Origin of the sequence: Arthrobacter sp. MSA 4-2, assembly GCF_016405885.1 — a bacterium.
In the GTDB taxonomy this organism is placed as follows: Bacteria; Actinomycetota; Actinomycetes; order Actinomycetales; family Micrococcaceae; genus Arthrobacter_D.
In genome coordinates this window covers 1-56453 of sequence record NZ_JAEKGC010000002.1, presented here as the reverse complement: position 1 = coordinate 56453, position 56453 = coordinate 1, and the positions used below count along the sequence as shown (strand labels likewise).

51 protein-coding genes and 1 tRNA gene (1 of these 52 running past the window's edge) are annotated in these 56453 nt (G+C 68.2%); 15 read left to right on the top strand and 37 right to left on the bottom strand.

Annotated features, from left to right (window positions below; all coding sequences use genetic code 11):
- Positions 1 to 477, top strand: the end of a protein-coding gene (locus I6N91_RS02015; protein WP_198810263.1) for an NAD(P)-dependent alcohol dehydrogenase. 510 nt of this gene lie to the left of the window's left edge; only the last 477 of its 987 coding nucleotides appear in the window; its start codon lies off the left edge, out of view; the stop codon is at positions 475 to 477.
- A 403-nt stretch (positions 478 to 880) separates the two neighbouring features.
- Here I6N91_RS02015 and I6N91_RS02010 read toward each other — a convergent pair whose 3' ends face one another.
- Positions 881 to 1633, bottom strand: coding sequence for a DUF4386 domain-containing protein (locus I6N91_RS02010; protein ID WP_233091363.1), 753 nt, complete (start codon positions 1631 to 1633; stop codon positions 881 to 883).
- Positions 1634 to 1769: 136 nt separating this feature from the next.
- Between I6N91_RS02010 and I6N91_RS02005 the strand changes: the two genes are divergently transcribed.
- Positions 1770 to 2480, top strand: a complete 711-nt coding sequence (locus tag I6N91_RS02005; RefSeq protein ID WP_198810261.1) for a TetR/AcrR family transcriptional regulator — start codon at positions 1770 to 1772, stop codon at positions 2478 to 2480.
- 383 nt (positions 2481 to 2863) lie between these two features.
- Here I6N91_RS02005 and I6N91_RS02000 read toward each other — a convergent pair whose 3' ends face one another.
- The 6 genes from I6N91_RS02000 to I6N91_RS01975 all read right to left on the bottom strand — a co-directional run bounded on the left by I6N91_RS02000 (position 2864) and on the right by I6N91_RS01975 (position 10076).
- Positions 2864 to 3193, bottom strand: coding sequence for a DUF4190 domain-containing protein (locus I6N91_RS02000; protein WP_198810260.1), 330 nt, complete (start codon positions 3191 to 3193; stop codon positions 2864 to 2866).
- Positions 3194 to 3743: 550 nt separating this feature from the next.
- Positions 3744 to 6617 carry an FAD-binding and (Fe-S)-binding domain-containing protein gene (locus I6N91_RS01995; RefSeq protein WP_233091362.1) on the bottom strand — a complete coding sequence of 958 codons (2874 nt, stop codon included), beginning with the start codon at positions 6615 to 6617 and terminating at the stop codon, positions 3744 to 3746.
- Between the two features lie 133 nt (positions 6618 to 6750).
- Positions 6751 to 7908 carry an acyl-CoA desaturase gene (locus I6N91_RS01990; RefSeq protein ID WP_198810258.1) on the bottom strand — a complete coding sequence of 386 codons (1158 nt, stop codon included), beginning with the start codon at positions 7906 to 7908 and terminating at the stop codon, positions 6751 to 6753.
- Between the two features lie 17 nt (positions 7909 to 7925).
- Positions 7926 to 9020, bottom strand: coding sequence for a ferredoxin reductase (locus tag I6N91_RS01985; RefSeq protein WP_233091361.1), 1095 nt, complete (start codon positions 9018 to 9020; stop codon positions 7926 to 7928).
- Between the two features lie 19 nt (positions 9021 to 9039).
- On the bottom strand, positions 9040 to 9408 hold the full coding sequence (locus I6N91_RS01980) for a hypothetical protein (RefSeq protein ID WP_198810257.1): 369 nt from the start codon (positions 9406 to 9408) through the stop codon (positions 9040 to 9042).
- A gap of 329 nt (positions 9409 to 9737) precedes the next feature.
- On the bottom strand, positions 9738 to 10076 hold the full coding sequence (locus I6N91_RS01975) for a gamma-glutamylcyclotransferase family protein (RefSeq protein WP_198810256.1): 339 nt from the start codon (positions 10074 to 10076) through the stop codon (positions 9738 to 9740).
- A gap of 303 nt (positions 10077 to 10379) precedes the next feature.
- Here I6N91_RS01975 and I6N91_RS01970 point away from each other — a divergent pair, with 303 nt between their 5' ends.
- Positions 10380 to 11342, top strand: a complete 963-nt coding sequence (locus I6N91_RS01970) for an aldo/keto reductase family oxidoreductase (RefSeq protein ID WP_233091360.1) — start codon at positions 10380 to 10382, stop codon at positions 11340 to 11342.
- Positions 11343 to 11466: 124 nt separating this feature from the next.
- On the opposite strand, the gene I6N91_RS01965 is transcribed toward I6N91_RS01970, so the two are convergent.
- The 5 genes from I6N91_RS01965 to I6N91_RS01945 form a co-directional block, all read right to left on the bottom strand.
- Positions 11467 to 12744, bottom strand: a complete 1278-nt coding sequence (locus I6N91_RS01965; protein WP_198810255.1) for an alpha/beta hydrolase — start codon at positions 12742 to 12744, stop codon at positions 11467 to 11469.
- 88 nt (positions 12745 to 12832) lie between these two features.
- The gene (locus I6N91_RS01960) at positions 12833 to 13372 is read right to left on the bottom strand and encodes a helix-turn-helix domain-containing protein (RefSeq protein ID WP_198810254.1); all 540 of its coding nucleotides are present in this window, start codon (positions 13370 to 13372) and stop codon (positions 12833 to 12835) included.
- 202 nt (positions 13373 to 13574) lie between these two features.
- A complete protein-coding gene (locus I6N91_RS01955) occupies positions 13575 to 15956 on the bottom strand; it encodes an excinuclease ABC subunit UvrA (protein WP_198810253.1) in 2382 nt (793 codons plus the stop codon).
- A gap of 147 nt (positions 15957 to 16103) precedes the next feature.
- Complete coding sequence (locus I6N91_RS01950) at positions 16104 to 17129, bottom strand: zinc-dependent alcohol dehydrogenase family protein (protein WP_198810252.1); 1026 nt, start codon at positions 17127 to 17129, stop codon at positions 16104 to 16106.
- 179 nt (positions 17130 to 17308) lie between these two features.
- Positions 17309 to 17827: a hypothetical protein gene (locus I6N91_RS01945; RefSeq protein WP_198810251.1), complete on the bottom strand. Its 519-nt coding sequence runs from the start codon at positions 17825 to 17827 to the stop codon at positions 17309 to 17311.
- Between the two features lie 260 nt (positions 17828 to 18087).
- On the opposite strand from I6N91_RS01945, the gene I6N91_RS01940 reads away from it, so the two are divergent.
- The 4 genes from I6N91_RS01940 to I6N91_RS01925 all read left to right on the top strand — a co-directional run bounded on the left by I6N91_RS01940 (position 18088) and on the right by I6N91_RS01925 (position 21665).
- On the top strand, positions 18088 to 19473 hold the full coding sequence (locus tag I6N91_RS01940; RefSeq protein ID WP_374058895.1) for an amino acid permease: 1386 nt from the start codon (positions 18088 to 18090) through the stop codon (positions 19471 to 19473).
- A gap of 98 nt (positions 19474 to 19571) precedes the next feature.
- Complete coding sequence (locus I6N91_RS01935) at positions 19572 to 20144, top strand: dienelactone hydrolase family protein (RefSeq protein ID WP_198810250.1); 573 nt, start codon at positions 19572 to 19574, stop codon at positions 20142 to 20144.
- 214 nt (positions 20145 to 20358) lie between these two features.
- On the top strand, positions 20359 to 20994 hold the full coding sequence (locus tag I6N91_RS01930) for an AAA family ATPase (protein ID WP_198810249.1): 636 nt from the start codon (positions 20359 to 20361) through the stop codon (positions 20992 to 20994).
- 20 nt (positions 20995 to 21014) lie between these two features.
- Entirely contained in the window at positions 21015 to 21665 is a 651-nt protein-coding gene (locus tag I6N91_RS01925; protein ID WP_198810248.1) for a peptide deformylase, read from the top strand.
- 23 nt (positions 21666 to 21688) lie between these two features.
- Here the strand turns inward: I6N91_RS01925 and I6N91_RS01920 are convergent, their stop codons facing one another.
- Positions 21689 to 23725: a S9 family peptidase gene (locus tag I6N91_RS01920; RefSeq protein WP_198810247.1), complete on the bottom strand. Its 2037-nt coding sequence runs from the start codon at positions 23723 to 23725 to the stop codon at positions 21689 to 21691.
- A gap of 47 nt (positions 23726 to 23772) precedes the next feature.
- Here I6N91_RS01920 and I6N91_RS01915 point away from each other — a divergent pair, with 47 nt between their 5' ends.
- Positions 23773 to 24609: a putative RNA methyltransferase gene (locus I6N91_RS01915; protein ID WP_198810246.1), complete on the top strand. Its 837-nt coding sequence runs from the start codon at positions 23773 to 23775 to the stop codon at positions 24607 to 24609.
- A 29-nt stretch (positions 24610 to 24638) separates the two neighbouring features.
- On the opposite strand, the gene I6N91_RS01910 is transcribed toward I6N91_RS01915, so the two are convergent.
- Entirely contained in the window at positions 24639 to 25268 is a 630-nt protein-coding gene (locus tag I6N91_RS01910; RefSeq protein WP_307843201.1) for a hypothetical protein, read from the bottom strand.
- A gap of 98 nt (positions 25269 to 25366) precedes the next feature.
- Between I6N91_RS01910 and I6N91_RS01905 the strand changes: the two genes are divergently transcribed.
- The 3 genes from I6N91_RS01905 (at position 25367) to I6N91_RS01895 (ending at position 27443) form a co-directional block, all read left to right on the top strand.
- A complete protein-coding gene (locus I6N91_RS01905) occupies positions 25367 to 25909 on the top strand; it encodes an NfeD family protein (RefSeq protein ID WP_374058894.1) in 543 nt (180 codons plus the stop codon).
- 52 nt (positions 25910 to 25961) lie between these two features.
- Complete coding sequence (locus tag I6N91_RS01900) at positions 25962 to 26906, top strand: SPFH domain-containing protein (RefSeq protein WP_198810245.1); 945 nt, start codon at positions 25962 to 25964, stop codon at positions 26904 to 26906.
- A 189-nt stretch (positions 26907 to 27095) separates the two neighbouring features.
- The gene (locus I6N91_RS01895; RefSeq protein ID WP_120168085.1) at positions 27096 to 27443 is read left to right on the top strand and encodes an RNA polymerase-binding protein RbpA; all 348 of its coding nucleotides are present in this window, start codon (positions 27096 to 27098) and stop codon (positions 27441 to 27443) included.
- A gap of 94 nt (positions 27444 to 27537) precedes the next feature.
- Here I6N91_RS01895 and I6N91_RS01890 read toward each other — a convergent pair whose 3' ends face one another.
- The 18 genes from I6N91_RS01890 to I6N91_RS01805 form a co-directional block, all read right to left on the bottom strand.
- A complete protein-coding gene (locus I6N91_RS01890) occupies positions 27538 to 28266 on the bottom strand; it encodes a polyprenol monophosphomannose synthase (RefSeq protein WP_198810244.1) in 729 nt (242 codons plus the stop codon).
- A 443-nt stretch (positions 28267 to 28709) separates the two neighbouring features.
- Positions 28710 to 30341 carry an amidohydrolase gene (locus I6N91_RS01885; protein ID WP_198810243.1) on the bottom strand — a complete coding sequence of 544 codons (1632 nt, stop codon included), beginning with the start codon at positions 30339 to 30341 and terminating at the stop codon, positions 28710 to 28712.
- 53 nt (positions 30342 to 30394) lie between these two features.
- A complete protein-coding gene (locus I6N91_RS01880; RefSeq protein WP_198810242.1) occupies positions 30395 to 33208 on the bottom strand; it encodes an RNA helicase in 2814 nt (937 codons plus the stop codon).
- 59 nt (positions 33209 to 33267) lie between these two features.
- Positions 33268 to 34095 (bottom strand): twin-arginine translocase subunit TatC, encoded by an 828-nt coding sequence (tatC, locus tag I6N91_RS01875; protein WP_198810241.1) that lies wholly within the window; start codon positions 34093 to 34095, stop codon positions 33268 to 33270.
- A gap of 5 nt (positions 34096 to 34100) precedes the next feature.
- The gene (gene tatA / locus I6N91_RS01870) at positions 34101 to 34421 is read right to left on the bottom strand and encodes a Sec-independent protein translocase subunit TatA (protein WP_198810240.1); all 321 of its coding nucleotides are present in this window, start codon (positions 34419 to 34421) and stop codon (positions 34101 to 34103) included.
- A gap of 187 nt (positions 34422 to 34608) precedes the next feature.
- Positions 34609 to 34956 carry a hypothetical protein gene (locus I6N91_RS01865; protein WP_198810239.1) on the bottom strand — a complete coding sequence of 116 codons (348 nt, stop codon included), beginning with the start codon at positions 34954 to 34956 and terminating at the stop codon, positions 34609 to 34611.
- 9 nt (positions 34957 to 34965) lie between these two features.
- Positions 34966 to 36948, bottom strand: coding sequence for a YafY family protein (locus I6N91_RS01860; protein ID WP_198810238.1), 1983 nt, complete (start codon positions 36946 to 36948; stop codon positions 34966 to 34968).
- A gap of 115 nt (positions 36949 to 37063) precedes the next feature.
- The gene (locus I6N91_RS01855; protein WP_198810237.1) at positions 37064 to 37459 is read right to left on the bottom strand and encodes an FKBP-type peptidyl-prolyl cis-trans isomerase; all 396 of its coding nucleotides are present in this window, start codon (positions 37457 to 37459) and stop codon (positions 37064 to 37066) included.
- A 39-nt stretch (positions 37460 to 37498) separates the two neighbouring features.
- On the bottom strand, positions 37499 to 38437 hold the full coding sequence (locus I6N91_RS01850; RefSeq protein ID WP_198810236.1) for an FKBP-type peptidyl-prolyl cis-trans isomerase: 939 nt from the start codon (positions 38435 to 38437) through the stop codon (positions 37499 to 37501).
- Positions 38438 to 38564: 127 nt separating this feature from the next.
- On the bottom strand, positions 38565 to 39926 hold the full coding sequence (pafA, locus tag I6N91_RS01845) for a Pup--protein ligase (protein ID WP_198810235.1): 1362 nt from the start codon (positions 39924 to 39926) through the stop codon (positions 38565 to 38567).
- Positions 39926 to 40651, bottom strand: coding sequence for a proteasome subunit alpha (gene prcA, locus I6N91_RS01840; protein WP_198810234.1), 726 nt, complete (start codon positions 40649 to 40651; stop codon positions 39926 to 39928). Before prcA ends, pafA begins: the two co-directional genes overlap by 1 nt.
- Positions 40652 to 40654: 3 nt before the next feature.
- Positions 40655 to 41476, bottom strand: coding sequence for a proteasome subunit beta (prcB, locus tag I6N91_RS01835; RefSeq protein WP_198810617.1), 822 nt, complete (start codon positions 41474 to 41476; stop codon positions 40655 to 40657).
- Positions 41477 to 41484: 8 nt separating this feature from the next.
- Positions 41485 to 41688 carry a ubiquitin-like protein Pup gene (locus tag I6N91_RS01830; RefSeq protein WP_198810233.1) on the bottom strand — a complete coding sequence of 68 codons (204 nt, stop codon included), beginning with the start codon at positions 41686 to 41688 and terminating at the stop codon, positions 41485 to 41487.
- Between the two features lie 33 nt (positions 41689 to 41721).
- On the bottom strand, positions 41722 to 43341 hold the full coding sequence (gene dop, locus I6N91_RS01825) for a depupylase/deamidase Dop (protein ID WP_233091359.1): 1620 nt from the start codon (positions 43339 to 43341) through the stop codon (positions 41722 to 41724).
- Positions 43342 to 43364: 23 nt separating this feature from the next.
- A complete protein-coding gene (gene arc, locus I6N91_RS01820) occupies positions 43365 to 45128 on the bottom strand; it encodes a proteasome ATPase (protein ID WP_198810232.1) in 1764 nt (587 codons plus the stop codon).
- Between the two features lie 106 nt (positions 45129 to 45234).
- Complete coding sequence (locus I6N91_RS01815; RefSeq protein WP_198810231.1) at positions 45235 to 46341, bottom strand: tRNA (adenine-N1)-methyltransferase; 1107 nt, start codon at positions 46339 to 46341, stop codon at positions 45235 to 45237.
- Between the two features lie 86 nt (positions 46342 to 46427).
- Complete coding sequence (locus I6N91_RS01810) at positions 46428 to 47594, bottom strand: site-2 protease family protein (RefSeq protein WP_198810230.1); 1167 nt, start codon at positions 47592 to 47594, stop codon at positions 46428 to 46430.
- Complete coding sequence (locus tag I6N91_RS01805; RefSeq protein ID WP_198810229.1) at positions 47591 to 48334, bottom strand: HAD family phosphatase; 744 nt, start codon at positions 48332 to 48334, stop codon at positions 47591 to 47593. The genes I6N91_RS01810 and I6N91_RS01805 overlap by 4 nt, the downstream gene beginning before the upstream one ends.
- Before the next feature lie 107 nt (positions 48335 to 48441).
- Here I6N91_RS01805 and I6N91_RS01800 point away from each other — a divergent pair, with 107 nt between their 5' ends.
- A complete protein-coding gene (locus tag I6N91_RS01800; RefSeq protein WP_198810228.1) occupies positions 48442 to 49332 on the top strand; it encodes a PAC2 family protein in 891 nt (296 codons plus the stop codon).
- 64 nt (positions 49333 to 49396) lie between these two features.
- Here the strand turns inward: I6N91_RS01800 and mshC are convergent, their stop codons facing one another.
- Together mshC and I6N91_RS01790 are read right to left on the bottom strand one after the other, a co-directional pair.
- Positions 49397 to 50674: a cysteine--1-D-myo-inosityl 2-amino-2-deoxy-alpha-D-glucopyranoside ligase gene (gene mshC / locus I6N91_RS01795; RefSeq protein ID WP_198810227.1), complete on the bottom strand. Its 1278-nt coding sequence runs from the start codon at positions 50672 to 50674 to the stop codon at positions 49397 to 49399.
- Positions 50675 to 50731: 57 nt separating this feature from the next.
- Complete coding sequence (locus tag I6N91_RS01790) at positions 50732 to 51556, bottom strand: undecaprenyl-diphosphate phosphatase (RefSeq protein ID WP_198810226.1); 825 nt, start codon at positions 51554 to 51556, stop codon at positions 50732 to 50734.
- A 50-nt stretch (positions 51557 to 51606) separates the two neighbouring features.
- Between I6N91_RS01790 and I6N91_RS01785 the strand changes: the two genes are divergently transcribed.
- Positions 51607 to 52542 (top strand): aldo/keto reductase, encoded by a 936-nt coding sequence (locus tag I6N91_RS01785; protein WP_198810225.1) that lies wholly within the window; start codon positions 51607 to 51609, stop codon positions 52540 to 52542.
- Between the two features lie 112 nt (positions 52543 to 52654).
- Here the strand turns inward: I6N91_RS01785 and I6N91_RS01780 are convergent, their stop codons facing one another.
- Positions 52655 to 52957 (bottom strand): hypothetical protein, encoded by a 303-nt coding sequence (locus I6N91_RS01780; protein ID WP_198810224.1) that lies wholly within the window; start codon positions 52955 to 52957, stop codon positions 52655 to 52657.
- A 41-nt stretch (positions 52958 to 52998) separates the two neighbouring features.
- Between I6N91_RS01780 and I6N91_RS01775 the strand changes: the two genes are divergently transcribed.
- On the top strand, positions 52999 to 53232 hold the full coding sequence (locus I6N91_RS01775; protein ID WP_198810223.1) for a DUF5703 family protein: 234 nt from the start codon (positions 52999 to 53001) through the stop codon (positions 53230 to 53232).
- Here I6N91_RS01775 and I6N91_RS01770 read toward each other — a convergent pair.
- Positions 53229 to 54389, bottom strand: a complete 1161-nt coding sequence (locus tag I6N91_RS01770; protein WP_198810222.1) for an acyl-CoA dehydrogenase family protein — start codon at positions 54387 to 54389, stop codon at positions 53229 to 53231. The genes I6N91_RS01775 and I6N91_RS01770 overlap by 4 nt on opposite strands.
- Before the next feature lie 7 nt (positions 54390 to 54396).
- Entirely contained in the window at positions 54397 to 55698 is a 1302-nt protein-coding gene (locus tag I6N91_RS01765; protein ID WP_198810221.1) for a M20/M25/M40 family metallo-hydrolase, read from the bottom strand.
- Between the two features lie 228 nt (positions 55699 to 55926).
- On the opposite strand from I6N91_RS01765, the gene I6N91_RS01760 reads away from it, so the two are divergent.
- Positions 55927 to 56010 (top strand) — tRNA-Leu (locus I6N91_RS01760).
- The last annotated feature ends 443 nt before the right edge of the window (positions 56011 to 56453 follow it).

The following is a 56453-nucleotide window of genomic DNA, read 5'->3' as shown; positions in this document are numbered from 1 at the left end:
AAGCATTTTGGAGCAGCTGTCACCGCGGTCTGCAGCACCGCGAACCTCGAACTGGTGAAGTCCCTCGGCGCCGACCACGTCATCGATTACACGGTGGAGGATTTCACACAGACCACCCGGGCGTACGACGTCGTCTTCGACGCGGTGGGCAAGAGCTCCTACACCCGAAGCCGGCGGCTCCTGAAGCCCGGCGGGACCTACCTGACAACAGTTCCCTCCTTATCAATCCTGATGTGGGCTCTGGTGACCCGCATGGTCGGCAGGACCAGGGCGGGTATCGCGTTCACAGGGCTTCGAAAGGCTCCGGCCATGGCTCGGGACGTCACGTTCATCGGCGATCTGGCGGCTTCCGGACACCTCGTTCCGGTCATTGACCGGATCTACGGCCTGAACGACGCCGCCTCCGCGCATGCCCAGGTGGAAACGGGGCACAAAAAGGGCAGTGTCGTCATCTCTCTGGAAACTTCAGGGGAGTAGGCCGTCCCAGCGGTGGCGGTGGTGGGCGACACCGGCCGACTGCGCCGCTACAGTCCGGCGCCGAAGACCACGTGCAGTTCCGCGTTCATGCCGCCGCCTTGGCGGTGAGCACCGGGCCGGTGGCTGCGCGGGTGGCCGGTCGGTGGGGAGAAGCCGGTGGAGCAGGAGTCCGGAGGCCGCCGCGAAGACCAAGGCACCGCTGGAGCCAAAGACAATGAATTGCGCACCGACCCCGACGCCGATCAGGGTGGTGATACTCTACCCCAGCGCCCACAGTGCGGGCAGCGCCCCGGCCCACGCACTGCAAGGGTGCCGATCTAGCCGGCCAGCGGCAGGACGGCGAATCCGGCGGTCCACAGGAGCCATTCGCGCAGGAAAGCGGACCGGGATGCTTGGGTGCTGTTCATGCTGATCGAATCCTTTGTCCGGTTGCAGTCGACCGGGTTTCGTTAGGAGCCGTGGAAGTGAGGGCGGTCGGGTCAGCGGCTGCCCTCGACGGGCGGCGCAGGATGCAGACGCCCAGGGCGGCCACCCACAGTCCCCACCCGGTGCTGCCGAGAAGGCCCGCCGGTTCCCACACCGGGAAGCCGGGGACGGCGGTGGCGAGGATGTCGCCCTGGTTCAGCAGGTAGATGACGCTCACGATGATTCCCGCGGAGCCGAGCCAGCGCGGCAGGACCCGCGTGCGCACGATGACCAGGCTCAGGGCGATCGACCATCCAACAACCAGCAGCTGCCCGAGATGTTCGCCCAGCAGAGCCCCGCCGAATTGGTGCTGGGCGGTAAACGCCGCCTCGACGGCCGCCTGCGTCTGTGCATCGCCGACGGCGTAGCTGCGGGCCAGTTGGGGAACCACGAACACCCAGCGCAGGAAGCCGATCAGGGACAGCAGCACCGATGCTGCCCCCGCATAGGTCGCCACCCGTAGCACGGGATGGTTCCGCAGGCCCAGTGCGGCCGGGAGCAGAAGAACCGGTACGGCCAGCAGGCCGTAGGTCCATGCCGTCGCAAACCAGATCCACACCAGTGTGGGCCCGCCGGCGGTGAAGGCCGGCAGGACCACGCTCGGCGGTTCGCGCAGCACATCGGGCCAGTCGAAGGTTATCGACAGGATCGTTGCGGCGGCCGCGAAGGCGAGGGCGCTTCCCACCAACATCCACCCTGTCGACCGAAGAACGCTTCTGTCCTGAGTGCTGGAGTTCATTGCCGTCCACCTAATACGAGGATGTGCTGTACGATGTACAAATACTGTACGCCGTACAGGATGAAAGTCAACAGACGGACAATGAACCATGACGACAACGGCGAAGATCTCCCGTCGGGGCCCCCGCAGAGCACTGACCGGTGATGACATCCTCGAAGCGGCGCTGAGCCTCCTTGATGAGGGTGGCCCGGCAGCGGCGTCCATCCGCGGAATCGCCGCGAAGGTCGGGGTGGCCCCAAATGCGGTCTACACGTACTTCCCCGACAAGGCTGCCGTAGTTCAGGCCGTGGTCGAACACCTGCTGGGGCAGGTCAATCACGCCATTGTGGCGGATGAGAACCTGCCCTGGACTCAAAGAATCGAGCACCTCGCGCTTGACCTGCGCGAACGGCTGTCGGCCCATCCCGGCGCTGTAAGCCTGATGATCGGCGGACCCATGGACGGGCCAAACGCCCTCGCCCTGAACGAGCGGTTGATGGAAATTCTCGTCGATTCCGGACTCCACCCCTCGGATGCGGCCAGGGCGTCCTACCTGCTCATCGTCTACGTCTTCGGCTCAATTGCCTTGGAAGTGGCGGAACTGGGCGAGACACGTCAGGCGCGGCCAGAAGCAGAGCGCATCGCAGAACGCCGGGCGGGGTTCTCCGCCATTCCCGCCGGCACCTATCCGTTGTCCGCGGCGGCGGCGTCGACCATGGCGGCCTACGTCTCCACTGAACAGTACGTATGGGGACTGCATAGAGTCCTCGCGGGAATTGGCGGTCCGCCGAACCCCACCGAGCTGCCACCACACCGCTGAGGTGATCAGCACCCTCCCGTCGTCATCGGGTGCATCGGGTGCATTGGGTGCATCCGGTGCGTGAGCGGGGCGACCGGCGCCGAGAAGGCCTAGGACTCGCGCGGGTCCTGAAGCTTCCGTTTGGGCAGCCTGGTGCTCAGGTACAGAGAGAGCACCCACTGAGCCATTCCTCCAACTAAGAGGAGGGTGACAAACGCCGGCTTCCCTCCTTCCGCCCAAAGGATCAGTCCGATCGTCAGCCATACGAATGCACCGTACCGGGACCCGTGCCGAGCGGATCGGATCAGGTTCTCACGCGTCTCCGCGGACTTCGATTTGTCTTTGGCCATGCGGGCTAGCTCCCACGCCTGGAGCAAGCACTCCTGAGGCTTCCTGCCGGCCGCCTAGACATTGCAGGTGTAGGTGATGCCGTTCCGCTCGTGGACTCCGTCGCCAAGTTCGGCACAGGTTCGAATGACGCTCGTGATACCGACGGTCAGGAGGGTGATCCCGGCGACGGTGAGGGCAGCTCCGATGATGATCCCGGCGAGGGCAAAACCGTTTTTCATTCCCGCCTTCCTTGACTGGACGAAGGCGATAATGCTGAGGATCAGCCCGATGGCGCTCAATGGCCCCAGAATCGACAGGACGAATCCAGCGATACCGAGGGACCTGCCAGGATTGGTGCGCTCCTCACGTCTCGTTGATGGCGACTGCTGGTAGCCCTGAGTCATGCGAATTCCCCCATGTAGTGATCATTTTTCGCTTTTCAATTTCGATATAGAGCCCGCTGTTCGATGAATTTACGGCGAGCGATCCACAGCCCGACGCCGGCGCTCCGCGCGCCACCTCAGAACGCCGCCAGCGATGAACACGGCGCCCCCAAGAAGGAAAACAACCGTCTCTCGCGGAATTCCTGGCAGGGTCAGCCACCACAACCCAATGAGGACGAAGACAAGCCCCAGGGACGCCACCCGGAAGCCTTGCCTATCAATTTTCATATCGTCCTCCTAATCGGGACAGGACGAAACGGGCGGAATGACTTCTACTGCAGTTCCCTAAAGCCCCCATATAAGTTTGGTGCGCATCACGGTACGCCCAGACACTAGTCGTGGAAAGAGGAAATTCGCCCCAACTGTTAATCGAGTGTTAATTGCAGGGAAACAGGTACCGGGCGCGGAGTCCTTGCGGGAGCAGACCAACAAAACAGAGAAAGTTCTGGCACAAATTCCGACGCCATGGTTATGACTGCGACGGAGTCCTGATGCAGCTGCCGGTCGGCCGTCACTCCTCGGGCGTTGCACCGTCCAGGAGCTGCGCAAGGTGAATGCCCTTCCGATCGCTGAGGTCGGTCAGCTGGGTCCGGCACGAGTAACCGTCGGCGAGGATCACCGTTTCGGAGTCGGCGGAGCGTACGGCGGGGAGCAGCTGCTGCTCGGCGACCGCGACCGACACCTCGTAGTGGCCGCGCTCCACGCCGAAGTTGCCTGCAAGTCCGCAGCACCCGCCCAGCTCCACCACCCGGGCGCCCGCGCGTCGAAGCAGCTGCGCGTCCGGAGTCCATCCCATGACCGCGTGGTGGTGGCAGTGAGGCTGGGCCACGACGGACGTGCCCTCCATCGGGGGCGGCGTCCAGCCGGGGACTGTCGCCAGCAGCTCGGCCAGCGTGTGGGTGGCCTTGGCGACGGCGCCGGCGGTGTCCTCGCCGAGGAGCTCCAGGGCGTCGGATCGCAGCACCCCGGTGCAGGAGGGTTCAAGCCCGACAATGGGAATGCCGGCGTCGGCGATGCGCCCGAGTTCGGCGACCGTATCGCCCAGGATCCGCCGTGCCGCGTCCAGTTGGCCGGTGGAGATCCATGTGAGCCCGCAGCACAGCGCCTTGCCCGGAAGCCGCACCTCGAAGCCCGCCTTCTCCAGAACCCGTACGGCCGCCTGCCCCACCTCGGGCGTGAAGTAGTTGGTGAAGGTGTCGGCCCACAGCAGCACCGGGGGCCGTAGGGTGGCCGCCTGATCCTCCTGAGCTCCTCCTTCGGGCAGCCGCGCCCCGGAACCGGGAGCGGACGCCGGCCGGGCGCGGAACCAGGAGGAGAAGGCCTGGGGTGCGGAGGCGGGTATGGTGCGCCGGGAATCCACCCCGGCCAGGCGAAGCCCGGCCCGGTCGATGCCCGGCAGCCGGGTGAGGGCGTTGCTTAGCCGGGGCGCGGATGAGGCAAAGCGCGCCCACCGCGGCAGCCACCCGAGCGAGTAGTGCGAGGCGGGCCGGAGCCGTCCGCGGTAGCTCTGATGAAGCATCTCGGCCTTGTAGGACGCCATGTCGACACCGGTCGGGCAGTCCGAGGCGCATCCCTTGCAGGACAGGCACAGGTCAAGGGCTTCGTGGACCTCGGGGGAGCGCCAGCCGGCACCTCCCTTGTTGATCATTTCCTGAAGGACCCGCGCCCGGCCGCGGGTCGTGTCCTTCTCCTCCCGGGTGGCGAGGTAGGACGGGCACATGACGCCGGTGCCGTCGGTGTGCTCCGCGCGGCACTTGCCCACCCCGGTGCAGCGGTGGACGGCCTGGCTGAAGTCGCCGCCGTCGTGCAGATAGCGGAAGCCGAGGTGGGAGCGCAGCGGTTTGGCCTCGGCGATCCGGATGTCGACGTCGAGCGGCCGGGGATCGACGATGACGCCCGGGTTGAGCAGATTGTCCGGGTCGAGCAGCGCCTTGACCTTCCCGAAGAGCCCGATGGCGGCGGGGGAGTACATGTACGGCAGCAGTTCGCTGCGGGCCCGCCCGTCACCGTGCTCACCCGAGAGGGACCCGCCGTAGCGGGCCACCAGTTCGGCGGCGGCGGTCATGAAGCTGCGGAAGAGGGCGCTGCCGTCGGGTCGGTCGAACGGCACATCGAGGCGGATATGCACGCATCCGTCACCGAAGTGCCCGTACGGAAAGCCCATGAGGTGATGGTCGAGGAGCAGGGCGTCGAAGTCCCGAAGGTAGTCCCCGAGGCGCTCCGGGGGTACGGCCGCGTCCTCCCAGCCGGAATGGGCGGGCATGTTCGCAGGGGAGCGGCCCGCAAGGCCCGCCCCGTCCTCGCGGATCTTCCACAGCGCCGCCGCGTCGGCGGGATCAGTGACCACCCGCGCCGGGAGGGCCGCCGCCCGGCTGAGGCGCCGGGCGCGGTCCGCGACCTCCAGGGGGTCTTCGCCGGCGATCTCGACGAAAAGCCAGGCGGCACCCGCGGGCAGTTCCGGCACTGCATGCTCACCCTTACGGCTACGGACGACGTCGACGATGCGCGAGTCCAGCCCCTCGCAGGCGGTGGGGCGGAACGCCATGACGTCCATCACCGCGTCCCCCGCGGAGCCGATGTCGGTGAAGCCCAGGACCACCAGAGTGCGGTGTGCCGGGTCCGCGACGAGGCGCACCCCTGCTTCGAGTACCACCGCCAGGGTGCCTTCGCTTCCGACCAGGGCGCGGCGCAGGTCGAACCGATGCTCGGGCAGCAGATGCTCAAGCGCGTAGCCGGAGACCTGGCGTCCGAACCGGCCGAGTTCGGTCCGGATCGTGCCAAGTTCGTCCTGTACGAGCGCGCGGAGCGCATCGGTCTCCGGTGTCGAGGGTGGTCCGTCGGGGCCGAGCATCAGGCGGGTTCCGGACCCGGTGACGACGTCGAGGTGCGTCACGTTGTCCACGGTGCGCCCGTAGGCCAGGGTGCGCGAGCCGCACGCGTTGTTGCCGATCATCCCCCCGATGGTGCAGTGGTTGTGGGTCGAGGGGTCCGGTCCGAACCGCAGCCCCTGCGCCAGCGCCCTGCGCTGCAGGGCGGCGTGCACGGCGCCGGGCTGCACGACGGCCGTGCGGGCCTCCGGATCGAGGTCGAGAACCTGGTTCATGTACCGGCTGAACTCGAGGACCACGCCGCTGCCCACCGCATTGCCGGCCACCGACGTCCCGGCCCCCCGGGAGGTCACCGGCACCCCGCGTTCGCGGCACACCTCCAGGGTGGCGAGGACGTCGTCCGCGTTACGGGGAAAGACGACGACGGATGGCCTCACCCGGTACAGGGAGCCGTCGCTCGAGTAGGCGGAGCGCGTGGTTTCATCGTCTCGGACGTCCGAGATGCCCCGGCCGCGCAGGGTACCGGCCAGGGAGCTCGGCAGGGCCAGCACGGTCATGAATAGCATGCTACCTACTGCGGTGCTGGCCGGGCACGCCTGACCCAGCGGACCCGAAGACGGGCCAGCCACCATCCTGCGCAGCGGGCCCCGGCGTCGACGACACCGGGGCCCGCTTCAACCGTCGGAAAACTCAGGCCGGAGCGGACTTCGGGCTTCGGGAAGTCTTCTTCGGGGGCAGGGCGAGCTTGAAGATTTTCGCCCAGGTGGACCCAACCTGCTTTGGAAGCGGACCGGTGGTGTAGGGCAGGCCGTAGCGGGCGCAGATCTCGCGCACCTTCACCGCCACCTCGGCGTACCGGTTGGACGGCAGGTCCGGGAAGCAGTGGTGCTCGATCTGGTGGGAGAGGTTTCCGGTCATCAGGTGCATGAACTTCGAGCCGGAGATGTTCGCCGAGCCGATCATCTGGCGGACATACCAGTCGCCGCGGGTCTCGCCTTCAACCATCTCTTCGGTGAAGGTGTCGGTGCCGTCGGGGAAGTGGCCGCAGAAGATCACCGCATGGGCCCAGAAGTTGCGGATCGCGTTTGCGGCGAGGGTCCCATAGAGTGCCCGGCGGCCGGAGCCGGTGGCCATGGCGAGCAGGGGAGTGGCGGCGTAGTCCTTGGAGAACTGCTTGAGTGCCTTGAGCCCGACGGCCTTGAGGTCGCGGTTCATCGCCTCCTTGGACTTCAGGCCTTCTTTGTAGTCGGGGATTTCCAGGTCGTAGAGCGCGATACCCCACTCAAAGACGGGAGCCAGGATCGCGTTGTACAACGGGTTGCCGAGGTTGAACGGGCGCCAGGGCTGGTCGGCGTCCATCCGCAGCAGGTTGTACCCGATGTCCTTGTCCTTGCCGATGACGTTTGTCCACCGGTGGTGGAGGTCGTTGTGGGTGTGCTGCCAGGAGCGCGCCGGGGTGACAAAGTCCCATTCCCAGGTGGTGGAGTGGATGTCGGGGTCGCGCATCCAGTCCCACTGCCCGTGAAGCACATTATGGCCGATCTCCATGTTCTCGAGGATCTTCGCCAGGCTCAGCATGGCCGTACCGGCGGCCCAGGCGGCCTTGTACCGGCTGAACATCAGAGCACCGCGTCCGGTGAATTCGAGCGTGCGCTGGATTTTGATGATGCGCCGGATGTAGGCGGCGTCGGTTGTCCCGCGCTTGGCGAGGATTTCGTCCCGAACAGCATCCAGCTCACGGCCGAGCTCGGCGATTTGCTCATCGGAGAGGTGCTTGGCGGCATCGGGACGGACCAGGGGATGGCCAGACGTCGCCAGGGCGCCAGGGCGGGTCAGCGTGGTGGTCATGGGGCTCCTTCGAGGGGTTAGAGGTCGAGGCTTACGGGACCGGCCGCGGCCGACACGCAGGTTTGGATGAGTTGGCCGGGGGCGTTGTGAAGTTCCCCCGTGCGGAGGTCGCGGACCTGCCCGCTCCGCAGCGGGACGAGGCAGCTGTGGCAGATACCCATGCGGCAGCCGCTGGGCATCAACACGCCGGCGTCCTCGCCCGCATCCAGCAGGGGAGTGTCACCGTCAGCCTGAACCTCGCGGTCGGACTGTTCAAAGACGACCACTCCGCCGTCATGCCCCGCACCCGCCGTGAGGTCGGTGCTAAAGCGTTCGACGGTGAGGGTTCCCGGGCTGGCGCCCTTCGCTTCGGCTCCGGCTGCGATGCCCGGCGACGTGCTGGCGGCCTCAAGGGCCGCCTCGCTCTTCCAGAGTTCCTCGGCGTCGTTCAGGAAACCTTCAGGCCCGCAGGCGTAGGCGGCCCGGCTGCGCCAGTCCGGGCAGAGATCGGCGATGGTCTTGGCGGTGAACTCGAGGCGCCCTCGGGCGCTGGTGAACCAGTGGCGGACCGTCAGATTGGGAAACTGGTCGGCGAGTTCTGCGAGTTCTTCACGGAAGAGGCTCTTCTCGGGGGTGCTGTTTGAGTTGATCAGCACCACATCGGCGTCGGGGCGGCGGGGGATGAGGGTGCGGATCATGGACATCACGGGGGTAATGCCGCTGCCTGCCGTGAGCATGAGCAGGGACCGCGGGTGCTCGGGCAGAACGAAGTCACCCTGAGGGGGCGAAAGGAAGAGCACGTCGCCCGGTTTGGTGCCGCGGACCAGCACCCGGGAGACGGCACCGGCGTCCTTCACAGTGATCGCGGGATCGTGGCCGGCCGCAGTGGTTAACGAGTACGAGCGCCATTGGCGCACTCCGTCTAGTTCGACGCCGATGCGCGCCCACTGGCCGGCCTGGTGGGCCTGCCAGCGGTGGCCCGGGCGGAAGTAGATGGTGGCCGAGTCCTCGGTCTCGTGGACCACGCGGGTCACAATTCCGCGGAGCTGGCGGGAGGAGTGCACCGGATTGAACAACGCGAGGAAATCCTCCGGGGTGAGCGGAGTCGTGAGGGCGGAGGCGGCACGCGCCAATTGACGAAACAAAACGGTTCTACCTCAGTCTTGGCGGGGAATGAGCTGATCGTCCTGCGGAGGCCAAAGCTTCAGCAGGGGGACCACCTCGGGCGGGATGTTTGGAGTTGCTGTAGTGCTCACGGTTTCCGGACGTGGCTAGGCCACGGGAAACAATGTAACCGATGGTCAGGAACGCGATGAGCCGCATGGCGTCATCGGCATTGAACTCGTCCTGGCCTTCTCCGCCGTCGCCAACCAGGAGCGCGGTGAGGGCGGTGGCAGGAACACTGGAGACGTGGGCAACGAACTCGGTGGGCTTCGCCGCGGCCTTCGTCTCCGTCGAGCGGCGGTCGACGACCCTAAGGGTGCCGTTGTGGGTGTTCGGGTCGTTGTTGTTGTTCGACACAGGCATTCTCTTGAAGAAGTATGTGGTGTGAGACCGTCAACGGATCCAACGGCTCAAATTGAGTCGGGTTACGTATGGCAGAAGCGCGGGAACCGCAGGGTGCTCCACGGGTTCGCTCTACTCTTTAGACAATACGGAGCGGATGCAACCTTAGCAAGTGTGCTTACTAACTGCGGAGCCCATGAATCGGCGCGGCAGCACGCCGGGCACCGGTGCACCACCTGACGGGCCCATGTAGCCGGAGCGCACCCGGGCTTTGAAGCGGGAAGTCCCGGCCACCACCTCACACCTGCGGGACTCCGTGGAGGAGCACCGCCCCGCCCAGAAGATCAGGGGGCACCGGCGTAGACCCAGGCGTGGAATCCTGACTCCAGGCGCAGCAGCACCCGCTCGTAGTCGCCCACCTCATAGAGGTCGGCCGCGGCGAGCTCCTCGTCGGAAAGCTCAAACACCGTTCCTTCGACGAAATCGGCTGCTGCTGCCGAGTAGCGCAGGATGGGGTGGGAATCAGTTCCGCTCGTGGCAACCACCGCGGGGTCGGTGATGTGAAGCCACTCGATCCGGTGGTGGGGCAGGCGGTCCTCCGTGCCCGTGAGGAGGCGGCCGAAATGCGCGAGCTGGACGGCGGGCAGCCGCAGCGTCCCGTAGGAAAACAGCCGCTGAACCATATAACCTCGTTCCATCAACACCGGGCGCGCCCCGCCCGACGAGTTGCACAACCATGGTATCGGCCGGGGCTCCCGCAACCCGCAGGGGTGCGCGCCATCGGCGGCCGTTCAGCGTTGCGAGCACCGCAGGCGGCCCCGGCTGCCTACCCGGGAGAGGGAGGAGCCTTCCGAGGGTGCAGAGGATGAGAACCGTGAAGGAGGGCCGCCGGGGGATCTCCGGAGCCCCCAGCGCATAAACTGGGTCCTTTGAGTTGCCCCGCCATCCGGTCCGGGCACCGGCCTCGCCCCGGAAGGAATCCGCGCATGACGACACAGACAGCACACCAGACCAGCAGGCTCCTCTTCGGCGCCATGGGCCTGGGCGGAACCTGGACGGATGAGCCCTACGGGGAGACGGATATCGATCAGGCGGAGACAGCCATTACGGCCGCGGTGGAAGCTGGAATCACCGTGTTCGATCATGCCGACATCTACCGGCGGGGCAAGTCCGAAGCCGTCTTCGGCGAGGTCATGCGCAGAAACCCCGGCCTGGTGAACGGCGCGACGATTCAGACCAAATGCGGCATCGTGCTGCCCGTCGGCGACCGGGGCGGATACTACGACCTCAGCGGCGAAAGTGTCCTGGCCGGCCTCGAGGGATCCCTCCGGCGGCTGCAGGCGGATGCCGTCGATGTCCTGCTGCTGCACCGCCCTGACCCGTTGTTGGACGTTGATTCACTGAAGCCGGCGCTTCACCGCCTCCTGCAGGAGGGAAAAATCAAGGCGCTCGGGGTCTCGAATATGTCGGCCGCGCAGATGGACTACCTGCAGACCGAACTGGATATCCCTATCGCTGTGAATCAGCTTGAGATGAGCCTGTCCAAGCGCGACTGGGTGGAAAGCACGGTGCTGGTGAACCATCCCACCGGCGCGGGAACCAACTTCCCGCACGGAACGATCGAGTGGTGCCGGCGGAATGGCACACGGCTCCAGGCCTGGGGCGCCCTCGCGCAAGGCCTGTACTCCCAGGCCCGGGAATCGCACACGCCGGCAGAAGCGCACGCCACCGATCTCGTGAGGCAGCTTGCCCGGGAGCGCAACACCAGCCCCGAGGCGATCGTCCTCGCGTGGCTCCTGAAACACCCCGCCCGCATCGAGGCCGTGATCGGATCCACCAATCCTCAGCGGATCAAGGCATCAGCGGACGCTTCACGACAGGCAGAGCTGATGACGACGGGCGAATGGTACGAGCTGTGGACCGCGGCCCGGGGCGCGCCCCTCCCGTAGCCTCACCGATCCTGTCAGCCGAAGTATCGGCAGCCGGCAGGGGAGTGGTCAGCCAGGACGATCCCCCGTTCCGGACCGCACGGTGACCAACGCGGTGACGGCGACGGCAAGGACTACGGTTGCGTCAAACCCTGGTTGTTGATTGGGCAAAAATCCAGTCGCCCACGGTGTCGATCACGTGCTTGTCCGTATCCTGCGTGAGGAGTTTCCTGTATGAGGCGAAGCTCGCAGGCTTTGGGTCGGACCGGAGCAGATGCGTGAGATCCGCGGGCCGCTGGGTTTCGACCGGGCCGCTGACGGACTCCGCGATGATCTTCAAATCATCAGGATTCACCTGAAGATCTTTGCCGCCGGTGATCGCCAGAACCGGTGCCGTAATGCGGGGGAGGAGCGTTGCGGGGTCGAAGTCGAGCAGGTCACGCTGCCAGCGCGCATTGATGGTCCGGCCCTGGATGCGCACTGTGTCCGTGTCGGTGGAGCGGAGCTTTGCGACTGACTTCCGCCGCTGCTTGGCGAGATCGATGCGCAGCAGTTTGGTAACGGCGCCTGCCACCGGTGGCAGGGTCCGCGCCACCTGACGGGTCTGCCATTCCATGGTTTCCGCACCAATGGTTCCTGGGGAAGCCAGGAGGATGACGCCGGCCAACCGGTCGTCGTCGGCGGCAACGAGTTCGGCGATCATTGCGCCTTCGCTGTGCCCGATGAGGAAGACGGGCAACCCGCTCGCCGGAGCTGAGCCACGGAGCCACTGAAGTGCCGCTGAGGCATCGGCGTGGTTTTCGGTGAATCCAGCGTGGAGGTAGGACCCGGAGGAACGCCCGACGCCGCGCTTGTCGTACCGCACCGAGGCGATGCCGCGTGCAGCAAGGGCATGAGCGAGGTGGCGGCTGGTCCCAAGGGGGAACCGGCGGTGGTCGGCGTCGCGGTTGATGTCTCCGGATCCGGGCAGCAGCAGTACCTGGGCCATGGTTGGTCCGGCCGGCCGCGTGTAGGTTCCGGCCAGAACCACGTCACCGGAGGTGAACGTGACGTCCGATTCAAAGTGCTCGATGTTGGGAGCGACGGCGAGCAACTCGACTGCGAGTTTATGTGCGGTGTCGGTCCCGACGACCAGGCCGGAGTAGGCTTCCCCACGCAGTCCCAGCATGATGGCCCGTTCGTTGTTTCTCGCAGCGACCAGCAGTTTGCGTCCACGGGACCGCCACGTGCCTACTCGGACGAGGCGGGGAATGGCCAGCCCCGGCGAACGGATTCCCTTGGCGGCCGCGAAAGGGTCATCTGTCACGGCGATCGAGGTGATTGCCGTGAGGGGCACAACGATGTCGTTGACCAGGCCGAGGACCTTCTCTGCAGGGCCGAAAGTCAGAGTGAGGGTGTCCCTGCTGAGAGTTAGCGATGCCACGCGGCGTTCTCCTTGGTGAGTACTCCGGACCATCCGGATACTCCAACGTTATCAAATATGATAATGATGTCAATAGGGAGAACGTTCGCTAGGCGGAGGGCATGACAATCATCGAGATGAGGCGGCGTGTGCGCTCCGGGGATGCTGGGTTGTCTGCATACGGGAGGATCGCGCTCCGGAAACCTTCGGCCAGCTTTCCGAACTCCTCATCGGTGAGCCATACAGCGGTTTGCCGATAGCCCACGCCGTCCCGGACAAGGTCGACGCCGTCAGCTTCCTCCACATAGCGGTCGAAGTTCCTGAGCACGCCGGCAACGAAAGCGGTGAAGGCTTGTCGGTGCTGTTCTTCCGTCATGGAGTTCAGCTCTCCGGGGGAGAGCTCGCTGGCTTCGAGCCGCAGGGCGTATGTCCGCTCAACCGCACCCCGAATGCGCTGCTGGCCCACGACCTCGAGGATTCCCGCTTGTGTGAGCGTGGAGATGTGGCGGTAGAGGGTGGCCGGCGTAACCTCTGGTAGTTCTTCGGCAATCTGGGCGGTCGTCAGTCGACGTCCACCCAGGAGACCCTGAATGATGCCTAATCGGACGGGATGGAGAACCATGTCCGCGGTGTTATGGGGCTTATTCATAGCGCAATGCTTCCATACTTGCGAATAGTCGCAAGCTCAGTAGCAGGGGACATTCAGCTTCGCGTGCCGTGAGCCGAAAGTGGTCGTCGGGGGAGCCTCTCTTATCACTAAGTTGACATAATGTAGATTATCGGCGAAATAGGAAGGGGATCGAGAGGGGTTGCGAGGACCCCGATATAAAGCGTTGACGCGCACTGGGCGATCAAGCTCCGACGTAGGCCGCCAGGTGCTCGCCGGTGAGGGTTGAGCGTTGGGCGACAAGGTCGGCCGGCGTGCCCTCGAAGACGATCCTGCCGCCGTCGTGACCGGCGCCCGGGCCAAGGTCGATGATCCAGTCGGCATGGGCCATGACCGCCTGGTGATGCTCGATGACGATGACCGATTTGCCGGAATCGACGAGCCGGTCCAGCAGGCCGAGCAGGTTCTCGACGTCGGCCAGGTGCAGGCCGGTGGTTGGCTCGTCGAGGACGTAGATCCCGCCCGTGTCCGCCATCTGGGTGGCCAGCTTGAGCCGCTGCCGCTCGCCGCCCGACAGCGTGGTGAGCGGCTGGCCGAGGCTGAGGTAACCCAGGCCGACGTCTGCGAGCCGGGAAAGGATCGCGTGTGCGGCGGGCGTGCGCGCCTCCCCTGCGCCGAAGAACTCCTCGGCCTCACTCACCGGCATGGCCAGCACCTCGCTGATGTTCTTCCCACCGAGGTGGTATTCGAGCACTGACGCCTGGAACCGCTTGCCCTCGCATTCCTCGCAGGTGGTGGCGACCCCGGCCATCATCGCCAGGTCGGTGTAGATGACGCCGGCGCCGTTGCAAGTGGGGCAGGCGCCCTCGGAATTGGCGCTGAACAGGGCGGGCTTGACCCCGTTGGCTTTGGCGAAGGCCTTCCTGATGGGTTCGAGCAGCCCGGTGTAGGTGGCGGGGTTGCTGCGCCGCGAGCCCCGGATGGCCGCCTGGTCAACGGAGACCACCCCGTCCCGCCCGGATACCGACCCGGCGATCAGCGAACTCTTGCCGGAACCGGCGACTCCGGTGACGACGACGAGGACCCCCAGCGGAATGTCGACGTCGACACCGCGCAGGTTGTGCGCCGTGGCGCCCCGGACCTCCAGAGCCCCGTCGGCCGTCCGGACCGACTGCTTGAGGGCGGCCCGGTCGTCGAAGTGGCGGCCGGTGAGGGTGTCGCTGGCCCGCAGCCCCTCCACCGTTCCCTCGAAGCAGACATTGCCGCCCGCCGTGCCGGCGCCGGGGCCGAGGTCGACGACGTGGTCGGCAATGACGATCGCCTCCGGCTTGTGCTCAACCACCAGCACGGTATTGCCCTTGTCCCGCAGGCGCACCAGAAGGGCGTTCATGCGCTCGATGTCGTGCGGGTGAAGTCCAATGGTGGGCTCGTCGAAGACATACGTGACATCCGTGAGCGAGGACCCGAGGTGGCGGATCATCTTGGTCCGCTGAGACTCGCCTCCGGAAAGCGTCCCGGTCGACCGGTCAAGGCTGAGATAGCCAAGGCCGATCTCGACGAACGAGTCGAGGGTCTCCCCCAGGGCCGTCAGCAGCGGCGCCACGGACGGTTCATCCAGCCCGCGCACCCATTCGGCGAGGTCGCTGATCTGCAGGGCGCAGGCGTCGGCGATGCTGATTCCACGGATCTTCGATGACCGGGAGGCCTCGCTGAGCCGGGTCCCGTCGCATTCGGGGCAGGTAGTGAACGTCACCGCCCGGTCCACGAAGGCCCGGATGTGCGGCTGCATGGCCTCCCGGTCCTTGGCGAGCAGGGACTTTTGGATCTTCGGGATCAGGCCCTCATACGTGAGGTTGATGTTGTCGACCTTGATCTTGGTCGGCTCCTTGTAGAGCAGGTCGTGCAGTTCCCGCTTCGTGAACTTCCGGATCGGCTTGTCCGCGTCGAAGAAACCGGAGCTGCTGAAGATGCGGCCGTACCACCCGTCCACGCTGTACCCCGGGATGGTCAGTGCGCCCTCGCTGAGCGACTTGCTGTCGTCATAGAGCTGGGTCAGGTCGAAATCGGTGACCGATCCCATTCCCTCGCAGCGCGGGCACATGCCGCCGGTGACGCTGAAGCTGCGGCGCTCCTTCGTGGTCGTCCCACCGCGCTCAAGCGTCACGGCGCCCGATCCGCTGATCGAGGCGACATTGAAGGAGAACGCCTGCGGCGACCCGATGTGCGGCTGACCGAGGCGGCTGAAGACAATGCGAAGCATCGCATTGACGTCGGTGGCCGTCCCGACGGTGGAGCGGGGGTTCGCGCCCATCCGCTCCTGGTCGACGATGATGGCCGTGGTCAGTCCGTCGAGCACGTCGACGTCGGGCCGGGCGAGGGTCGGCATGAAACCCTGCACAAAGGCACTGTAGGTCTCATTGATCATGCGCTGGGACTCCGCCGCGATGGTGCCGAACACCAGGGAGCTCTTGCCCGAACCGGAAATACCCGTAAATACCGTCAACCGGCGCTTGGGGATCGCAATGCTGAGATTCTTGAGGTTGTTCTCCCGCGCGCCCTGTACGCGGATCACATCGTGGCGGTCGGCAGTGTGGAGCGGCTGCGTGTCGGCACTCGCCATGCTCATGGTGACTCTCCGTCTGTGAAGCGGGCCGCTGGAACGGTCTCCGGCGTCGTCTGGGTCAATCTAACCAGCCTGATGAGGTGTGCCGGCACCGGTCTGCAGTTCGGCCGGCCGGTGCCGGGCGGGTCTCCCCCGCCATCGATGGACCGGTCAGGGCCGGACGAGCACCTTGAGCGCTTCCCGTTCCGCCATGGCCCGGTAGCCCTCGGCGATATCGTCAAGTTTCACCGTGCGGTCGAATACCCGGCCGGGCTGGATCCTGCCGTCGAGCACCTCCGGGAGGAGCTCCTCGATATAGGCACGCGCCGGCGCCACGCCGCCGGTCAGGGAGACGTTCCGCATGAACACTGACGGCATCGGCACCTCCCTGTACTGGGGCACCCCGACGCGGCTGACGAAGCCGCCGTCGCGCACCGCGGCAAAGGCTGTCTCGATCGCCGGCAGGGTGCCGACGCACTCGAGGACGGCAGAGGTGCCATCTCCCCCGGTCAGTTCCTTCACCCGCGCGGCACCTGCCTCGCCCCGTTCCGACACAACCTCGGTTGCCCCGAAATCCTTGCCCAGATCGGTCCGCGCCTGGTGGCGTCCCATCAGGATGATCTGCTCCGCACCGAGCCGCTTGGCCGCGATGACGGCGGACAGTCCCACCGCTCCATCGCCGATCACGGTCACAGTCGATCCCTTCCCGACCTTCGCCGTTACCGCACTGTGGTGGCCGGTGCACATCACGTCCGAAAGCGTCAGGAGCGCCGGGAGGAGGTCCGAATCCTCGGGGACCGGCACCTTCACGAGGGTTCCGTCGGCCTGTGGAATCCGGGCCGCCTCCCCCTGGCCGGCGTCGGGATTGCCCCAGTTGCCTCCGTGCCGGCAGGACGTCTGCAGGCCCGCCTGGCAGAAGTCGCAGGTGCCGTCAGACCATACGAACGGTGCGATCACCACATCGCCGCGCTTGACCGAGGAAACGTCGCGGCCGGTGTCCTCGACGACGCCGATGAACTCGTGCCCCATCCGGGAGCCGGCCGGGTTGGGCTTCATCGAGCCGTACGGCCAGAGGTCGCTGCCGCAGATACACGAGACCAGCACGCGGACGACGGCGTCGGTGCTCTCCTCCAGGGTCGCGTCGGGAACATTCTCCACCCGGACATCTCCGGCTCCGTACATCAACGTTGCGCGCATGGTTTCCTTTCCCTGGGCTGCCCGGCGGCGGCAGCTTGCCTTCCCTGTCTGCGGGGCTTCCGGCCGCCTGCACCTGCCGGAGGCCAGTCAAAAATGGGGCTTCCGTATGGCCGACGAAAAGGCTCGGGCCCTGCCGCGGCCGATGGCCTGGACCGGGCTGCCGGGCCACCCACCCGAGACTACCCCGGCCGAACATGCGGGGAACAGCCCCGTCCGGCGGGGCGTCGGTGCCGGCGGACGGCCGCACGGACCCAGGACAACATCGCGGTCCCGCGGGCCGCGATCAACGCCGTCAGGAGGGCGGCCGCCGCGTGCGCGTAGAGCATGGAGTGCAGATCCTGCCCCGGCACCACTGTTGCGGGGGACGGACCCTGCGCCCCTGCGCCGGCACCGTGACCGTGGGCGGGCACGACGTCGGCCGTTCCGCCAACGAACGCGCTGAAGGCGAAGTGAAGAAGCTGCTGGGTCAGCCCGCACAACACCAGGACCGACCACCCGGGCAGCCTCACACGTGCCAGCATCGACGCCGCGAGGCCCAGCAGGGCCGTGAGGGTAAGGAGCAGGGCCAGCGCCGGCATGAGGCCGCCGGAGGCGACATGCGCACCAAGGCCGGCGGCCACGGCCAGAGGACCGGAAAGCCACGCGAGGAAGACCCGCGATCTCCGTCGCGGTAGGCCCGTGGCCACCCGGTCTTCCATGCCGTCCTCCTCCCCCATCGACATTGCACCCGCGGTCCGTCCCCCGGTCTCGGCGGCCGATCGGCACGCCGGCAACCCGGCTCCCGGCACCGTTCCTCCCTCTTTGCTACCGCCGCCACACGCCGTGTGCAAGTGCCGGCGTCACTGCCCGGCCGGACACCCGGGGCCAGCCTCCCGGCCGGGACGGCTCATCACACTGTGACATAGGTGACATATACGCCCCCGATATGCCGTTGGCCCCGCCGTTCGGATAGAAATGAATGATGTCCACCGCGCCAGGAGAAGCAGCCAACCGTCAACCACTTCGGGCGACGCGGCTCATGAAGCAACGGCAGCTGACCATGATGGGGCTCGGCAGCGCCATCGGCGCGGGGCTCTTCCTTGGCTCCGGTGCCGGAGTCCAGGCTGCCGGCCCCGCCGTCCTGATCTCGTACCTCGTGGCCGGCACCCTGATCATCCTGGTGATGTGGGCGCTGGGTGAGATGGCCGCAGCCAACCCCAACAGGGGCGCGTTCTCGGTCTACGCGGAAAAGGCGATGGGTCCGACCGTAGGCTCAACCATCGGCTGGCTGTGGTGGTTCCAGCTCGTGGTGGTGATCGCTGCCGAAGCACTTGGCGCCGCCGCCCTGCTCTCGACGATCTGGCCGGCCCTGCCGGTCTGGGCCCTGGCCCTGGTTTTCATGATCTTCTTCACGGCCATCAACCTCACCGGCGTGCGCAACTTCGGGGGGTTCGAATACTGGTTCGCAATCTTCAAGGTCGCAGCGATTGTCGTCTTCCTCGCCATCGGCGCCGCCCTCGTGCTGAACCTGCTTCCCGGGGTGCAGTCGCCGGGATTGACCAACCTCACCACCGACTTCGCCCCCGCCGGGCTCGAGGGCGTCGCTACGGCCTTGTTCATCGTCATCTTCGCCTTCGGCGGCACGGAGATCGTCAGCGTGGCCGCAGCCGAGACCGAGGATCCCTCGCGGAGCATCGGCCGGGCCGTGCGGGCCGTGGTCTGGCGCATTCTCGTGTTCTATGTCGGTTCCGTCCTGGTGATCATCCTCGTGCTGCCCGCCACCTCGCCGGCTCTGGCCTCGCCGTTCAGCGGGGTGCTCGACGCTGCGCGGATCCCCGGAGCGGGCACCGCCATCACCATCGTCGCGGTCCTGGCGCTGCTCTCGGCCCTCAACGCCAACCTCTACGGCGCCTCGCGCATGATCTACTCCCTCGCGGAGCGCGAGCAGGCACCCCGGTACATCCAGCATCTCAGCCCCTCCCGGGTGCCACAGCGGGCGGTGGCCGTCTCGGTGGTCTTCGGCTTCGCCGCAACCGTCCTTGAACTGTTGTTCCCGGAACGGATCCTGCCTGCCCTTTTTCAGCTTCTCGGTTCCACCTGCCTTGTCGTCTGGGGTTCCGCCCTCGTGTCGCAGATCATCCTTCGGCGGCGGGCGGACCGCGCCGGCACACCCCTGCCGGTGAGAATGAAGGGATTCCCCTGGCTCACTGGCTTCGCGCTGATCATCCTGGCCGCGATCTTCGCCGTGGGGCTCAGCGCCGAAACCAGCCGCACCCAGCTGATCAGCACCGCCCTCCTCATTGCCGGCATCGCCGCCGCCAGCACCCTGTTCCGCAAGGCCCGTTCGCGCCAGCCGGCCGCCTAGGGCGGCAGCCGTGGTGCCTACACCGGGGCGCCTTGCCCGGCGGTTAGACACCGGCCTATAGTGGCGGATCGTTCAGGCTGCCGGGTAGGAGAGCTGACATGGCCGAAGTCCTGATGTTCCACCACGCCCAGGGGCTGACCGCCGGGCTGAAAGAGTTCGCCGGCACCCTCCGGGCCGCAGGCCACACCGTCCACACGCCGGACCTGTTCGACGGCCGGACCTTCGACTCCCTCGACGGCGGCCTGGACTATGCAGGCACGCTGGGCTTCGACACCCTTCTGCGCCGGGGCGTCGAGGCTGCGGCCGATCTCCCGGCCGGCCTGATCTACCTTGGCTTCTCCCTTGGGGTGATGCCGGCGCAACTGCTGGCCCAGACCCGCGGAGGCGCCCGGGGCGCCCTCCTCCTGCATTCCTGCCTCCCGGCCGGCGAGTTCGGCGGATGGCCCGAGGGGGTGCCGGTCCAGGTCCACGCCATGGAGCAGGACCCGTTCTTCGCCGGCGAGGGCGACCTCGAGGCCGCCCGGGCCCTCACCAGCGCAGCGGCCGATGCCGGCCTGTTCCTCTACCCCGGTGCGGAGCACCTCTTCACCGACAGCTCCCTCCCGTCCTACGACGCCGCCGCAACCGCGCTGCTCACCCGCCGGGTGCTCGATTTCCTCGACGGACCCTAGGCGGCGATGGCTGCTGGGCCGGGACGGCGGCGGCACACGCCCACTGCCAGCGGCACGGAGGTTCTCAACGCCGAAAGAGCGGCGTTGTGAGGGCATAACGACGGTGTATCCAGCACCGGCACAGCTTCATGGCGCATCCTAGGAGGGAACACTGCGGAAAATCCGGGACGCCCGGCTCGCCACCTCCGGCCCGCACGTCCCTGAAAGGACCCCCATGATCCTGGTGCTGATCGGCATCGACGGCGCAGGAAAGACGACGGCCGCGCACGCCCTGGCCGCCCACGTGCCGCCGGGCACCGACGTCCTGGTGCTGGGCAACTACTCGGGGCGGAAGACCTTCACCCGATGGGCCCGGCGGATCGGAGTACAGCCGCCGGCCCGGCTGATGGACACCGCCGAGACTCTGGTGCGCCTGGTCAACGTGCTGCTGAACTCCGCGAAGGCCGCACGCTTCGACGGCCTGGTGATTATGGACCGGCACCTTCATTGCCAGCTGGCCCTCAGGGCCGCCCGGGGCCTGCGCCGCGGCGTCCTCCTGCCGGCTGCGCTGAGGCTGCTGCCCCGGCCCGACGCCGTCGTGCTCCTCGACCTGTCCGCCGAACAGGCCCAGCTGCGCATCGCGGCGCGCGGCACGGACAGCGAAAACCTCGACGAACTGCGGGCGTACCGCACGGCGTACCTATCTCAGGCGAGGGAAGCCGGGCACCCGGTGATTGACGCCGGAGGAGCACCCGAGGCTGTCACGGCAGACCTACGGGGCGTCCTGGCCGGACTCCGCCCCGGTGCCTCCCTGGAGCCGGCGGGGACGGTTCCGGGTCCGAGCGGTGCGGGGCCGGAGCTCCCCGAATGAGTTCCTCGTACGATGAGTCCATGGAGACTCCTTCCGCGCCCGCTGCCAGCTACTCGCCCTCCCAGCTCCACGACCTGGTGCATTCGATCCTGGGCCAGGAACTGCCCCCGATCGTCCGGGCCGGGCACCCGGTGCTGCGGATGCAGGCGCAGGCCTTCGACGGCCAGCTGGGCGATGCGGACCTCGCGGCGCTGATCACCCTGATGCGCCGGGTGATGCACCACGCCCCCGGCGTCGGGCTCGCCGCTCCGCAGCTGGGCATCCCCCTGAGCATCGCCGTCGTGGAGGACAAGGGGGTGGAGGACGACGCCGTCGCCATCGAACGCGGCCGCACTCCCCTGCCGTTCTTCGCCATGATCAACCCCCGCTATTCCGCGGCGGGCCAGGCCACCGCGTCCTTCTACGAGGGGTGCTTGTCGGTCCCCGGCTACCAGGCCGTGGTGGATCGGCACCGGGAGGTTTCGCTGGAGTACACCACGCCCGACGGCCGGGGCGTGACGACCCGCCTCAACGGCTGGCCGGCGCGCATCGTGCAGCACGAGACGGACCACCTCAACGGCATTCTGTACCTGGACCGGGCCGAGACCCGCTCCCTCGCCGACAACCTCGAGTACACGCGCCGCTGGGCGCATCCGTCGATCGAAGACGCCCGCCGGGGCCTCGGGTTCTAGGCCCGGCGGCTGCTCGCGCCGGCCTACCGCTCCGGGCTTGAGTCCGCCGGCTGGTTCCGCCCGCTGGGGAGCCAGTCCGCCCACCATCGAAGGATGTGCTCAAATCGCTGGCGGCGGTGCCAGGGGGTGCCGGAGCGGGAGAGTTCGTGGTTCTCCCCCGGGAACAGGAGGAGTTCGGCCGGTACGCCCTGTTTCTTGAGCGCCGTGTAGTAGCGCTGGGCCTGCTCAACCGGGCACCGCAGGTCCTCCTCGGAATGGATGACGAAGGTCGGGGTGTCCACCGAACCGATCTGGGCGAAGGGGTTCTGGCCCCGCACCTTCTCGGGGTCGGTGCCGGTGTACTCGTCGGAGAAGAACCAGCCGATGTCCGAGGAGCCGACGAACGACGGCGGGTCGAGGTAGCCCCGCTCTACGATGGCGGCGGTGAACCGGTGGTCCTGGGAGATGGTCCAGGCGGTGAGGTAGCCGCCGTAGGAGCCGCCCATGATGCCGACCCGGCCGCCATCCATCACGGCGTACTTGCCGAGGGCGCCCTCGAGGAACGCCAGGACGTCCTGGAGGTCGAGGGTCCCCATCGCCTCCTTGATGGCCCGGCCATGCTCCTGCCCGTACCCGGCTGACCCCCGCGGGTTGCACATCAGCACGGCGTAGCCGGCGCGGGCGTACACCTGGGCCTCGTCGAAGTAGCCCCAGCCGTACTGTGAGAAGGGGCCCCCATGGATGTTCAGCAGCACCGGGTGGGGGCCCTCCCCCTCGGGCAGGATCACCCAGCCGTGCACCTGGGACCCATCGGGCGCCGGGAAGGTCTCCTCGACGGTGGGTGAAACCGTCGTGGCACTGCGCAGCTCGGCGGAGAAATCGGTGAGGGGCTCCAGCCCGTCCGGGCCCACCAGCGCCGCGTCGCCGGCCGTGCCGGGGCCCGTGTAGCTGACGAGGACACGGCCGGCGGCGGAGGCAGCGCCGGTCACCACGACCGGTCCGTCGACGAGGGTGGCGGCCGTGCCGTCAGCGTCGACCTCGAGCAGCCCGCAGGCGCCGCGGGTGCGGCGAATGACCAGGACCGAGGAGTCCCCGTGCGGGACCACCTCAAGGACTTCGCCGAGGTCAACGGTCTCGGCGTCGGTCAGCCGGCGGGCCTCCCCCGGTGAGTCCATCGGCGCGGCATACAGTCCGGCGTTGCGCGCCACGAAGTCGAGGCCGGTGGCGGAGAGCTCGCCGGCGAGATAGAAGAGCCACCGGCCGTCCCTGCTCTGGACCGGCGCCGCGCAGTCGAGCCGCTGGGCCGCGGAGAGCCCCGAGAGCTGCTCCCTGCCGGTGCCGTCCCGGCGGACCGAGTAGACCTCGCTGGCCAGGGTCGAATCCGCGTCCGGGCTGAGGGCCGCGGTGAACAGGATCCGGGCGCCGTCGGCGGTAAACCGCGGGCTGTTGTGGTCCGCTGGGTCCGAGGTGAGCTGGACGGGCTCGGGCAGAGGGCCGGGTCGGTCCGCGCCGGCGTCTTTGGCGGCCCGGCCCACGGGCTCGATGAAGGGTTCGGCCTCGAGGCTTGGGACATCGACCAGGAAGAGCTGGGCCCGCTTATCCGCCGTGTAGCCGAGCCCGTTGGCGCGGTACTGGAACGCGGTGATCCGCCGCGGGTCCTCGGCCGAGGCGCCGACTCCTTCGACGGTGCCGTAGCGGCCGGCCTCCGGCACGCGGGCGACGAACACGATCGACCGCGAATCGGGAGCGAAGCGGAAGTCCTCGACGCCGAGGGGCTGGTCAGTGACCTGCAGCGGCTCACCGCCGCGGGCGTCCATGAGGTGCAGCTGCGGCTTATCGCCGGGACGGGACCGCAGGAAGCCCAGCAGCGAGCCGTCCGGAGAGAACTGGGGGGCGGTGTCGCGGAAGCCGCGGCTGAGGCGGCGGTGCGAGCCCAAGTCCGTCTGGAGTTCCCACAACTGGCCCACGTAGGCGTCGGCGTCGAAGTCCGGGCGGGTCACGGCGAACACCGCCCGTCCGCCGTCGGGGTGGAGCGTCGGGGTACCGACGGAGTGCAGGAGGTTCAGCTGATCGGGTTCCATCCATCCGAGACTAATGCGTCGAAGTCCGCTCCGCCTAGGATGGTGGGATGCCCGCCGCGCCCGAGTCCCTGCTCCTGTGCCCCGTGTGTGGTTCCTTCCTCCGGCCGGACGGGCGCGGCCTGGCCTGCGCTTTCGGACACCGGTTCGACGCCGCCCGGCAGGGCTATGTCAACCTGCTGACCGGGCGGGGGACGCCGTTCGAAGCCGACAGCGCCGCGATGGTGGAGGCGCGGGCGAGGTTCCTCGCTGCCGGACACTACGGGCCCCTCAGGGACGCGATCGCCGATGCTGCCCAGCGGCACGCGCCCGAACCGCGCGTGATCGTGGATGCCGGCGCCGGGACCGGCTACTACCTGCGCGGCCTGGCCGACCGCTTCCCCGGGGCGCTGCCGGTCGCACTCGACATTTCGAAGTTCGCGCTGCGCAGGGCCGCCCGCGCGCTGCCCGGCGGCATTGCACTCGTATGGGACCTGTGGCGGCCGCTCCCCCTGTCTTCAGGCAGCGCGGATCTGCTCCTCAATGTCTTCGCGCCCCGCAATGTCGATGAGTTCGTGCGCGTGCTTTCCCCGGGAGGGCTGCTGGTGGTGGCGACGCCGCTGCCGGGACACCTGGCCGAGGCCGCCCGGCTGGTCCCGATGCTCGAGGTTCCGGCCGATAAGGCGCAGGACCTCGCCGGGTCCCTGGACGGGCGCCTGACCGAGGTGGAGCGCCGGGAGGTCGTCCATGGGATGCGGCTCTCTCCGAAGGAGCTCGCGGACGTGGCTGCCATGGGCCCGGCGGCGCGGCATCTTGAGCCCCGGCAGCTTGCGGCCCTTGTCGAGGGGCTGGACCGGGAGGTCCCGGTGACCGCCCGCTTCACCGTCCAGGCGTTCCGCCACTCCTGACCGGCTGCAGGAACCCGGGGTCCGGCCCGCTAGGCCTTCCCGCCGGAGCCGCCGCGCAGTGGAACATGAAGCGCCTGCAGGGCCTGCTGGACGAGCGGGCCGATGGCCAGCGCGAAGATGACGGTGCCGAGCCCCACGACGCCGCCCAGCAGGAAGCCCACGACGACGACCGTAAGTTCGATCGATCCGCGGACCGTCCACACGGGCCAGCCCGTGATGCGGACCAGGCCGGTCATCAGGCCGTCACGGGGGCCGGGCCCCATGCCGGCGCCGATATACAGCGCCGTCGCGACGGCGAGGAGCACCAGGCCGGCCGTGAACATGAGCCCCTGAAGGACCAGATGGTCGGGAGCGGCGAGCACCCGGAGGACGACGTCGGCGGATAGGCCGACGAGGACCGTATTGGCGATCGTTCCCCAGCCGGGACGCTGCCGGATGGGAATCCACAGCAGCAGCACCCCGATGCTGATCAGCACTGTCGCGATGCCGAAACTCAGGCCCGTGCTCCGTGCGAGTCCCTGCCCGAAGACATCCCAGGGCGAGGCGCCGAGGTTCGCGCGGACCATCAGCGCGATCGAGGCACCGTACAGGAACAACCCGAGATACAGCCGGAGGTGGCGCAGCAGCAGGTTGGGCGAGGTGAGGAGGCGAAAGAGCACGCTCAAGTGTCCCACCGCGGCCCCCAACACTCTCAAATCGATAACGACCGGGCCGGGCGGGCCTCCGGGCCTAGGTATTGCCCGGCCACTTTGACACAATGAGCAGCACATCCGACAGCAGCCGTGCCGCCGGATCTGCCCGCCGTTCCGGGAGGGAAACGATGTTTGGTTGGCTGGTGGAGAACCCCTGGATTCTCTGGCTCGTCCTGTTCCTCGGCCTCGCTGCGGTCGAGACGCTCACGCTGGACCTGATGTTCCTCATGCTGTCGGTCGGGGCGCTCGCGGCCCTGATCGCCTCCTTCGTGACCGGTTCCTTCTTCCTGCAGGGCCTGGCGTTCTGCGTCGTGGCGCTGATGATGGTCCTGCTGGTCCGCCCCATCGCCCTGAGGCACCTTCGGGGAGCCACCGGCGACCAGCGCTCCAACATCGACCGCCTCATCGGCGAACCGGCGCTCGCCCTCGAGACCGTGACCTCCTCGTCCGGGACCGTCAAGATCGGCGGGGACACCTGGTCCGCCCGCACCCTGGACGGGATCTCGGTGCCCGCCGGTGCGCGGCTCGCGGTGGCGCGGATCGAAGGAGCCACCGCCGTCGTGGAACCGGCGGCGGAAAGCCCCGATCCGGACGCCGACCACCTGTAACTTTCCTGCGGGCCCACCACGGTCCCGCAGTCCACTCGATCAAGGGGGATCCATGAACGGCGACACCGGGACCATCGGACTGACAATCATCCTGATAGTCCTTGTCCTATTCGTTCTCACAGTGCTGGTGAAATCGGTGCGGATCATCCCGCAGGCCCGGGCGGGGGTGGTTGAGCGCCTCGGCAAGTACCAGCGCACCCTGCTGCCGGGACTGACCATCCTGATCCCGTTCGTTGACCGGCTGCTGCCGCTGCTCGACCTTCGGGAACAGGTCGTTTCCTTCCCTCCGCAGCCGGTGATCACCGAGGACAACCTGGTGGTCTCCATCGACACCGTCGTGTACTTCCAGGTGACCGACGCGCGGGCGGCGACCTACGAGATCGCCAACTACATCCAGGCGGTCGAACAGCTGACCACCACCACCCTGCGCAACGTCGTCGGCGGGCTGAACCTCGAACAGGCGCTGACCTCCCGGGACCAGATCAACGGGCAGCTGCGCGGCGTCCTCGATGAAGCGACGGGCAAGTGGGGCATCCGGGTGTCACGGGTCGAGCTCAAGGCCATCGATCCGCCCCACTCCATCCAGGATTCGATGGAGAAGCAGATGCGGGCCGAACGCGACCGGCGCGCTGCGATCCTGACGGCCGAGGGCACGAAGCAGTCAGCGATCCTCACCGCCGAAGGTCAGCGGCAGGCCGCCATCCTGGCCGCGGAGGGCGACGCCAAGGCGGCGATCCTGCGCGCCGACGGCGAGGCCCAGGCCATCCAGAAGGTCTTCGATGCGATCCACCTGGGCAACCCGACGCCGAAGCTGCTCGCCTACCAGTACCTGCAGACCCTGCCGAAGCTCGCCGATGGGTCCTCCAACAAGCTGTGGATCATCCCCAGCGAGATCGGTGACGCGCTGAAGGGGCTTGGCAGCGTTCTCGGAACGACGACGTCGGACTCCCCCGACGGCCGGGTGGCTGAACAAAATGCGCAGAAACGTGACGCCTGACGCCCGATCCGGGTATAGTTGGTGGTTTGCCGGAATTTCTCGTCCCCGGCAGGAACATTCCCGCTTGATGCGGAGTTATACAGTATGCGTACTATCTCGGCTTCCTGCTGCCTTCAACGGCGGCCGGACCGCGGTGCACGCAGATCGGTGCCGGCTCAGCCGGAAGCCACTCGTTGAGTAGGAGAAAATATGAGCGATCGCAGCCTGCGCGGCATGCGCCTCGGAGCGCAAAGCATGGAAACCGAATCGGGTGTGGAGCCCGCTCCGCGCCAACGGGTTGAGTACCGCTGCGAGGACGGTGAGCGGGTCTTCGTGACGTTCGCCGCCGAGGCGGAAATCCCCCCGGTGTGGGTTTCCAAGACCGGCAAGGAAGCGCTCCTGGTGGATGGTGAACGCCCCGACACTTCTAATGACAAGCCGGTGCGTACGCACTGGGACATGCTGCTTGAGCGCCGCTCCGTCGACGAACTCGAGCAGATTCTGCAGGACCGCCTGACGATCCTGCGTGAGCGCCGCGGCGAACGCCGCTCCGCCTGACGCCAGGGTCCTCCCGGCCGATGCCGGTGACGCCACCTTCGGGTGGGGTCACCGGCATTTCTTGTGCCCGGCATGTTTTGTGCCCGGGCGCGGCTTAGCCGTCGCGGCGGGTCAGCTTCCGCCACCGGGCCGCCAGGCCCCAACGGGTGACGCTGATGATCGCCTCAAGCACGATATTGCCGCTCATCTTCGAGTCGCCAAGCTCCCGCTCCACGAAGGTGATGGGCACCTCGGTAATCTTCAGGCCGAGGCGGGCCACCCGGAACGTCATGTCCACCTGGAAGCCGTACCCGACCGAGTCAACCGCCGACAGGTCGAGTTTCTCGAGGGTCCCCCGGCGGAAGGCCCGGAAGCCGGCGGTGATGTCCCGCACGGAGAGGCCGAGCATGAGGCGCGAGTAGGTGCTGCCTGCCCGCGACAGGAGCTTGCGGTGCGCCGGCCAGTTGACCACGCTGCCGCCGGGGACCCAGCGCGAACCGATCACCAGGTCGGCGCCGTCGACGGCGTCGAGGAGGCTCTGGAGCTGCTCGGGCCGGTGGGAGCCGTCGGCATCCATTTCGACCAGGACATCGTAGCCGCGTTCGAGGCCCCACCGGAACCCGGCGATGTAGGCCGCACCCAGCCCCGCCTTACCGGTGCGGTGCAGCACGAACACCTGGGCATCCGCCGCCGCCGCCTCGTCCGCGAGCCTTCCGGTGCCGTCGGGGCTGTTGTCGTCCACGATCAGCACGTCGGAGGCGGGCACTGCCTCCCGCAGCCGTCCCAGCGTCAGCGGGAGGGATTCGATCTCGTTGAAGGTCGGAATGATGGTGAGAACGCGCAAAGCGAGGGGGGCCTTTCCGGGGGGAGACGCAGGGACCGCTGGTGCCTGCCAGGTCAACGGCAATTATAGGCGACCGACCTGTACGACCCGGCGGGCGGCGGCTGCGCGGGGGTCCCTCCATCGAGCAGGCCCGCCCGCCTTCGTACCAGAAACGGTGAACCGGATCTGTTCTCTGATGGCGTGCGGGCCTGCTCTTGATGAGTGCCGTCACCGTCCTCACCAATGCGGCGGTTGAGCCGAACAGGAGGTTGATTGCGCCGGTGGTCGGCCAGGTCAGTCCCCGAGGAGTTGCTCCAACCCGTAGCAACTCAGCTTACGTGCTGGGGGCGAGGTGTCAATGCGCCTCTGACCTGCGCGAACGTCCTTCCGTGCAGGTCAGCGTCCGGTCCGGGAACGGACTATTTCGGTTTGTGGACACCTCTTGACTGATGGGCCCGGGGCCACTAGACGCTGCTTCCACCGTCCTCGGAAAACAGGGTCCGGCCGTAGTGGACGGTCTCGATGCAGTGCGGTGGATTTTCGGTATCGAGCGCCGGCAGCAGCGGGGTCCCGGCACGGGGATCCGTGCTCCAGGACTGCACCCGGTTGTCGGGTGTCTGGACCATGAGTTCGTCAACCCGCCAGACGGCGAAGGAGGCCGGCGAGCCCGGCGCCAGCTGGCCCAGCATCGGGTTCACCGCGCCGGCCGCGCGCCAGCCGGCCCGGGTATGGGCGATGAAGGCCGCCCGCGCCGACACCGCCTCGGCGGGATTGCTGTGTTCGATGCAGGCCCGCACCGACGCCCACGGGTCAAGGGGCGTGACGGGGCTGTCCGAGCCCATGGAGACCGGCACCCCGGCCGCCAGCAGGGACCCGAAACGGTTCATGCCGACCCGGCGTCCCTCGCCAAGGCGCTGCGCGTACAGCCCCGCCGGGTGTCCCCAGAGGGCATCGAAGACCGGCTGGGCGCTGACTGTCACCCCGAAGTGGACGAGGGCGGCGATCGCGGCGTCGTCCGTCATCTCGACGTGCTCGAGCCGGTGGCGGGAACGGCGCACCGCCTCGATGCCCAGCCTCTGCTCGGCCTCGCCCAGGCCGGCGAGGACGACGTCGAGCCCGGCGTCGCCGATCACGTGGAAGCCGGCCTGCACCCCTTCGGCGGTCGCGGCGGTGAGGTGCGCCCCGACGGCCGGCGCGTCAAGGAAGATGTGCCCTCGGTTTCCCGGGTCGTCGCTGTAGGGATCCCGCAGGGCCGCGGTGCGCGAGCCGATCGAGCCGTCGACATTGAGGTCCCCCGCGAGCCCAGCCAGGCGGCCGTCGAAGGAGGCGAGCAGGCTCCGGACCTCCTCCGGGGAGGAGACGGCCTCGGCCCAGTAGGGAATCACCCCGGGCAGGTCCGGGCCGCCGTCCCCGGCGCCGAGGGCGAGCAGGCCCTCGAGGTCCTCCCGGGGGGAGATGTGCGGTGCGGCCATCTCAACGACGGCGACGATGCCGCGGGAGGCGGCGTGGGCAAGGGCTGCGCGCTGCAGGTCTGCGCGGTCGGCGGGGGCCAGTGCGCGGGTGGCGAGCCGGGCCGCCGTGTGGGCGGTGCGCACCAGGAAGCCGTCGTTCCAGCCGTCGAGGCCCGCAAGGCCCAGGGAGGCCGCCAGAGTCCCGGACACGACGGCCGAATGCACATCCGCCCGGGTGAGGTAGACAGGGCGCCCGCCCGAGGCGGAATCCAGGTCGCCGGCCGTGGGGACGCGCCGCTCGGGCCACCGGGACTCGTCCCAGCCGTGGCCGAACACCGGACCCGCCTGGGCCGCGGCGCGGACGCGCTCGAGCAGGTCCGCCAGGCTGGTGCAGGACGACAGGTCGATCGAGGTGAGCCCCAGGCCGGTCTCGGTGGTGTGGAAGTGGGAGTCGACGAAGCCCGGGGCGATCAGGGCACCGTCGAGGTCGACGGTGCGGACCCCGGGCCCGCCGAGGTTCTCCGCGGCATGCTCACCACCGATCCAGGCCACCGTGCCGCCGTCGACGAGCATGGCGGTGGCGAAGGGGTCGGCTGGGCTGTAGACGGAGCCGTTGCGGTACAGGACGGGGCGCTGGGAATCCATGAAGTTTCGACGGGGCTTTCGCTAGGAGGCGGGAGGTCGTGGGGTGGTGCTGGCTATTCGGTGATGTTGGAGTAGGCGACGACGCCGCGGCGGATCAGGGCGATGGCCTTGACGCAGCGCCCGTGAAGGCCCTCCGGCAGGTCGCGGACCTTGGCCAGCTGATCGAGCAGGTCGATGACCTGCTTGGCCCAGCGGACGAAGTCGCCGGCGGCCAGCTCCGTGCCGCTCAGGGCGGTCTGCAGCGAGCGGCCCTGAGCCCACTTGTACATGGGCCAGACGAGTCCGAGTTCGGGCTCCCCCGTCACGGGCAGGCGGTGCTGCTCCTCGCTGTCGGTCAGGCGGGACCATTCACGGATGATGATGTCCACCGAGTTTTCGAGCCCGAAGCTCGGCAGAACCGGGCGCAGCCCGCGCTCCTCACGCTTGGCCTGGTACACCAGCACCGAGGCGACCGCGGCGAGCTCGCCGGAGTCGAGTTCGTCGAAGGCCCCGTTTTCGACCGAAAGGGCGATGAGGAGGTCCTTCTCCCCGTAGATGCGGCGCAGTTTCTGCCCTTCAGGGGTGATCTTCAGTCCGGTTTCGGCGTCCGGTGCCACGTAGCCGTAACCGGCCAGCACCTCGGAGACCCGGTCGAAGGTCTTCGCGATGGTGTTGGTCCTGCCGCGGATCTGCCCGGCGAGGCGGTCGGTCTCCTTGCGCAGCTTGAGCCAGCGCTCGGACCAGCGGGCGTGCTGTTCCCGCTCGCTGCAGCCGTGGCAGGGGTGGGCGCGCAGGCGCCGGCGCAGGTCGGTGATGGCCCGCTCCTCGGCGGCGGCGGTCGAGGAGTGGAGCCCGTTCCCGCGGCCGGAGCCCCGGCGCGGCGGCCGCTTCTCCTGCAGGGCGTTGCGCAGGGAGGACGTGAGGTCGCGGCGGTCCTTCGGGCTGCGGGCGCTGAAGCTTTTGGGGATGCGGATGCGGGAGAGGATTTCGATGGGCCCGTCCAGGTCCTGGACGCCCACCCGCCGGATCTGCGTGTCGATGGTCAGCACGGTGGGACGCGGCTCCCGGGAGGGATCGCTGTCGAGCACCACGGCGTACCCCTGGCTGCGGCCGCCGGGCACATCGATGACGTCGCCCGGCCGCAGCGCCTCGAGGGACGCCTCCGCCGCGGACCGCGCGGAGCGGGACCGGTCACGGGAGGCACGCTGTTCGAGGTCGGAGAGTTCCCGCCGCAGGCTGGCGTACTCGCGGAAGTCCCCCAGGTGGCACGTCATCGACTTCTCATAGCCGCGCAGGGATTCCTCCCGGCTGCGCAGCTGCTTGGCCAGGCCGACGACGGAGCGGTCGGCCTGGAACTGCGCGAAGGAGGTCTCGAGGATCTCCCGCGCGCGTTCCTGGCCGAACTGGGCGATGAGGTTGATGCTCATGTTGTAGGTCGGGCGGAAGCTCGAGTTCAGCGGATAGGTGCGTCGGGAGGCGAGCCCGGCGACGGCCCCCGGGTCGGTGCCCGGCTGCCACAGCACCACGGCGTGGCCCTCGACGTCGATGCCGCGGCGCCCGGCCCGGCCGGTGAGCTGTGTGTATTCCCCCGCGGTGACGTTGACGTGGGCCTCGCCGTTGAACTTGTCGAGCTTCTCCAGCACCACAGAGCGGGCGGGCATGTTCACGCCCAGGGCGAGGGTTTCGGTGGCGAAGACGGCCTTGACCAGGCCGGCGGCGAACAGCTTCTCGACGACCTCCTTGAAGGTCGGCAGCATGCCGGCGTGGTGGGCGGAGAAGCCGCGGATCAGGCCTTCGCGCCAGGTCCAGAAGCCGAGGATCTCAAGGTCGTCCCGCGGAATCTCCTGGGTGGCCTCATCGATGGTCTCGCTGATGGTCGCGCGCTCGTCCTCCGTGGTGAGCCAGAGGCCGGCGTGCAGGCACTGGGTGACGGCGGCTTCGCACCCGTTGCGGGAGAAGATGAACGTGATAGCCGGCAGCAGGCCGGCGCGGTCAAGCGCGGTGATGACCTGGGGCCGGCTCGCGCGGCGGACGAGGGTCTCCTGGGGCCGGCGCGCGGGCGCCCTTCCCCGGCGCCCGGAGCCCCAGCCCGCGCGCTGGTTCAGCCTGACCTCGTTGCTCGCCAGTTCGAGCAGCTCGGGGTTGACCTCGTAGAAGTCGCGGGCCCCGCCTTCCGGGCCGGACGGCGCCGCCTCGTCGAAGGCAACATCGCCGGCGAAGAGGTCAAGCAGGTTCGATCCGACCATCACGTGCTGCCACAACGGCACCGGCCGGTGCTCGGAGACGACGACGTCGGTATCGCCGCGGACCGTGTCGAGCCAGGCTCCGAATTCCTCGGCATTGGAGACCGTGGCGCTGAGGGAGACGAGCTTCACCTCGGTCGGCAGGTGGATGATCACTTCCTCCCAGACCGCACCGCGGAACCGGTCGGCGAGGTAGTGGACCTCGTCCATGACGACGTACCCGAGGTCGTCGAGCGTCTCGGAGTTGGCATAGAGCATGTTCCGCAGCACTTCGGTGGTCATGACGACGACGTCGGCGTCGGGGTTGATGGTCGTGTCCCCGGTGAGCAGTCCCACCCGCTCCGAACCGTGGACCGCGGCGAGTTCGGAGTACTTCTGGTTGCTGAGGGCCTTGATCGGTGTGGTGTAGAAGGCCTTGAGTCCCTGCTGCAGGGCAAGGTACACGGCGAACTCCCCCACGACGGTCTTCCCGGCCCCGGTGGGCGCGGCGACGAGCACCCCTTTGCCGGCCTCGAGGGAGGTGCAGGCGTCGCGCTGGAAGGGATCGAGTTCGAACGAGAGCGTGTTCTCGAAGGCGAAAAGCTGGGTTCTTGCCATCGCGTTGCGGGTCTTGGCCGCCTGATAGCGCTCTGCGGGGGTGCTCATCTTTCAACCCTAAACGCTGGGCCGGGGAGCGGCACGCATCACCGGGCTCCGGTCGCCCGCTACAGTCCCTCGATGGTTGAGGCCTGATCGGCGGTGGCGTTCAGCTCGGCCTCGCGGGCGGCGTTGCGCCGGGCGCGCCGCTTGTCGTTGAGCAGGCACAGGCCGATGGCGGCGAAGAAGAGCACGAGCATCGGCACCGCGAGGTAGAACATGCTCACCGCGTCGGCGCCCGGCGCGGCCATGGCGGCGAAGAGGCAGACGAGGAAGACGGTGATGCGCCACGCCTTGAGGACCTGGCGTCCGGAGATCAACCCGACGAGGTTCAGCCCGAACAGCACCACCGGGAGCAGGAACGCGATCCCGAAGGCGAGCATCAGGCGCAGGATGAAGGTGATGAACACCGACACCGTGATGATGTTGGTGAACCCGCCCGGGGTGAAGTCCGTCAGGACCCTCACCGCGTTGGGCAGGACCAGCCATGCGAGGTAGATCCCGGCCAGGAACAGGGGCACCGCCACCGCGATGAACGCAAGCGAGATGCGCCGTTCCTTGGCGTGCAGCCCGGGGGTGATGAACGCCCACAGCTGGTACAGCCAGACCGGGCTGGAGATGATCAGCCCCAGGAAGACCGAGACCTGGATGAGCAGGTCGAACGGGGAGGCGACGGCGTCGAAGTTCAGGGCAGCGCTGCGGCCCTCCCGCTCGTTGAGTTCCTGGATGGGCGCAGCGAGGGCTTCAAGGACGGGGTTGTAGATGAAGAAGCCGACCACCGTGCCGGCGACCACCGCCAGGCCGGACTTGAACAACCGGATGCGTGCTTCGCGCAGGTGTTCCTTGAGAGCCATCCGCCCTTCGGGGTTGGCCTTGCGCCCTCGGGTCCGTGCCATGGTGCCTAGGGGGTGGAGCCCGGCGTTCCGCCCGGTGCCGACGTGGAGCCACCGGCCGCTCCGGGGGGATTGTGTGGGGCGGTTGTCGGCTGCCCCGGCGCGCCGTGGGTCTGTGCGTCGGGACCGGAGGCGACAATGTTTCCCTCGACAGGCGCGCCCGCGGTGCCGCTGCCCGTGTTGTTCTCATCCTTCATCTGCTTGACCTCGGACTTGAAGATGCGCAGCGACTGGCCGGCGCTGCGCGCCAGCCCGGGGAGCTTGGGCGCACCGAAAAGTAGGATCGCGATCACGATAATAATGACGATCTGCCAGCCATCGAGCCTCATGCCAGGTTCCTCTCCTAGGTCCTCTTCAGTTTAGGTCATAGATCGGGGCCGCCGTGCAGCGACCGGGGCCGCCACAGGGGCTCATCCGGCACCCGGCCGCGGGACGCACGGCCCGGGACGGAACCGCGCCGTCCAGAGTCCTCCGCGAATTCATTCAGCGTTCAGACCCTTGGTACCTGGAGGCGGCTCAGAGGTGCGGAAGGTCGCGCAGCAGCTGGGGCCGCCGGTTCTCGGCACGGCGCCGGATCCGCCGCTCGCGCCGCCGCCCCTGGAGCAGCAGCCGGGCTTCCTGGTTGGCACGGCGGACCTCCGCGGGCGGCGCAAAAACGGCGGGGACGGTGGCGTCGGGAGCCTCCCCCGCGGTGGCGTCGGAAGCACGCGAGGGAGGCGCGGCATCGAGGAGCGATGATGCCTTCTCGAACTCGTCCAGCGTCGCCATCGCCTTCCGGAAGACCCGGAAGCCCACGGCGAGCAGGAACAGGGCGCTGACCGCCACCAGGGCGATCCACAGAACCAACCACATCCACCACGACATTGCTTCAGTCTAAGCCGCGGTCGACGCCAGGGCCGCCTCGAGCCACCGCAGGACCTCCGCGCGCAGGTCCCGGGGCCCGGCCACGGCCGCCGCCCCGCCGAGCCCTGCGATCAGGCCGGGAAGCCATGCCACCGAGCCGACACTCAGTTCGGCGGCGAGGGTGCCCCCGCCCAGTTCCTCGGTCCGCACGGCGTTGTACTGGGCCGCGATCCACCGGGCGGGTTCCTTCAGCACCAGCACGATGCTCCGGTCATCCGGCGAGGGTGTGTAGAGCCCCGCGGAGGGCGCCGCATCCTGGGGTGGCCCCGCCTCGCCGCCCCGGGTGACGGGCCGGTCCGTGAGGCGGACGTCCTGGATGCGGTCGAGCCGGAAGTTCCGGAACCCTGCGGAACCGATGCACCAGGCCTCCACATACCAGCGGTCGTCCTGGGAAAAGGCGCGGACCGGTTCGATGACCCGCTCGGTGATCTGGTCGCGGGCGGGCACGAGGTAGGACATCTCCACCTGGACCCCGCGCCGGAGGGCCTCCTGGAACAGCTCCAGGTGGGGCTGCACCTCGTCCTCGCTCAGCCGGGTCGCGACGACGGTGCCCATGCGGGCCGCGTCGCCGGCCGCCGCGGTGAGCTTGGCCTGGGCCGTGGCCAGGGCCGGATGGGCGGCGATGCCCGGCAGGTCCCGCAGCGCCTGGAGGCCGACGATGAGGGTGCACGCCTCGTCCATCGCCAGGCGCACCGGCTGGGAGAGGTTGCGGGCGTTGCTCAGGTAGATCCTGCCGTTCTCGACGTCCACGTCCATCAGCCCGTCGGGGTAGTGGCGCGGACCGCTGACGAAGAGCAGGTCGAGATCGCGGGTCAGCTGGGCCTCGGTGACCTCGAACCGCTGCGCCGTCTCCTTGAGGTCGGCCCCAGGGTGTGCCAACAGGTAGGGCACCAGGTCGAGCAGGCGCAGCAGATGGTCCTGGGCCGAGGACTTCCGGCGCGGCGCCGTTCCCTGCCCTCCGGTGACTTCGACCTCCGGTGCGGTGCGGGCGGCGTCGAGGGCGCCGGTGAGCAGCTCCCGCACCCGGGAACCGAGCTCGGCCGGTTCGACGACGGAGGCGTTCGCGCCGAAGCCGGCGACCTCCGCGGCGAGGGCCGGCAGGCCGGTGTAGGGGACGCGGAGGCGGTCCCAGTCCTCGCCGTGTTCGACGAGGACTGACCCCCGGCGCACCCGCAGGATGTTGCAGGTGCCCGGGCGGACGAGCAGCTCGGCGGTCCCCTCGGCGTCGCGCCGGGTCAACGAGGCCAGCGCCGCATTGATGTCGAAGGACTCGGGCGGCTCGAAGCCGCCCTCGCGCAGGGCCGGCGGTGAGGTCATCCGGGACAGGCGGAAGAACCGTTCGGCCTGCCGGTCCGCGTCGAAGCCGACAAGGTACCAGTGCCCGAACCGGGAGCCCATCCCCCAGGGCCGCACCGTGCGCTTTTCCTCGCGTCCGGTGCTGGCCGCCCGGTAGGTGAACGTGATGGTCCGGCGGGCGGCCATGGCGCGCCACACCTCGTCCCAGTAGGGTTCGCTGGTGCGGATCCTCGGCTGGACGGGCAGCGGCGCGGGCAGCTCGGTACCCGGGGTCCGCAGGCTGAGCTTCCGCATGGCCCGGGAGGCGGCGGAGTCGAGCGAGGCGGGGTCCCACATCCCCGCCGCGATGCTGAGGAAGGTGTACTCCTCGGCGGTGAAGGTCACCCCGGTGAGCTGGTACTCCTCGGCGTTGATGCGGTACCGCTGCACCGTGTTGTCGGTCTCGAAGAGGGGATCCTCGCTGAAGGACTCAAGCGGAATGCCCTGCTCCCGCAGCATCGCCTTGTCCCGGTCGAAGAGCTTCTCCCGGGCAGCCGGCGTGGGCGCCTCACGGTACAGTTCGATTTCCTCGAACAGTTCCTCCTTGCTGAAACCGCGTTTGCTGGACAGCAGCAGGATCACCAGGGTCAGGAGTCGTTCGGTTCGTTTTGCGGACACGGGAGTTACCTTACCTGCCTCCGAACCGCCGCCGGACCAGCCCGTTCCCTGCCCGGAAACAGCACTGCCGCCCGGCGCCGGGGCGCGGGGCGGCAGCTGCCGTAGGTGGTGAGGCTCAGCGCACGTCGAGCAGGTCGACGACGAAGATCAGGGATTCGTTCGGGCCGATCGCCGAGCCGGCGCCGCGGGCGCCGTAGGCAAGCTCGGAGGGGATCTCAAGCCGGCGGCGGCCGCCGACCCTCATGCCGAGCAGGCCCTGGTCCCAGCCCTGGATGACCTGGCCGACGCCGACCTTGAAGTCGAGCGGTGCACCGCGGTTCCAGGACGCGTCGAACTCCTCGCCGGTGGAGAATGCGACGCCGACGTAGTGGGTGGAGACGGTGTCCCCGGCCGTGGCCGCCTTGCCGTTGCCTTCGATGAGGTCTTCGATGACGAGTTCGGTGGGTGCGCCGTGGCTGGGGAAGTCGATCTCCGGCTTGGACCGGTCGAATTCGCGCTGTCCAAATGACATGGTTCTCCTTCGCGGGGTGGGGGTGTTCGGGTGGTGCGGTTACTTGGCGGCGGCCTTGCCGGTGATCTCCACGAAGAACACGAGCGTGCCGGAGGGGCGGCCCTCGGGTGCCGGGTCGCCGTAGCCCCAGGCGCCGGGGATGACCAGCAGGACCTGCGAGCCGACCTTCTGGCCGGCGAGGCCCTTGGTCCAGCCCTCGATGACGCCGGTCAGCGGGAACTCGGCGGGCTCGCCGCGCTCGAAGCTCGAGTCGAACTGCTCGCCGTCCTCCCAGCGCCAGCCGCTGTAGTTGGCGGTGATCGTGTCGGACTCGGCGACGACCTCGCCGTCGCCCTCCTTGAGGACCTTCACCACGAGGTCCTTGGACGGCTCGTTGTCGGGGATGGTGACCTCGGGCGCGCCGTCCTTGGCGAACTTGAACGTGGGCAGCTTGCCCTCGTCGTCGAGCTTGCTGACGTCCTCGGGAGACAGGATCTTGGGCTCCGGGGCGGGGTCCTTGGCGGAAATGATCTTCAGGACCACCAGCTGCTGCGGAGTGGCCTCCTGGCCTTCGGCAGGTTCCTCGATCGGCCGGGTGTACCCGACCTGGGCTCCGACCTTCGTGCCGACCAGGACTTCGTACAGTTCGGCGTCCTGCTCCTTGAGCGTGTCGTCAACGGGCAGCGGCTGGGGCTGGCCGCCCTCGTAGGTGTCACCGAGCTTGCTGCCGTCCTCGGCATTGAAGAACGCGGCGTTGAAGGTGATCTGCTGGCCCGCCTTGATGGCCTTGCCGTCACCCTCGACGAGGGTCTTCACGGCGGGAGCGGTGACCTTCAGGGGTGTGTCGAACTCGACCTTGGGGGCCTTCTTGTCACTGCCGCCGCTGACGGTGACCGACTCGAAGACGTCGGCGTCACCGGCCGACTTCCCGGTCGACGCGCCGCCGCATGCGGTGAGCGCGAGCAGCAGGGGCAGGAGGAACAAAAGTATCCGTCGCACAGAACTTCTTTCGCAGGAGTTGTCGGTAGTTCAGGCAGCGCCCATCCGGACGGGCATCTTCAAGCCTAACGGTTTCCGGGCGGCGTTTTCTCCCCCGTTCCATACCCCGCGGTGCCCGCCGGTGTGTTCAGAGGTGCTCGAGGAGGGCTTCGACGCGCTCATCGACCGATCGAAAGGGGTCCTTGCAGAGGATGGTCTGCTGGGCCCGGTCGTTGAGTTTCAGGTGGACCCAGTCCACGGTGTAATCGCGGTTGGCTTCCTTGGCCCGCCGCACGAACTCCCCCCGGAGCCGCGCCCGGGTGGTCTGCGGCGGGGTATCGACGGCTTCCTTGACGACGACGTCGTCGACCACCCGCAGCGCCTCCCCCCGGGCCTGGAGCAGGAAGAACAGGCCCCGGCTGCGGGAGATGTCGTGGTAGGTCAGATCGAGCTGCGACACCCGGGCGGAGTCGAGTTCGACCCCGTTGCGCTCCATGTACCGGTCGACGAGCTTCTTCTTGATCGCCCAGTCCACCTCCCGGTCGATCGCCGAGGTGTCCCCCGTCTCGATCGCGTCGAGGGTGCGCTCCCACAGGCTCAGCACCGCCGGGACGTGCGCGTGGTGCGCACCGTTCGTGTCGACGAAGGCCCGGGCCCGGGCGAGGTACTCCCGCTGCATGTCCAGGGCGGTGATGGAACGCCCGTTGGCGAGCTTCAGCAGCTGCCGGCCCGAGAGGTCGTGGGAGATCTCCCGGATGCTGCGGATCGGGTTCTCGAGGCGGAAGTCACGCATCATCGCCCCGGCCTCGACCATGCGCAGGATCAGGTCCACCGAGCCGATCTTCAGGCGGGTCGTCGTCTCGGACATGTTTGAGTCCCCGGCGATGATGTGGAGCCGGCGGAAGAATTCGGCGTCGGCGTGCGGTTCGTCGCGGGTGTTGATAATGGGCCGGGACCGGGTGGTGGCCGAGGAGATGCCCTCCCACAGGTGGTCGGCGCGCTGCGAGAACGCGTACAGGGAGCCGTTCTGCGTCTTGAGCACCTTGCCGGCGCCGACAAGGAGCTGCCGCGTCACGAGGAACGGGATGAGGATGTCGGCGAGCCGGCCGAACTCCAGCTTGCGCGGAATGAGGTAGTTCTCGTGGCTGCCGTAGGAGTTCCCGGCCGAATCGGTGTTGTTCTTGAACAGGTAGATATTGCCGTTGTAGCCCTCCTGGCTCAGCTTGCGCTGGGCCTCGACCACGAGGTCCTCGAGAATCAGCTCGCCGGCGCGGTCCTGGGCGATCAGTTGCGCCAGGTCGTCGCATTCGGCCGTCGCGTACTCCGGGTGCGAGCCGACGTCGAGGTAGAGCCGTGAACCGTTGGTCAGGAACACATTGGAGGACCGCCCCCAGCTGACGACCTTGCGGAAGAGATACCTGGCCACCTCCTCGGGCGAGAGGGGCCGGGAGTTGGGCCCCGAGTAGGAGATGCCGAACTCAGTTTCGATTCCGAAGATACGCCGGTCCATTAGACAGGGCTTTCCCGAGAGGTGAGCATGGTTTCGAGTTCAGGGATGCCGATGCGCCGGAACGCCCGGTGGGTGCCACGGGCCACCTCCGGGTCGCGGTCGAGCACCGCCACTTCAAGCGATTCCGGCCCCAGCTGGGGGCCGGCACCCGTGGAGCCGTCCTGCCGCAGCGAGTGCACCGCGGCGCGCACGGCCTCCGGGAAGTCGAGGTCCTCGGAGAAGCTGCTGCGCAGCACCTCCACCACGGCCTCCGCTGCGCCGCCCATCACCACGAACCCCTTCTCGTCGGCGATCGAGCCGTCGAAGGTGAGGCGGTACAGGTGGTCCGTGGCGGGCTGCTCCCCCACCTCGGCGACCACCAGTTCGACCTCGAACGGCTTGCTCTCGGCGGTGAAGACCGCGCCCAGGCTCTGGGCGTACACGCTGGCCAAGCCGCGGGCGGTGACGTCTTCGCGGTCGTACGAGTAGCCCCGGACGTCGGCGTAGCGGATGCCGGCCTGCCTCAGGCTCTCGAACTCGTTGTACTTCCCCACGGCGGCGAAGGCGATGCGGTCGTAGATCTCACCGAGCTTGTGCAGCGACGGCGACGGGTTCTCGGCGACCAGGGCGATGCCGTCGCGGCAGCTGAGCACGATGACCGAGCGGCCGCGGCCGATCCCCTTCCGCGCGAAGTCGGCGCGGTCCCGCATGAGCTGCTCGGGCGATACGTAGAACTGCTGGGTCATGGTCTAGGCCTCCCGTCCTGCAATGGAGCGGCTTGCGATGACATTCCGCGCCGTCGTCTCAAGTTCCCGGTCCGGGATCCGCCGCGTGCCCGCGCTGTTGACGGTGTACACGACCGGCCAGAGCTCGCGGACGACGTCGGGCCCGCCGGTGGCCGAGTCGTCGTCGGCGGCGTCGTACAGGGCCTCGACCGCCACCTGCACCGCTGAGGCTTCGTCGAGGTTCGGCTTCCACAGTTTTTTCAGCGATCCGCGGGCAAACGCCGATCCCGAGCCCACGCTGTGGTGCTCCTGTTCCTCATACCGCCCACCGGTGACGTCGAAGGAGAAGAGCCGCCCTTCATGGCGGCTGGTGTCGTAGCCGGCGAAGAGGGGCACCACGGCGAGCCCCTGCAGCGCCATCGGAAGGTTCTGCCGGACCATGGCGGCCAGCCGGTTGGCCTTCCCGTCAAGGCTCATGCGGGTGCCTTCGATCTTCTCGTAGTGCTCGAGTTCGACCTGGAACAGGCGCGTCAGGTCGAGGGCGATTCCGGCGGTGCCGGCGATGCCGAGCACCGAGAACATGTCGGCCGGGAAGACCTTCTCGATGTGCCGGCTGGCGATGACGTTGCCCATGGTGGCGCGGCGGTCTCCCGCCATCAGCACTCCACCGGCGAAGGTCAGCGACACGATCGTCGTTGCGTGCGGGGCGAGGGCCCGGCCGGCGCCCTGGGCCGGGAAGTCAACGCGGCTGCGCGAAGCCAGCAGGTCGGGGTGATGGCGCCCCAGATGGTCCGAGAACGACGTCGATGCCGCCCGGGCGACCGCTGCTGCAGCTTCTTCCGGCATCATTTCCCTTACTGCCCACCCTTCTGGACGAAGCCCCTGACGAACTCTTCGGCGTTGGACTCAAGCACGCCGTCAATTTCGTCAAGCAGGTCGTCGACGCCCTGGGTTTCTGCGGTGTCCGAGGCGGAGGCCGGAGCGGCGGGAGGCTCTGCCGGGGTGTCTTCCTGCTCCTCGGTGCGTGCGCCTGTGGCCTTGTGATCCTGTGTTGCCATGATGAGCACCCTTCGGTTTCGGTTCTGCTGCTTCTATGGTGCCACGCGCTGTTCCGGCCCGCTCAACAATCGGGTGAGGAAGTCTTCGGCGGTGGCGGATTCCTGAAAAAGCCTCTCGGTGAGCTGCGCGGTGCCGCGCAGCGGCTCCCGTGTCTGCACCCGTTGGAGCCGGTTTTGCGAGGGAACTTCGAAGATGATCGAGTCCCAGCTGGCCCCGACCACCTCCGCGGGGAAGTTGGCGATGCACTTGCCCCGGAAGTAGGCGCGTGTGTCCCGCGGCGGCTCGGCGACCGCACGCTCCACCTGCGCCGGGGTGACCAGCAGCTCGACCTGCCCGCGCTGGGCCAGCCGGTGGTAAATCCCCTTGCTGGGCCGCAGGTCGGCGTACTGGAGGTCGACCAGGGCGAGCCGGTGATTGTCCCAGCCGACCGAGTCGCGGTCGCGGTAGGCCTGCAGGATCTTCAGCTTCGCGACCCAGTCGATGGAGGCCGCGGCGTCCATCGGGTCGCGCCGGAGCACCTCGATCAGCGTCCCCCACCGGTCCAGCACGTCCTGGGTCTGTGCGTCGGCGCCGCCGGCGCAGGCCGCGGCGGCGGCGCCGTGGTACATCTCCTGGAGATCCAGCGCCGTGACCTGGCGGCCGTCGGCGAGCCGCACCGTGCTTTGCAGCGACGGGTCGTGGCTGATGTCCTGGAGGGCGTGGACGGGCTCGGCGAGTTCGGGCACCGGGCACAGATCCCGTTCGATGAGGGAGAGCACCAGGGAGGTGGTGCCCAGCTTCAGGTAGTTCGACACCTCGTTGAGGTTCGCGTCGCCGATGATCACATGGAGCCGCCGGTACTTCTCCGCCACCGCGTGGGGTTCGTCGCGGGTGTTGATGATGGGCCGGCGCACCGTGGTCTCCAGCCCGATCTCGTTCTCGAAGAAGTCGGCCCGCTGGCTGACCTGGAAGCCGGGCCGCTGGTGGGTGGCGCCGATGCCGACCCGGCCCGCCCCGCACAGCACCTGCCGGGAGACGAAGAAGGGGATCAGCGCGGCGGCCAGATTCCCAAAGGGGACGCTGCGGGGCACGAGGTAGTTCTCGTGGGACCCGTAGGAGACGCCCTTGTTGTCGGTGTTGTTCTTATACAGATGGACGGGTGAGAAGCCCGGGGTGCCCGCGATGCGCTCCATGGCCGCCAGTGCCACCCGGTCCCCTGCCCGGTCCCACAGGACGGCGTCGAGGGGGTTGGTCACCTCCGGGCTCGAGTATTCGGGGTGCGCATGGTCCACGTAGAGGCGTGCGCCGTTGTTGAGCACCAGGTTCATCAGCACCGCGGTGTCCTGCGGGTCGGCGCCCTCGGCCAGCGCCACCTGCTCGGCCGTGAGCACTGGCGGCTCGTCCGTCAGCTGCGAAGGGTGGGCCGACCCCCGGTCAACGAGCCATCCCCTCGCGTCGGTCAGGGGCGCTTCGTCGGTGTAGTCCCACCGCGTACCGGCCAGGTTGCCCAGGCCCTCGCGCAGCGTCGCGGCGTAGGCGTTGACCACCTGGGAGGAGAGCATCGTGGGGTTCGCCGCGGGCAGTCCCGGGGCGATGATGCCGTATTCGGTTTCCGTACCCATGACCCGGTGCACCGACACCTCTCCCGTGGAGTCCGGCCCGACGGGGGCCATCCGGTCCACTCCTCCGGTTGGGATCATAGATACTGGCCGGTGTTTGCCGCCGTCTCGATGGCCTTGCCCGGTTCCTGCCCGGCCTTGCCCTGGACGATGGTGCGGATGTAGGTGATCCGCTCCCCTTTCTTGCCGGAGATCCTTGCCCAGTCGTCGGGGTTGGTGGTGTTGGGCATGTCCTCGTGCTCGCGGAACTCGTCGACGACCGCACGCATGAAGTGCTCGATGCGCAGGCCCTTGCTTCCCTCGAGCAGCAGGTCCTTGATCGCGTACTTCTTGGCCCGGTCGACGACGTTCTGGATGACCGCCCCGGAGTTAAAGTCCTTGAAGTACAGCATCTCGGTATCGCCGTTGGCGTAGGTCACCTCGAGGTACTCGTTCGACTTCTCGGTCGAGTACATCTTCTCGACGGTGCGCCGGATCATCTCCTGCACGGTGACCGCCACGTTCCCGCCGTGTTCGGCCAGGTCGTCGGCGTGCAGCGGCAGGTCCTCGGTGATGTACTTCGCGAAGATCTCGGCCGCCCCCTCGGCGTCAGGGCGGTGGATCTTGATCTTCACATCGAGCCGGCCCGGCCGCAGGATCGCCGGATCGATCATGTCCTCGCGGTTCGAGGCACCGATCACGATGACGTTCTCAAGCTTCTCCACGCCGTCGATCTCGCTGAGCAGCTGCGGGACGATGGTGGTCTCGACGTCGGAGGACACTCCGGTGCCGCGGGTGCGGAACAGGGAATCCATCTCGTCGAAGAACACCACGACGGGGCTGCCGTCCGAGGCCTTTTCGCGCGCGCGGGCGAAGATCAGCCGGATATGGCGCTCGGTCTCCCCCACATACTTGTCGAGCAGCTCGGGGCCCTTGATGTTGAGGAAGTAGCTGCGGACCTGCTCAATGCCGGCGCGTTCGGCGGCGCGGGTGGCAAGCGAACTGGCCACCGCCTTGGCGATCAGGGTCTTGCCGCAGCCGGGAGGCCCGTACAGCAGGATCCCCTTGGGTGGCTTCAGCCCGTGCTCGCGGTAGAGGTCGGGGTGGAGGAAGGGCAGCTCGACGGCGTCGCGGATCTGCTCGATCTGCGGCCCAAGCCCGCCGATGTCCTCGTAGCCGATGTCCGGGACCTCCTCGAGCACGAGGTTCTCCACCTCGCTGCGGGCCACCTTCTCCAGCCCGTACCCCGACTTCGTGTCGACGGCCAGGGCGTCGCCGACGCGGATGCGCTGGGACTGCAGCGGCCCGCTGAGCCGGATGACCCGCTCGTCGTCGGTCCGCCCCACGACGAGCGCGCGGTCCTTGCCGAGCAGCTCCTTCACCGTCACGATCTCCCCGGCCCGCTCGTAGCCGAGGGCGGCCACAATGGTCAGTGACTCGTTGAGGAGCACCTCCTGGCCCGGGGAGAGCTGGCGGACGTTGATCAGCGGGCTCACCGTCACCCGCAGCTTCCGGCCGGACTGCAGAATGTCCGCAGTGTCCTGCACCGTGGCCTGGGTGGTGGTCCCCGGTTCGGCGGGCTGCTGGACGTTCACCTGGATCACGGTGGCGAAGCTGAAGGGCGCTGCGCCCTCCTTTTCGAGGGCCGCCTTCAGCCTCACGATCTCGGTCCGCGCCGCCTCGAGGGCTCCGACGAGCCGGGCATTGTTCTGCGTGGCCGTCGCGAGCTGCCTGTCGATGTACCGAAGCTTGTCCCGCAGCACATTCAGCTGCCGCTGGACCACCGAGTTCTCCGCAGCTGCGGCGGAGTGGTGCTGGCCGGTCCGGTCGGGTTGGGAAGCGTAGTCTTCAGAGTCCGACATATCGTGTCGCCACCTTCACTCGGCATTGAACTATAGTTCGACCATAGCGCAGGACCGGCGGCAAATGCCCGCATCGTTGCCTAATTGTGGCGGGCGCACGAACCCCCTATAGGCCGGACCCGGCGCCCGTGCCGGCGTCCTTTTCCGTGTCCATTTCTGCTTCCTTTTCGGCGTCGCGGCGGGCCTGGGCCTCCTCCGGCGGGAGCGCCCCGCGCTGGATGGTGGAGGAGGCGTCCCGGGCCACCCGGCGCAGCCTCTTGTCGGAAACCTCCCGCTCCCCTACCGCCTGCGGGGTCCAGGCGTTAAGGTCCTCGTCGCTGAAGTCGGTCTTGGACGGCCGCCGCTTCTGGACCAGGCCCGTGGCGCCGTCGGCCAGGCGCCGGGCAGTGAGCAGGAAGCCGGTGTGCGCCACCATGCGGTGGTCGGGGCGCACGGCGAGGCCCTCGAGGTGCCAGCCGCGCACCATCGACTCCCAGGCCTCCGGCTCCGTGAACCGTCCGTCCGCGCGGATGGCCTCCGCGGTGCGGGAGAGCTGGGTGACCGTGGCGACGTAGTTGATCCAGACGCCGCCGGGGGCCAGCACGGTCGCGACCGCGTCGAGGCATTCCCAGGGCGCCAGCATGTCGAGGACCACCCGGTCGACGCTTCCGGGCTCCTCCTCGACGAGCACCTGCTCCTGGAAGTCGCCCAGCGAGACGCGCCAGGCGGGGTGCGGTCCGCCGAAGATCGTCTCCACGTTGCCCTTGGCGATTTCGGCGAACTCCGGCCGGCGCTCGAAGGAGTGAAGGTACCCTGCGTCCCCGACGGCACGCAGCAGCGAGATGGACAGCGCGCCGGAACCAACGCCCGCCTCGACCACGCGCGCACCCGGGAAAATATCGCCCATGGTGACGATCTGCGCGGCGTCTTTGGGGTAGACCACCGCGGCACCGCGGGGCATGGAGAGCACGAAGTCCGAAAGCAGCGGCCGGAGCGTCTGGTACAGCTGGCCGGTGGTGTTGGGCAGGACCGTGCCCTCGGGCTGGCCGATGATGGTGTCGTGCAGCAGAAACCCCTTGTGCGTGTGGAACGCCCCGCCGGGGGTGAGGGTGACCGTGTTCATCCGGCCCTTCTCGTCGGTCAGCTGCACCCTTTCGCCCGGCCGGAAGGGGCCCCGTCGGCTCGCTGCGCCGTGGGGCGCGTTTTCGGCAGGGCTGGGGGCGGGGTTGTTCATTCAGAAAGTCCTTTGGTCAATGTCAGGCGGGGTCGGTGTCGGGCGGTGTCGATGTGAGGCGGGGTCGATGTGAGGCTGAGCCTGTGTCAGGCGGAGCCGGGCGTGCGTTTGCCGGTGAGCGCGTCGATGACGGCCAGCCGGTGGAGGACCCCGGTCACGGTGCCCTGTGCATTGGTGACGGGGAATTCGAAGCCGTCCGAGGAATCAAGGAGCTTCAGGAGCTCCGTCCCGGAGGCGGTCTCGTCAATTCCGGCCGTCGAGGCGAGGGGACGGACCGAGGTGCTGGCCCGGGTGGTGCCGGCCGCCTCCTCGGGAACATCGGCCAGGGCGCCGAAGTCGACGACGAACTCCGGCCGTCCCTCGGCATCCAGGAGCACCGCGGCCAGGTCGGGCCGGCCGGCAGCCAGTCGGCGGAGCTCGCTCACCGTGCTCGCGGACGGGAGACCGACGGCGGGCTGCTTGAGCATGCCCGCGGTGAGACCGGGGATCCGCAGCCGGATGTGGGCCGTCCGGATGGCCTCGCCGGCCCCGGCCCACATGAAGGTGGCGACGAGGACACTGATGATGACGAGGGTGAACTGGGGTGCGCGGCCGGAGAGCAGCGGGACACCGAGCACCAGGCCGACGAACAGCAGCACAATGATCCGGCCGGTCCAGCCGGCGGCGATGGTGCCCCGATCCTGACTCCCGGTGGCCTTCCAGACGGCGGACTCCACGATCCGGCCGCCGTCAAGGGGCAGCCCGGGCAGGACGTTGAAGACGGCGAGGATCAGGTTTGCCCAGAAGAGGGTGTTGGCCAACAGGTCCACCACGGTGCCCTGCCCGGAGACAAGGATGATGCCCCAGCTCACCAGGGCCAGGAGGAAGTTCGAGGCCGGCCCGGCCAGCGCGACGGCCAGCGAGCGGCCCGGGGAGGAGCTGAAGTGCTCGAACTGGGTGTGCCCGCCCCACAGGTTGAGGACGATCCGCCGGGTGGGCCAGCCGAACGCCCGTGCCGAGAGGGCGTGGGCGAATTCGTGGATCAGCACCGACAGGGCAAGGAGCAGGGCATAGCCAAGGGCGACGACGTAGGCGCCGATGCCGATGCCGGGGAAGTTCGCCTCGACCCTCGGCCCGAAGAAGACCGCGATGATCACCGTGACCAGGAACCAGGGCCAGGTCAGGATGACCGGAATGCCGGCGATCCGGCCCAGCGAGACCCCGAGGCGGCGCTCTTTCGGCCCGGCGCCGGGTGCGGCGGCCGGTCCGCTCATCGTCCGCGCGCGGCCGTGTCGCGCACCACGCCGTTCAGGTCCTCAAGGGTCCTGCCTTCGAGGGTGGTCCAGTCGGTCCGGGCGGGGTCCTTGGGCAGCGGGACGAAGTGGGGGACGGCGAGGGTCACGACGCCGGCGGCAAGCGCCGAGGTGACACCGGGGAGGGAGTCCTCGATGGCGACCACCCGGGCCTCGGAGAGGCCGGGACGGTCCTGGGCCAGCCGCTCGAAGGCGGTTCGGTAGGCCTCGGGGTCGGGCTTTCCATGCTCGACCATGTCCCCGGTGACGAGGAACTCGAAGGTTCCCTCGGGAAGCTGGGCGGCGATCACGGTGGCGAGGAGGCGTTCGGACATGGTGACCAGAGCGCACGGGATGCCGTTGGAACGGAGCTCCTCGAGGAGCTCGCGGGCGCCAGGGCGCCAGGGAACCTCAACCCGGACCTTCTCGACGACCCGGGAGATGAGGTGGTCGATGATCTCCCGCTCGGTCAGCCCGACCCCGGCCTCCTGCAGGAGGCGGGCGGAGAAGGACAGCGCCTGGCCGACCAGGGCGCTGGCCTGGCCGTCGGACCAGGTTCCGCCGTGATCCTTCACCAGCTGGGTTTCGGCTTCGATCCAGTAGGACTCGGTATCGACAATCGTGCCATCCATGTCCCACAGGACGGCCTGGACTCCATCGCCCGGCGAGACGGCCCCGGCCGGGTTTGAGGTGGACGGAGTCTGGAGAGCGCGGGTTGCCATGGTCCAAGTCTACGGTGGCCCGGCCCGGCGTCCGCCCGCCTCCGCTGTGCGCGAAGCGCCTTCCGCGGTGACTGACAGGTTCGCGGGGGGAGGTTTAGGGTGAAGAAGTGAACACCTTCGACGAGAGCCAGCCACGCGGCGTCCGCGACCTCTTCCAGGATGCCTCGGATCCGACCCGGCGGGTGACCATCATGCTCGCCGCCTTTGAGGGCTGGAACGACGCCGGTGAGGCGGCCAGTGACGCGCTCCGGTTCGTTGGCAGGTATCTCGGCAGCGAGAAGATTTCAACGATCGACGCCGATGAGTTCTACGACTTCCAGTTCACCCGCCCGCTGATCAAGCGCAATGCCGCGGGACAGCGGCGGATCAAGTGGCCGACGACGAAGATCAGCCGGGCGTCGGTCCCGAACTCGAACATCGACCTGATCCTTGTGCACGGCGTCGAGCCGTCCTATAAGTGGCGGGCCTACACCGCCGAGCTCGTCGCCTCGGCGAAGGAGCTCAAGGTCGACTGCATCGTCCTGGTCGGGGCGCTGCTGGCCGACGTGCCGCATTCGCGGCCCATCCCGGTGACAGTGACCTCCGATGATGACCTGGTCCGCGAGAGCCTCGACGTTGAGCCCTCGACCTACGAGGGGCCGATCGGGATCGTCGGCGTGCTCGCGGAGGTGGGACTCCTTGCGGACATCCCCACCCTGTCGCTGTGGGCGGCCGTGCCCCATTACGTGGGGCAGTCCCCTTCGCCGAAGGCGCAGCTGGCCCTGCTGAACCGGCTTGAGGAGCTGCTGCAGGTGAGCCTTGAGACGCAGCTGCTCAGCGAGGAGTCCGAGGCGTGGGAGCGCGGAGTGGACGAGCTGGCCACCGAGGACCCTGAGGTGGCCGCCTATGTGCGCCAGCTTGAGGAAGCCAAGGATACCGTCGACCTGCCCGAGGCAAGCGGCGAGTCGATCGCCCGCGAGTTCGAGCGCTACCTCAAGAAGCGCCGGCGCGAGCAGTAGTTCACCGGATCAGGTACGGGCCCGTCGGGGCAGGCAATCCTCCCCCGCCTGATGCAGGCCTCCCTCAGAGGCGGATGCCGAGCAGCGCGTCCAGCGCGGCCGTGACCTGCGCGGCGCCGGCGGGAGTGCCTTCGGCGGTGGTCAGGGCCTTTTCGGCCCAGCGGTCGACGGCGGCAACCGCGGCGGGGGCGTCCAGGTCATGGGCCAAGGCCGCCCGGATCTCCGCCGTCAGGGCGGCGGCCGACTCCTCATCCGCCTGCGGCAGGGCGGCCCGCCAGGACTCGAGCTGCGCCGTGGCCCGGGCGAGCACGCCGGAGGTCCAGGACCAGTCGCTGCGGTAGTGGTGGTTGAGGATGCTCAGCCGGATCGCCGCCGGGTCCACCCCCTCCCGGCGGAGGGCGGAGACGAGCACGAGGTTTCCCTTGGACTTGCTCATCTTCTCCCCCTCGAGGCCCACCATCCCGGCGTGGGCGTAGTGCCGGGCCAGGGGTGCGCCGCTCCCGGCCCAGGCGTGGCCGGCACTCATTTCATGGTGGGGGAAGACCAGGTCGCTGCCGCCGCCCTGCACCGTAAGCGGCGCAGGCAGGAAACGCTGGGCGATGACCGAACACTCGATGTGCCAGCCCGGGCGTCCGTCGCCGAGGGATCCGCCCTCCCAGTGCGGCTCACCCTCGCGGGCGACCCGCCACAGCAGGGGGTCGAGCCGGTGTTTCTTCCCGGGGCGTTCGGGATCTCCCCCGCGCTCGGCGAAGAGTTCGGTCATCTCGTCCTCGGAAAGGTGCGACACCAGGCCAAGGGCCCAGCGCGAAGGGTTCTCCGGATCGAGGGCGGAGGCGGCTTCGACCGAGAAGTACACATCGCCGTCAGGGGCCCCGTCGGTGCCCGGCACACGGTAGGCCAGGCCCTCCTCCAGCAGGGACTCGATCACGGGGACGATCCATTCGATCGACTCGACGGCGCCGACGTAGTGATCGGGGGCGAGGACGTTCAGCGCCTCCATGTCGGTGCGGAAAAGCTGGATCTGGTCCGCGGCGAGCTGCTGCCAGTCCACGCCGGTGGCGGTGGCCCGCTCCAGGAGCGGATCGTCGACGTCGGTGACGTTCTGGACGTAGTTCACGCGCGCGCCGGTATCCCGCCAGACCCGGTTCAGCAGGTCGAAGGCGACGTAGGTCGAGGCGTGCCCGAGGTGGGTCGCGTCATACGGGGTGATGCCGCAGACGTACAGGCTCGGATTCTCCTCGGGGGCGAGTTCGATGACGCGGCCCTCGGCCGTGTCGTACAGTTCGACGCCGGACTGCCGGCCGGGAAGGGTTGGGACAGGGCTGGAGTTCCACGCAATCACACCTTCTACCATACGGTCTTGGCGGAGCCGTTCCGGCCGGACCCGGGCCCCGCAGGGTTAGGCGCTGATCACATTGAAGCCGAGCAGGATGAACAGGAGCATGCCCAGCAGGATGCGGTACCAGACGAAGACGCCGTAGGTGCGGGTCGAGACGTATTTCAGGAACCAGCCGATGATTGCGAACCCGACAAGGAACGCGATGACGGTCGCCAGGGCCGTCTCTCCGGCGTCGTAGGGACCCCAGTCCCCCAGGCTGCTGCCGAGCTGGTACAGGCCGCTGCCGAAGACCGCCGGAATCGCGAGCAGGAAGGAATACTGGGCGGCGGCTTCGCGGGAGTAACCCATCAGCAGGCCGGCAGTGATGGTGCCGCCCGAGCGGGACACGCCGGGGATGAGTGCCAGCGCCTGCGCGAAGCCGAACAGCACCCCGTGGGGGACGGTCAGCTGGTCCAGCCTGCGGGTGTGCTTTCCGACGGCGTCGGCCACCGCGAGGAACACCCCGAAGACGACCAGCATGGTCGCGACGAGCCACATGCTGCGCAGCGTGCTTTCGATCTGGTCCTGGAACAGCAGTCCCAGGACCGCGATGGGCACGCTGCCTACAATGACGAGCCATCCCATCCGGGCATCGGGGTCCTGCCTGCTGACCCGGCCGCGGAGAGAACCGAACCAGGCGCGGACGATCCGGACGATATCGCCCCAGAAGAAGACAACGACAGCCGTTTCGGTGCCGAGCTGGGTGATGGCGGTGAAGGCCGCCCCCGGGTCCTGGGCGTTGGGAAGGAGTTCGCCGACGATGCGCAGGTGGGCGCTCGAGGAGATGGGAAGGAACTCCGTCAGTCCCTGAACAAGGCCCAGGATGGCAGCTTCGAACCAATTCACATGTTAAGACCCTAAGGCACCATTCGACCCCGAGGCTTTAGGCTGGGCCTATGCAACGGCGAAACGTGGGGACGAGCGGCCTTGCCGTGTCGGTATTGGGGCTCGGCACGATGTCCTGGGGTCAGGATGTCGACGACGAGGCGGCGCGCGAGCAGCTGCGGATTTTCGCCGACGCCGGTGGCACCCTGGTGGAGACCGCCGGAGGCTACGGGGCAGGGCGCGCCGAGGCGATGCTTGGCAGCTTTTTCGGTGACACCGTGGCGCGCTCCGAGCTGGTGCTGGCGGTCCAGGCCGGCGCCGTGCGCGCGGGGGCGCACCGCGCCGATGTCTCCCGCCGGGGACTCCTCGACTCGCTCGACGCGTCGCTGTCCCGCCTCGGCACCGACCACGTGGACCTGTGGCTCGCGCCAGCGCCGGATCCGCTGGTCCCCCTCGCTGAAACTCTCAGTGCGCTCGAGGCGGCCTACTCCTCCGGCCGGGCCCGGTACGTCGGCGTGTCGAACCATGCCGGCTGGGAGTTCGCGCGTGCCGCGGCCACGGCCGGGATTCCGCTGATCGCCAACGAGATTGAATACTCCCTGCTCAACCGGGGAGCCGAACGCGGCGCCGTGCCCGCCGCGGCCGCCATGGGCGCCGGAGTGCTGGCCTGGGCTCCGCTGGGCCGCGGGGTGTTGACTGGCAAGTACAGGGTGGCCACCCCCGCCGATTCCCGCCGGGCGTCCGACGTGTGGGCGCCGTACGTCGAGAGCTATCTCGAGGGAAGGCCGCTGCGGGTTGTGGACGCACTCTGCACGGCCGCGCGTGGCCTCGACCTGCAGCCACACGACCTCGCCCTGCGGTGGCTGCTGGGCCGCCCGACCGTTGCCGCCGCCGTCGTGGGTGCCAGGACCCCCCAGCAGCTCAAGGAACTCCTAGGGACAACCGTCGAACCAATCGCCGGCCAGATCGCCGAGGCCCTTGACGAGGTCTCAGCGCCGCTGGTCTAGGGGATTCCCCGCTCTGACTGATCCCGGGGACGCATCCTGCGGGCGCAGCCTGCCGTGCCGGGCGGACTAGTCCCGTCAGGATCAGTCCCCGGCTATGTCAGTGACAGGCAGGTCACTCGCGGGTGGCGTTGACGTCGTCCGTCTCGACGTCGACGTCAGCGTCGTCATCGACTTCGTCGAGGTCGTCGTCCTCAAGATCGGCGTCCTCGTCGGACTCCTCGTAGATCTCCAGCGGGGTCACCTCGCCGTGAGCGTCGTAGAGGGCTTCCTCATAGGCCTCAAAGGCATCTGCGATGGCGAGATAGGCGGCTTCAACCGCTGGGTCATCGTCCATCCTGCGCGAAGCGGATGCCGCAAGGTGCTCTTCGAGAGCGGTGACAAGGGCCTGGAGCGCGACACGCGGATCTATGCTCATGAGTTAGACGTTATCGGTAAAGTGGTCGAAATTGGAGGAATATGAGAGAGCAATTTCTGAACTCAACCGCCGTCCGTAAACGGGATTTCGGCCGCCAATACGAGTACCTCGTGCTCACCGTCAACGCCGGGGAACCACTGGGCGCGGCACGGAAGGTCCTCACCGAACACGCCGAGTACGGCAAGTGGGAACTCGAGCGCAGCTGCATCTACCTCGGCGGCAGCCGGCGCTACTGGCTGCGCCGAAAAGTCCTGCGGGTGGAGCGCACCGCCTAGCTCTCCAGCGGGCCCAGCCACGCGCTGGCCACCGTGTTGTGCGCGGCATCCTCGTTTGAGGGATGAAACTGCCCGGCGAGGGCGTCCCGGTGCAGCCGCGCAATCTCGCTCGATGCCGCATAGCCTGACCCGCCGGAGACCTGCAGCCCCGTCTCGGTGAGGCGGCGCGCGGCGTCGACGGCCGCTGTCTTCAACCCGACAAGCTTCGCGAACCAAAACGGGCCGTGGTCGGTCCCCGCGTCCAGGTCGGCCGTCACGGCCCTCAGCTGCGCATCCAGCGCGTCCACCCGCATCGCCCCGGCAGCGATGCGGTGGCGCATCACCGGGTCCTGGGCCGCGCTGATGCCCCGCACCCGGGAGGTGCGCCGGTGCACGGCCTCCACCGACAGCTCAAGGGCCCGGTCGGCTATGCCGGCGTAAACGGCGGAGATCAGGCTCTCGAAGGCGGCAAAGACCGCGAAGATGAACGGATCGGCGTTCGGACCCACCGGAAGCCTGCGGAAAATGGCGGAGGAAGGCACCCGCACCCCCTCGAGCCGGGTGGTGTTGGACTGGCTGGCGCGCATGCCGAGGGGGTTCCAGTCCTCGATGATGGAGACGCCCGGGGTGTCCCGCGGAACAAAGGCGTGGACGAGTTCACCCTCTCCGTCGGCCCCGGCCCCGGCCTCCTTGCCGAACACTCCGAGGCGCGTCCATGCCGGCGAGAGGCTCGTGAAGATCTTGGTGCCCGTGAACGTCAGCGATCCGTCCGGGCCCGGCTCCGCGGCGGTCGTGGAGTCGAAGAGGACCGCGTCGTTGCCCGGTTCCGAAATGCCGAAGGCGAATATCTCCCCCGAGGCGGCCTCGGAGAGGATGAAGCCGAGCGAGTCGTCCCCGCGGTCCCTCAGGAGCGCGGCAATTGCCGTCCAGACCAGGTGCATATTGATCCCAAGGGCCGTCGCCGGCGCGGCGGCGGCCAGCCGCCGCTGGGCGGCGGCCGCCTGCCGCATTCCCGCACTCGATCCGCCGTCGTCGACGGCGCAGAACAGCCGGAGGTACCCGGCCGCCTTGAGATCTGCCAGGTCCTCGGTGAAAAAGGTGTTCTCGGCGTCGTACCGTGGGGCACGCTCCCGGAAACGTTCGAGGAGGCCGTCGGTCAGCAGGTCGGCGGGTTCCACGGCGGCCCTAGTAGGCGCTCAGGAGGCGGGTGAGCACCCGGGTGCCGAAGCGCAGCGAGTCGGCCGGTACACGCTCGTCGACACCGTGGAACATGCCCGTGAAGTCCAGCTCGTCCGGCAGCTGCAGTGGCGCGAAGCCATACCCGGTGATGCCCAGGCGGCTCAGTGACTTGTTGTCGGTGCCGCCCGAAAGGGTGTAGGGCAGGACCTTCGCCCCGGGGTCCTCCCCGTGGAGGGCATCGATCATCGAATCAACGAGGTTGCCCGAGAACGGCACCTCGAGGGCCACATCCTGGTGCGCGTAGGAGACCTCGACACCGGCACCGGCGAGTTCGCGGACGATCTCCAGCACCTTTTCCTGCTGCCCGGGAAGGGTACGCACGTCGATGAGGGCCTCGGCGGTGCCCGGGATGACATTGTGCTTGTAGCCGCTCTTCAGCATTGTGGGGTTCGCGGTGTTCTGCAGCGTCGCCCCGACGAAGCGCGCCACCGTGCCGAGCTCGGCCAGCAGCAGCTCGGGATTGTCCGGGTCGAATTCGACTCCGGTGAGTTCGGTGACGCCGTCGAGGAACTGCCGGGTGGTGGGCGTCAGTTCGATCGGCCAGGTGTACTCCCCGATCCGGGTGACGGCCCGCGCCAGCCGGGTCACGGCGTTGTCGGTGTTGATCTGGGAGCCGTGGCCGGCCCTACCGTGGGCGAGCAGACGCAGCCAGGAAATGCCCTTCTCGGCTGTCTGCAGGAGGTAGGTGCGCTGCCCGCCGATGGTGGCAGAGAATCCGCCGACCTCCGAGATGGCCTCGGTGGCACCTTCGAAGACGCCGGGCTTGTTGTCCACGAGCCAGGACGCGCCGTAGTTGCCGCCGGCTTCCTCATCGGCGAAGAAGCCAAAGATGAGGTCCCGCCGCGGCCGGGTCCCGCTCCGCTGCAGATGGCGCAGCACCGAGAGGATCATCGCGTCCATGTCCTTCATGTCGACGGCTCCGCGGCCCCAGATGAGCCCGTCGCGTTCCTCGCCGCTGAAGGGGTCGACGCTCCAGTCCTCCTTCTGCGCCGGCACGACGTCGAGGTGGCCGTGAACCACAAGGGCCGGCAGGGAGGAATCGGTCCCCTCCATGCGGGCGATGACCGACGCGCGCCCTGGGGCGGCTTCGAAGATTTCCGTCGCCAGCCCGACCTCTTCGATCAGCCCGGCCGTGTATTCGGCGGCTGCCCTCTCCCCCGGGCCGGCGTTGTCGCCGAAGTTTGAGGTGTCGATCCGGATGAGCTCCTGGCAGATGCGTACAACTTCGTCTTCGGGCGTGATCGCCATCGCTGGGTCCTCCTCGGGTGCGGTTGGTCCCAGCCTACCGAGGTGCCCGGTGTGCTGGTCCAACCTGCGCCGAGCCGCTGCACCGGGTCGCCGCCCTGCCGTGCTCAAAACCCCCGGAGAACCAGGCCCGAGCGGGCCCACCGCTCGCCCGATTCAACTTCTGGGCCGATGTCGTGTTAGAGTTTTTTTCGCCGCTTTCGAAGGTTTTCAACCGGAAAAAGCCCACCCGCGCGGGTGGCGGAATGGCAGACGCGCTAGCTTGAGGTGCTAGTCCTCTTATTGAGGGTGGGGGTTCAAGTCCCCCTCCGCGCACAGCGAAGGCTCCGGTCAGAGACATCTGACCGGGGCCTTTTTTGTTGCTGTTCTCCCGGGCGATTTTTTTGGGTTGTGGTGGATCTCCAATCGCCGGGTGTTCCCTTCCCCGCCGGACACATTCGACCCTAACGGCCCTCCCCTGGCCGGTCGTTTCTTCCCCCACCGCCAGACACCTTCAAGCTTTGGAACGCCACGGCGGTGTATTCCGACCGATGGGAGGTTTGCTCCACCTGACGCGAGGTATGTCTCACCTCATAGGAGGCGTGATCCAGCTGATGGCGGGTCTCGTGGGGTGGGTAGGCTCCGCATCGATCTGGCTCCCATCGATCAGTATCTGGCGCACGAGGCGCAACGTTTACCGCTAGCCGGGGACGGGTTCGGGCAGGGTGCGGTAGGTGCGTCCGGCCGGGGAGGTGGCGGTGATGATGCCGGGTGCGGGT

Excerpts from the sequence above, each read along its gene's own strand:
- I6N91_RS02010 (WP_233091363.1), bottom strand. The coding sequence starts at position 1,633 with ATGTTGGTGGGAAGCGCCCTCGCCTTCGCGGCCGCCGCAACGATCCTG.
- I6N91_RS02005 (WP_198810261.1), top strand. The coding sequence starts at position 1,770 with ATGACGACAACGGCGAAGATCTCCCGTCGGGGCCCCCGCAGAGCACTG.
- I6N91_RS02000 (WP_198810260.1), bottom strand. The coding sequence starts at position 3,193 with ATGACTCAGGGCTACCAGCAGTCGCCATCAACGAGACGTGAGGAGCGC.
- I6N91_RS01995 (WP_233091362.1), bottom strand. The coding sequence starts at position 6,617 with ATGACCGTGCTGGCCCTGCCGAGCTCCCTGGCCGGTACCCTGCGCGGC.
- I6N91_RS01990 (WP_198810258.1), bottom strand. The coding sequence starts at position 7,908 with ATGACCACCACGCTGACCCGCCCTGGCGCCCTGGCGACGTCTGGCCAT.
- I6N91_RS01975 (WP_198810256.1), bottom strand. The coding sequence starts at position 10,076 with ATGGTTCAGCGGCTGTTTTCCTACGGGACGCTGCGGCTGCCCGCCGTC.
- I6N91_RS01970 (WP_233091360.1), top strand. The coding sequence starts at position 10,380 with ATGACGACACAGACAGCACACCAGACCAGCAGGCTCCTCTTCGGCGCC.
- I6N91_RS01960 (WP_198810254.1), bottom strand. The coding sequence starts at position 13,372 with ATGAATAAGCCCCATAACACCGCGGACATGGTTCTCCATCCCGTCCGA.
- I6N91_RS01955 (WP_198810253.1), bottom strand. The coding sequence starts at position 15,956 with ATGAGCATGGCGAGTGCCGACACGCAGCCGCTCCACACTGCCGACCGC.
- I6N91_RS01950 (WP_198810252.1), bottom strand. The coding sequence starts at position 17,129 with ATGCGCGCAACGTTGATGTACGGAGCCGGAGATGTCCGGGTGGAGAAT.
- I6N91_RS01945 (WP_198810251.1), bottom strand. The coding sequence starts at position 17,827 with ATGGAAGACCGGGTGGCCACGGGCCTACCGCGACGGAGATCGCGGGTC.
- I6N91_RS01940 (WP_374058895.1), top strand. The coding sequence starts at position 18,088 with ATGATGTCCACCGCGCCAGGAGAAGCAGCCAACCGTCAACCACTTCGG.
- I6N91_RS01935 (WP_198810250.1), top strand. The coding sequence starts at position 19,572 with ATGGCCGAAGTCCTGATGTTCCACCACGCCCAGGGGCTGACCGCCGGG.
- I6N91_RS01930 (WP_198810249.1), top strand. The coding sequence starts at position 20,359 with ATGATCCTGGTGCTGATCGGCATCGACGGCGCAGGAAAGACGACGGCC.
- I6N91_RS01925 (WP_198810248.1), top strand. The coding sequence starts at position 21,015 with ATGGAGACTCCTTCCGCGCCCGCTGCCAGCTACTCGCCCTCCCAGCTC.
- I6N91_RS01920 (WP_198810247.1), bottom strand. The coding sequence starts at position 23,725 with ATGGAACCCGATCAGCTGAACCTCCTGCACTCCGTCGGTACCCCGACG.
- I6N91_RS01915 (WP_198810246.1), top strand. The coding sequence starts at position 23,773 with ATGCCCGCCGCGCCCGAGTCCCTGCTCCTGTGCCCCGTGTGTGGTTCC.
- I6N91_RS01905 (WP_374058894.1), top strand. The coding sequence starts at position 25,367 with ATGAGCAGCACATCCGACAGCAGCCGTGCCGCCGGATCTGCCCGCCGT.
- I6N91_RS01900 (WP_198810245.1), top strand. The coding sequence starts at position 25,962 with ATGAACGGCGACACCGGGACCATCGGACTGACAATCATCCTGATAGTC.
- I6N91_RS01895 (WP_120168085.1), top strand. The coding sequence starts at position 27,096 with ATGAGCGATCGCAGCCTGCGCGGCATGCGCCTCGGAGCGCAAAGCATG.
- I6N91_RS01885 (WP_198810243.1), bottom strand. The coding sequence starts at position 30,341 with ATGGATTCCCAGCGCCCCGTCCTGTACCGCAACGGCTCCGTCTACAGC.
- I6N91_RS01880 (WP_198810242.1), bottom strand. The coding sequence starts at position 33,208 with ATGAGCACCCCCGCAGAGCGCTATCAGGCGGCCAAGACCCGCAACGCG.
- tatC (WP_198810241.1), bottom strand. The coding sequence starts at position 34,095 with ATGGCACGGACCCGAGGGCGCAAGGCCAACCCCGAAGGGCGGATGGCT.
- tatA (WP_198810240.1), bottom strand. The coding sequence starts at position 34,421 with ATGAGGCTCGATGGCTGGCAGATCGTCATTATTATCGTGATCGCGATC.
- I6N91_RS01865 (WP_198810239.1), bottom strand. The coding sequence starts at position 34,956 with ATGTCGTGGTGGATGTGGTTGGTTCTGTGGATCGCCCTGGTGGCGGTC.
- I6N91_RS01855 (WP_198810237.1), bottom strand. The coding sequence starts at position 37,459 with ATGTCATTTGGACAGCGCGAATTCGACCGGTCCAAGCCGGAGATCGAC.
- pafA (WP_198810235.1), bottom strand. The coding sequence starts at position 39,926 with ATGGACCGGCGTATCTTCGGAATCGAAACTGAGTTCGGCATCTCCTAC.
- prcA (WP_198810234.1), bottom strand. The coding sequence starts at position 40,651 with ATGACCCAGCAGTTCTACGTATCGCCCGAGCAGCTCATGCGGGACCGC.
- prcB (WP_198810617.1), bottom strand. The coding sequence starts at position 41,476 with ATGCCGGAAGAAGCTGCAGCAGCGGTCGCCCGGGCGGCATCGACGTCG.
- I6N91_RS01830 (WP_198810233.1), bottom strand. The coding sequence starts at position 41,688 with ATGGCAACACAGGATCACAAGGCCACAGGCGCACGCACCGAGGAGCAG.
- dop (WP_233091359.1), bottom strand. The coding sequence starts at position 43,341 with ATGGCCCCCGTCGGGCCGGACTCCACGGGAGAGGTGTCGGTGCACCGG.
- arc (WP_198810232.1), bottom strand. The coding sequence starts at position 45,128 with ATGTCGGACTCTGAAGACTACGCTTCCCAACCCGACCGGACCGGCCAG.
- I6N91_RS01815 (WP_198810231.1), bottom strand. The coding sequence starts at position 46,341 with ATGAACAACCCCGCCCCCAGCCCTGCCGAAAACGCGCCCCACGGCGCA.
- I6N91_RS01810 (WP_198810230.1), bottom strand. The coding sequence starts at position 47,594 with ATGAGCGGACCGGCCGCCGCACCCGGCGCCGGGCCGAAAGAGCGCCGC.
- I6N91_RS01805 (WP_198810229.1), bottom strand. The coding sequence starts at position 48,334 with ATGGCAACCCGCGCTCTCCAGACTCCGTCCACCTCAAACCCGGCCGGG.
- I6N91_RS01785 (WP_198810225.1), top strand. The coding sequence starts at position 51,607 with ATGCAACGGCGAAACGTGGGGACGAGCGGCCTTGCCGTGTCGGTATTG.
- I6N91_RS01780 (WP_198810224.1), bottom strand. The coding sequence starts at position 52,957 with ATGAGCATAGATCCGCGTGTCGCGCTCCAGGCCCTTGTCACCGCTCTC.
- I6N91_RS01775 (WP_198810223.1), top strand. The coding sequence starts at position 52,999 with ATGAGAGAGCAATTTCTGAACTCAACCGCCGTCCGTAAACGGGATTTC.
- I6N91_RS01765 (WP_198810221.1), bottom strand. The coding sequence starts at position 55,698 with ATGGCGATCACGCCCGAAGACGAAGTTGTACGCATCTGCCAGGAGCTC.